We start from the raw sequence: 56173 nt of genomic DNA, 5'->3' as shown, positions 1-56173 counted from the left end.
GAAGCAGTATTATGCACTGTTGGTGTTGTTCCAACCGGCATACCATAAGATGTCAGCATACTTGCAGTGCTGCAGCTTCCACCATTTGCATTAAAATACATGGTAGCATAGTTTCCCCAACGATTCTCTGCTCTTCCTGTCTGTGCATAATGCTGATAGTAAGTTGGATAATTATTACCAAACGCAGCAGATAAGTCACCATACAGCGTCTTGTATTGTGCCGGGTGAAAGATATAAGATGTCCGCCTGCCTTCTGCCATTCCGTACTGGAGCCAGTGTGCCCAGGCTTCTGCATCTGTCATGCCTGCCAAGTCCGGGTTCAGTTCTTTATACTGTGCACAGTTAAAGAATACATTGGTGTAGGAAGTATTATATTTGGCAATGACAAGACCGGAAGATGTAGGACCATTATTCGGCGAACCATTGGCATTAAAGTAACATGCAGAGCCATAAGTATCATACCACCCATCCATAAGCCACCACCAGTTACTCGGTGAATTAAGATTTTCTGTAGGACTGGCAGTCTTCCAGTGAACACCTCCCTCTCCGCTTGCTGTTCCGGTAAAATATCTGTTATCCGGATATCCAAGACATATCTTAAGGTCACCCGCAAGGTACGTCTTTTTCACCAATACACTATCCAGCATATTTATCTGCTGTAGTTGTTCCGTTTTTTCCTGTTCACGTTCTGTGTCTGTTTCCACAATCATAGTTTCATGTTCAGATTCAGTTTCTGTTTCCTCTTCTGTTACTGCATCCTGCTCTGTTTCCGTTTCGTTCTCCACCTTATTTTCTACTTCCACTTCAACTTCACCATTCTGCATCATGTCCGGATATACTTCTTCTGCTGAGGCAGATATCATGCCAATGCACAAGATTAAGATTAAGAGTAAGGCTGTAAATCTTTTTACTTTCAAAACGGTCTCCTTTCTCCAAAAGCGGAACGTACCGGATTCCGGTACGTTCCATTTACTACTAATTATTTGTTACAGACACATGAAAGGTCAGTGCTCCTTTCCATGTTCCAGAGGTTACACCTGATGTAACAATTCTTGTTGTTGCATTTACAGGACCTTCTAAAAGTTCATTTGCAGTAACTGTGAGGCTGTCTCCATCATTAATTGTAACCGTTGTGATTAAGTTGGACTGTTTACCTCCGGTTTCTGCAATGCTGTCTGTCACTTCTGGTGTAACGACTACATTCTGGCTTCCTGCAATATCACCACTGATGCCTACTGCACATTCTCCGGAATAAATACCCGGTGTAGTCGTTTCTCCCATGATAAGTGTTTTTGGAAGACTGATAACCACGTTGCTGGTCTCTGTAGCATAAATGTAAACAACCTTATCTGATTCATATGTCGTATCAGATATACTTTCCGGTTCTGCATATTCCGTCTTTTTGCCCTGTGTCACATCTTCACCTGCAGTTACATCGTCAGCTCTGGAAGGAGTGGATTTTATCAGGTCCTGTGCAAATACACTTCCAGTTGATATTGTCATCATGGCAACAAGTGTCAAAAAACCACTCAATATTTTTTTCTTCATTTTCTGTTTCCTCCTTTTACTTATATACAATACTAATATCAAACGTGCAGCTTCCTGGATACTTTGTTACTTTATCTAATGCATAACATTCCACATGCATTTTTACATCCGTCCTGCCCCGCTGTAGGTAATTGGAAGGTATAAAATCTATCTGGGTTCCTGGGGCAATTAAATCTGATGTATATATCTCCTGACCGGAAGATGTATCAAGCAAATAGCGAAGATACACATCATTTGTGGATATATTATTAAGTGGGATGCTGTCTCCTTCTGCAACATTGTAATCACCGGAGTATGCATTAAAGGACACATTTCCTTCTGCATTTACCTCATCCGCTGCAGTATCTGTTTCAATTGGTACCGGGCTATCATCATATTCTGTCACATCTTCTGCTACCGGTATCTCACTTGCTTTTTCTTCGGGCATATCTCTTGGACGATTCGACACAATAAGATATGTCAAAGATACTACCGCTAACACAGTAAGTGGCACAGCAAAATATATTCCATATAACGCTATAAACAAGGCAAGTGGCAGCTTATGCTTCGCATAGATGGCAATATAGCCTGCTTCCTTTCCTTCCGCTGTTTTTACTGTAATATAACCACAGATTCTGCCGGAGCAGCTTTCTTCATTCAGCAATGGATATTCTGCCCAGCCAGCATTTAAGCGGTCATCTGCTTTTATATTTTCATCTGGTTCCTTCTTTAAATCCTTCAAACGGATTCCACCAATAAATTCCAGATGTTCAATGTCTTTCTTTTTCCGTCTCAGGTAAATATATCTGTTTTTTGAAATCCGGATTCTTTTCCCACACTTCATAATTTCATAAACCATTCTGTCACCTCACGCAAAAAGGCGTACCGAAATCCGGTACGCCATAAAAGAACTGACTTGCAGTTCCTACAATCTTGGTCCTCTCTGTTCTATTTTTCTCTTGTGAACATTTGGCTGCATCATTATATCCATCTGTTTCTGTTCAATATTTTTATTTTCCATTTGCTTCTCAACCGTTATATCCCTATCTGCGCTGATAAATAAATGTCTCTCTGGATCGATTTTATATGGGTGATCAGAAAGTATCTCTTCTTTAGATACTGCCGTCTGATTAACTTCCTGTATCATTGCTGCCATTTCTCTAAAAGAACCTGACTCATCCATTGGCATGATAAGGAATTCGTGGACAGAGGATGGAATTGCAAGATATTCCTGATTTCCAAGAGTTTCTTTTATCAAATCCATAGTATGTGGATCTAATATTTCAACTGCTCCATTCATGCCTTTTTCATTGCTGACAACATAAAGTGGAATTCCGTCTCTCATTGTTTCTATTTCTTCCGGCGGTAATACGTTCGCCAGCTGTTCCACAATACTTTCTACTTTTGCCGGATAGCTTATGTGCATATTATCAAAAGCTTTTTCATGCATCTCCTCTTTTGATATGTTGTAATTTTCAAATAAATTATTTGTCACCGTAACAGATGCAATATTTACCGGACTTTCATCCACCAGAATATAATAAGTTACTGCCAGATCATCTACCGGAGTATAAACTTTATTTTTCAAATACTCTTCATTGCCTTTTATAGCACTTAACCGTGGATATATTCTTTCTTTTATATTTTCCCAGTTGGTAAATAATTCCGTATCAATATTAACATTTGGCGTATTGGAAACAATTATATCTGCCATATCTTCCAGTACACCATTCATATTAGTTCCGTTCTGATATTTTTTATAATAATCGTCCAGGTAAATCGTTGGCGAAATATTATTTCCATTCTCAGGATGAACCATCAGACCTGTAAGAGCTACATTGTTATTTTTATAAACTTCCCGGATATCTACATCTGCATCTTCATATTCTTCTGGAAGATAATCCAGAATATTATTTCTTATCTCTTCAATAAATTCTTCAAATGAATACATTTATTTTTCCTCCTTCTTATTTTTTCTGACAGTTTCTTTAACTGCCTCAAAGTATGCTTTTAATCTCGCATTCTCTTTTCCTTCATTTTTTACCTCTACTTCAATTAAATGATTCATGTTTTCTCCTTTCCGAATAAAAAACGTACCGGAATCCGGTACGAAGCTATTTTGTGTTCATTACAATTTTGGTGCTTTCAATTTCTTGTTTCTCAACAGACTGTTTTTATTTTCCTTAAGAGAGATTTCTTTCTCATCCATCTGTATCTTTATCATTTTTCCTTCTGCGGAAAATGTTATTGGTTCCCGGCGAAAGCCAAGTATATAGGATGACCACTCATAAATATATTCTGCCTGTCCACTGCTGATATTTCCTTCCCTTATATGACCATTCAGATACTCTATAACACTGTCTGCACTGTCATAAAGATAATTATATTTCACAAGGTCTTCTTTTAAAGTTGAGACACTCACACACATATCTTATCACCACCACCTTTTTTTGTACCGGATTCCGGTACTTACTATTTTTTCAGAATAATATCTGGTCGAAGCTCTGCAGTTTCAGTTCCAAGTAAATGGTCTATCACTCCATTCTCTTTCTTTATCCTTTTAAGTTCCTGATTAATTGCAGCCACTCTGTCTTCTGCTTCCAGATAATCATGTGGAAGTATACTTTTTATTTCTTCCATTCGGTCTTCTATCTCTTCAAATCTATCACTATGTGTCTGTTCTACTGACATTAACTGCCTGGCAAGTGCACGATATTCTTCCAGCAACTCTCCATCCTCTGGTCGCATCATATCTTTGATTCGATAATACGTTTTCCGCTCTGACTTTAATTCTTCCATCTTCTCCTGCAGAAACTGCCGCTTTTGTTTCAATGCTGCCGCATCAGGAAGCTGATGTTCTTTTAAATACCGGCAGTCTTCTAATAATTTATCCAGGCGCACCATGTCCTTTCGCACCTGTGCAGATGGGACCACAAACGGGTTAGGCAGGCGGTAATAATTTACAGCCTGATATAAGCGGTAAAAGGTTCTGCTTCCTTTTAACATCGTAGAACGAAGATAAGGCTCTGCTTTCCGGTTTAACTGCTCCAATATGTCCTCGTATGTTCGAATACCATCCTTCGTTTTAACCCGCTGTACTATTTCATCAAATCGGTAGCCGCTGCCAAGTCTCCGGTCTCGTCTCCGAAAAACTTTTCCATCTCCTTCATTCATGGAATAAGTGATAAAGCTCCGCTTCTCCTTGTAGGAATAATGCTGCTTCATTTCATACCCCATCTGTTTCATTGTTGATATGTATTGCTCCATTGTTTCCGATTGTTGAATAGCATAGTCAATATCAGCTTTTAATATGTCCTGCTTATTCACCACGCCTTTATTTTTTTTCTGCCATTCTGCATAACTTAATCCGACTCTCTTCTCTTCAAAAGTCAAAGGCTTAAGTCCATACTCCATACATACCCGGTCAGTCACCGGCTGAATATATCTTTCCCAGTCACCTTTTTTATAATGATACTTGTATCCATCCAGCCGGTTTACAGAATTAAATATAATATGCCCATGCAGATGTCCTTTGTCTGTATGCAGTGCAAAAACATAATCATATGCATCGCCTAAATATTCCTCACAAAAAGCTTTTACAACAGAAAAAGCAGTGTCCTTGTCTGTCTCTCCCGGCGCAAAGGATACAACAAAGTGATACCCCTGTCTTCCATCCCTTTTACCAAACAAATCTTTTGTATCCAAAAAATTATTTAGGATTTCCCGGTGGTCTGTTCCACTGTTTCCACCAACAAATGTTCCATAATCTGTTTTAGCTCCATCATGTTTCACATCCAGGATATAATCGATTGCATTTCTAAGATGTGCATGTGGGATGCCCGGACTTTCTTTCATATGCATTAAGATTGTGGTAGCCATTAAGCATCACCTTCCGGATTCTGTTTTGTACCGGATTCCGGTACATTATTTTTCAGGTCATCAAAAGCTCTCTCTATTCTTGTCATATATGCTTTCAGCTCTGCCAGGTCATCTGAGGAACCAATATATCCCTGGTTGATTTTCTTCGCTATCTGATTGACATTGGTTCCAATTTTGCGAAGTTCGTATGCAACATCACGAAGCTGCCGCAGGTACGTTGTATTTTTGTATCCGGATTTTTCTAAAAGCATGGAACGTACGTAACCGGAAAAATTTACCCTCCCATTTTTAAACCGAAACTCTGCTCCCTCTGCACATTTTTTTAAATAAATGTATTCAGGTTCTGACAACCGGAGATTAAAATCCCTGTCCCTTTTCATTTGTTTCTGGTTCTGTTTCATAGGCGGTTACCTCTGGAAATAATTACCTGCTGTCTGCTGCTCCGGCTTCACTTCTTCCGCTGGTGTACTTCCAGTTTTCTGCTCCAGCAATGACTGCATAGTTGCTTTGAAACTCTCGATGTTTTCCTCTGTCACTTCTCCATAGATTGTCCGAACTGCATCTGCTATCATTTCATTATTCTGAACCAATAACTGCTGCTTTGCATTTTCAATCTTTTTCCGCAGCTCCCGAATTTGTTCCGTGTACTTAGCATTCATTTCTTTCTGACGCTGGGTTATTTTTTCAATCTCTTCCTCCCATTTCTGAATCTTTTCTTCCATAGAAATTCTTGCCTCCTTCTTGCTTTAATGTATAAAAAATGTACCGGAATCCGGTACGTTCTTTTCTCCTACTGTGGCAATGGTGGAAGGTCAAGGTCAATGTCACTTTTGTGTTTCAGTGCTGCAACTTCTGTCTGATATTCCCTATGCCGCCGGTACAGTGTTGTACGGCTGACACCCCATTCTTTTGCAACCTCATCAATACTTCTACCGCTGTCAATCTGTTTATAGATTTTTTCCATATCCAGAAGTTTTTTCCCACCTCTGCCGCTTAAGTATTTACGTTCGGTCATAAATCCTCTCCCTCCTTGCGTACCGGATTCCGGTACGTTGTCCATATCTGATTCTTCCATTGAACCGCTTTACATGCTTTTCATTTTTCCGCTCTCCGGCGTGCTGTTACCGAAATATTTCAGTTGTTTCAGCAATGTGTCAGTTGTTACATTGTAGTAAAGTATCTTTTGTTCCAATTGTCATATTTTTGTCTCAAATTTGTTTCCACCTGTATCGTCTGGTTCACAATGTTGCTGTTTCAGTTGTGTTTTTGTTTCAAAAATACGTTTTTTTGTTTCAAATCTGCTTCATATGTTCCGCATTTTCCATATATTCAGGTGTTTCAGGTGTTTCAAATCACCTCTTTTTATGGTCAAATCAGTATTTTTTGAACGCTATATATTTGCAAGATACGCACTTTGTCCTACTTTCTTAGAAAGTAGGCGTGCATCTTGTCAGGGGCTACCCCCTGAAACCCCAGTATATAAAAAAATAAGATATTATACCTCGTCCGTTTTGAGCAATGCAGCCAGCCACTGACTCACAATCTGATGAAATGATTCAGCTTCATTATCCCATCTTGCTTCTTTCAGAAAATGATATGCTGATTCCAAAAGATTGTCTTCCACCAGAAGGCTTTCCACTTCATCCTCGTTCATGTTTTTTATCTTATTAAGGATTGCTTTCTTCAACATTTTTTTTGCTTCGATTTCATCACTATGAGCAAAAATATTTTCTTTAGACGTGCGCATCATATCGAGATAAAATCTTTCATATTCATAATGCACTTTTTCATTTAATGTCATGGTGTTACTCCTTCCTGCACTCCATCCTCCGGTGTTACTGTCTGGTCTGGTATGTTCTGCTCTGCTGTTCCATCCTCACCTGTACCGGAATCCGGTACATCCTGTTCCTGCTCAAAAGCTGCATCCACATCTGCAGGAACATCCCTTTCATCCGGTCCGTTATTCTGCCACACTTCGCTTTCAATTTCTTCTCTTGTGTAAGTGGACCTAGAGGCTGTCACTATCTTTTCCCTCGTATGATAGGAAAGCTGACATATCACTTCCGGCTCGCCACCAAGACTGACAAAATACGAAATACTTTCCGGGTCACTTTCTGAAATCATTGTATAAAAGATTGTTCCGTTCTCTGTTGTAATACCTTCCTGCTTTGCAAAATTGGTAAGGCTCTCTAATAACTGATGCTGCTTTTCCGAATCAAGAACAGAAACATATTCATTCAGATTATCTATAGAAACCAATGCTTCCTGCTCGGTCGTCAGTGCATCCTGCAGCTTACCGGTAAGATTTTCTGTTTCACTTTCTGTCTCCACGACTGTCTTAGTATCTTCTGCTTTCTTTTTATCCTGTTTGCCCCTGATGTAAAATATACCGGCAAATACAGCTATCAATACTATTGCACACAAAAACGGAACAATATATTTCATTGCTCCGCCCTTTTCTTTCTCTTCATAATATTTTCTCATCATTTTTTTGTGTCACCTCTATTTTTTTCTTCTTTACCGGAACCATGCAGCTTGTCAGACTTCCATTGCTTTTCATAGAAAAAATGTTGCCATCATCTGATAAATCATCTGTTTCATAAGTCAAGGTACAAGTTTTATTTTCATACCTACGCTGCTTCAGATATTCCGGCAATAACATCCCATATGGTTTATAAAATCCACAGAAAAAGAAAGGAATTGCAAACGGGAATCCCATATAGACACCAACAGCCGGTGAGATTCCAAACTTCCACCATGCTATAAATGTTACAAATGCAATTGCAACAATCCCCCCAAAAGCAAATCCAAATTCATACAGTGAAAAACCTTTTACAAACTCATTACGATATGCTGTTTCTATATCCTGATTGATTGGTATATTCATCCTATTTTCTCCTTTCCGTACCGGATTCCGGTACAATAAATTCATCTGTGCAAATGCAACTCACCATATCATAAAGTGCATGATACCAATGATTTCTCTTTGATTTTTCTCTGCTAGTGTCTTTCTCCTTTAGCAGTTTTATTCTCAAAACTTTTTTTAACTGTATCAGTGTATCCATTGGCTCTTCTATATCTGCTTCCATCTCTCTTTTTAATGAGCGAATCCATCGATTGATTCTAAATTCCTGAATAAAAAATGCCTCATCCATTTTAACAAAGGAAAAAAGTACTTCTGTCTGGTAGTACTTTTTATTGAAACTTTTTAACATCTCTGACATTCTCATATGCGCTTCATATTTAAATCCTTCCACTCCTGGTTCATGGCAATACATTTCCCCCCCTTTATCTATTATTGCTTTCATACAGTTTTTATTGCCATCCTTTTCCCTAACTACCTGTATCAGTTCATCCATTAGATATCTGTATGAATCCGAACTGCTCAGTATTCTGCCTATTCGTAAAATAGAAAACATCTGATTTCTACTTAGCAACATCATTTCTTCCATTTTCATTTACACCTCGCTATATTTTTCTTATCAAATATGCTATATTAACCATATCTAAGTCACACAGAAAGGAATATTCTTATGCAAGCAATTTTTAATTCACCATTCAATACAAACTTACTTTTCCCGATTGTTTTTTGGGTTGCTCTTTCCATTCTTTTAAATTTCTATGAACAGGAGCCGCAAAATCAGCTATCGGAAAATAACAAAACTTTTTTAATGTACTTTATAAGAAACTTTTTTAAGTATCTGATACTTGCTAAAATACTAATTTCTATCTTCTGTTCTGTACTTAATGATATCAGTTCCATTAATATATATAAAATATACCAGCAGCTTCCACTCTCTTCATCCATTTTTCTCCTCGTGTGTTATTGGATTATTGTTGGTCGATATGCATATCACACGACTTGTACTCTGAAAACTCATCTTTTTCTAAGCTTAATCAAATTTAAAAACGCCAATCCTTTAAACACATATAATTATTATTTAATAGATTACAAAAACATAAAGGAAACTTTAAAACACCGGCTTTCGGTCTTACAAAGTTACTCCTTAATACCTGTTTTTCTTCTTGTTGCAAACAATTTAACTAGCTGTAGTATTAATAATCTGTCCTTTCAAAATTTGGACATAAAATCAATCATTGATTCAAACAGTACAAATATTGTCTTGATTTTTATACTGCTGTTCTACTTATATATTCTTGTTTCAACCTTAAGAAATTATGAAAAAATATGCCATACCATTTCCTTACTAGAACGATATATTTTTGAATTAAATCATCCCGGAATATCATTAGAAAAGAAACCGGATATTTTAATTAAAAGTGACAAACATAGTGATTCACTCCAGCAATAAAAATAATTTATTTAGAAAGAACCTCTCCTTCTTTGGAAGGTGTCTTTCTGAATAAATCCACTCTTCCATCTGCTCCTGTAACATCTTAATGGTTCTATTTTCCGGTTCTCCTCTGGCATTTTGTTCTTCAATCAATTGTTTCAATTTTTTCACATAATGAATCCATTTTTTCTTTCTGAAACAAATAGATGGAAGATTAATTAACTTCATTTCAAATACTGACAGCCAAAATTTTATTCTTCTCAATCTCATTTTGTTTTCTCCTTCCCGTACCGGATTCCGGTACATGCAGACACGCAAAAAGGAAATCCCTTTCAGCTCCTCTCATCTGCTGTTTTGGATTTCCTTTTCTTTCTGATTCTACTATAGCACACTGTAAAAATACTATCTAGTCCACTTTACTATGCACACACTTGTCAGGTAGAATCTCCGGCTGCATCTGCTTCTCCTTCCGCAGTCTCTGTTGATTCTTCCTCTGCCGGATATTCCGGTGTACCATATCCAACCGTATATTTATAATTCAGTGGATACTTACATTTCTTTACCTGGCTTCCTTTATGGTATGGTTTTGCAAAAGACGTTCCAGTGTTTCCCTCAATGGTTATTACTATCTGATTCTCTTTGTCATAGTCTACCACAATTCCGGTATGACTTTTCCCATTTCCAAAAAATATAATATCACCGGCTTTGGGTTCATACCCACTTTCTTTTTTCTGATAAAGGTCAGCTTTCATATACCACTGTGCCATGTTGGCAACACTGGCAGTCCTTGGCATGGTGCCATCCTTTATATAACCACATTGGTCAGCGCACCAGGAAACGAACATAGCACACCAGTTATCGTCCATGCCATACCATTTTTTGTATTTGTCACCACCTATATTGAGGTCAGAACTTTCCAGTTCCTGCTCTGCAACTGTCACAATCTGCAGGCTTTTATCTTCTTCCTGTTTCGGTTTACAGGATGCTGCCACCGCTGCAAATCCACCCGCAATAATCATAAACGTAGCACATAATTTGACCAGAAAGAAAATGGAAAGACCGCTCTTGACTTCTGCAGAACCAAAGCTGTTATCTGAATCTTTTTTCTTCTTTCCTTTTCTCTTCCCGGTTACTTCTGTACGTTTATTCTGCTTCATATCTGTTGATGTTTCAAGATTTGCTTTTATTCTTCGTGCCTCACGGCGTTTCATTTCAATGCCCTTTTTTACTGCAGCAACACCGATTATTATTCCACCGGTAGCAGCTCCTGCAGCGGCGGTTCCTCCTGCCTTTGCTGCTCCGGATGCAGCACCCTTTGCAGTACTTTTTGCTGCACCACCCATTGCTCCGGATAGCGAACTTCCTGAACCGGCTTTTACTCCTGTTCCTGCAGCCTGCATGGAACCAGTTTTTGCACCCGCAGCCATCATGCCACCTTTAGCAGCTGCACTCTCACTTCCTTTTCTGGCAAGAATCATCTTTGTTTCTACTTTCCGGTCGGCTTCTCTTTTTATCTGTTCCTTTCTTTTTTCCGAGAATTTTCTCATGTTCCTGCCACGATAAATGGTATCTGTCCAGCTATTGCTTCCACTTCTTCCGCTTTTCCTTTTTCCAGCAACTGAATCATCGTTTTCTTCCTCTCCTATGGTGCTGTTCAAGAGTGCCTCTTCTGCATTTTCTTCTACTGTTTTTATCTTCTGCTTTGCTGTCTTGATTCCACTCTCTACCGTCTGTATTCCAACAGATTCTAATGTTCGTATCTCCATAACACACCTTCTTTATCCGTGGCTGTGTACCTTCACATCTTCCCCTTTATTTTCTGCAGCCTGTGCGGCTTTCTCATGGAAGTTGGTATTCAAAAGCGGGTATAATGGATTGTCACGCTTCATACGAGTATCAAATAAAAATATCTGACCACCCCAGCACATAACTCCATGCCCTGGCTTCGGATTTTCAAGCTCGGCATATTCTCTTGCAGAAAGTTCCTGAATAGATGCAAGGTTTGCCGCATCGATGCCGCCCAAATCCAGGAAGCATTTGTAAGGACAGTTAGAGAACATATCTCTTAAATCTTCATGCTCCAATACCCTTGTAAGATTCTGTACTGCCAGTGTGACAACTGCTCCGGCTTTACGGTATGTTTCTACTGCATGAAGAAGCTGTTCTGCAGTAGAAGGTCTTGCGCACAGATACTGTGCTTCATCCACAATAAGCCGTAAAGCTACCATCGTCTGCTGATTGTAAGTAATCCGCATGGAAAGAAAGTGCATAATAGTAAGCATTGCCGGTTCCCAGACAGAGTCCGGCAGATTTTTAAGTCCAAATCCAATCAGCCGGTTATCAATATCAAGATTGGAAGGATGTGCAAACATGTCATATGGTCCATCTGTAAAATTCTCCATGGAATCTACAATATCAAGCAGGATTCTCCGGTCTTCCCGGTACTCACTTTTTTCTACTTCTTGCTTCAACAGTTCTCTTAATTTACAAAGGGTTGGCTGGTTCTTATGTTTTGACCAGGATGTATGCAGATTAAAATAGTCCTCATACATCTTTCTGACTGCCCTTGATATATAATTCATATGAACCTGTGTCACCACAATATTGGTCATAATAGCAGTACAAAAAGAAATTGCATATTCAGTTTTCTTTGCGATGAACATGTTTTTATCTACATCATTTCCAGCTGCTACATACTCTGGTACTTCAAATGGATTTAAGAATACCTGACACTGTGGAGTAAAGTCAAAGAACTGTCCATGCAGTGATTCAATATAATCTTTCTGCTCATTGTTCGGGTCAATTGCAATCACATCATCATTTGTTAATAGTAATGTCTGTGATATTTCTGTAATTTTAATAAGCATGGATTTACCGGAGCCGGTATGACCTACCATAATGCCATGCGGTGCAGGAAGGTCTTTCCTGTCTCCCCGGAGAAGCTGCTTTGTAGTCTTATTTAAACCGTATATATATTTTCCCGACTGCATATCCTTTGCATAAAATGGCTGGAACGCTACTGCAGAGGATGTAATAATTGGTCGCATCTGGTTTACCTGTCTTCCACCAATCGGCAGCACTGTATTAAATGCCCGAATCTGTCTGTGATAATATGGATCCAGTGTATAACCATTGGATGTTGCAATCTGCATCAATGTGTCTGCTCTCTGTTCCAATACTTCCGGCGAATCTGCAGATACCATCACAAGCAGTCCCAAAAACAAAGCCTCTTCATCATTTCCATCTACCTGATCCATCAGGTTCTCCAATTCTTCCTTTTTCTTCTTTAAAGTGTATGAATTGTCTGCAGTATACTGTCCCTTATTATTGAGGCTCTCACGTTCCGATGACATGTTCTTTTCATTGTTGGTATGTGCTGCAAGCAGCCTGTCTTTGAGCAGCCTCTTTCGGATTGGTTCCATATCAAGTGTTATATATACCGGGAATGTAACATCCGTAAGTGCATGCAACACTTTCTCCTCATTCAGTGACTGGTCATAGTCATGTGCAAAAAGAACACAGGCGTACCTGTCATTGATTTTCATATAATCATCTGTCGCATCAATAAAAGCCGGTACAATCTGATTCTTCCAGTCATCTGTATCTTTTTCTATCATCTGGTTTGAAACCGGAATTCCACTTTCTCCAGCACGAGCCATTCGCTGGATGACCTTTAATCTCTCCACTGCACTCATACGGTAAATCTGGCTTTTAAGTCCATAAAATATAGAAGTTAATGTTGTATCGAGTGTTCCAAAGAAGGTCTCTGCCTCTTCAAAAGACTTTGCCCGGTGTGTAACCGTGAGAAGAAGAAGTTTCCGAATATCTCTTGTTCCTTCCTCTATCTTCTGGTTAATCCATGTACCAATTCCATCCTCAAGAAGTGGATATTCTTCTCCATTCATGGGAGAAAAGACTTCCCGGAAGAAAGATTTCATATCATGCTGTTCACTAGCAATCGTTATTTTGAACTGACTATCCATGCATTTGAATAACTTTATCAGTTCAAGAAGTGTGCTTTTCTTTTTATCTATGTCTTTGTTAATATAATTAACATCTTCAAATATGTAACAACGGTCATACATTGCTACACCTTTCATTGGTTCAATTTTAAAGATACCATTTTTCTGTACCGTATCTATACCAAGCCATTCCCTGGTATTACTTGGTATCTTATATACTGGTTCTGTGCAGCTTTTCTTTCTTGCAAAAAGCTGATTTATATTAAATGATGGCATTGTTACTCCTTTCCATTTATATTTTGTACCGGATTCCGGTACATTTTCTTTTACTACAAGGCAAATGTTCTTCTCATATATTCATCCACACCTTTTACCGCTGCCGTCAGCAACAACATATTAAATATGTTCTGGACTGCCTGCAGGAAACCATCCACTGATTCTATTCCTGCCAGCTGTCCATAATCAATCGCAGCACACATTTTGGATGCAATAATAAGTGCCAGTGCAATGACTACAATGGAAAATGTCTTTGCAAGCAGCGTCTTAAACCAGGCTCCTGCAGTCTGGGATACACCAGGACCTCCGGGTATGGTAGATAACGCTACCGGTGCTGACAATACAAGCATATATAATTGCAGATATCTTCCATAAACCGTAAGAAATATCGTCACCGAACACACCAGGCATACTGCAAAAAAGATAATTCCAAATACAGCATAAAAAAAGATAGCTCCACCGTCCAAATCGTTCTGTGTAAACGGATTGTCCACTCCTACAACCAGCATCTGTGATATGCCGCCCGCAAGATTAAATATCTGTTCCATAATCGGTATGATGGATTGGATGACCAGGTTTCCCAAAGCAACCTTGATAAGCAGTTCTATGAACATTTCAAGTGTCATGCCATCCCTGAGATTACTTACGCTTCTAAGATATCCCACGCAAAAGAATACATTTAAGAGTGAACTTCCAATCGCAAGAAACAACGGATAGATAGACTGGGTAATATAATTCCAGGTTCCGGCAGAAAATGTCTGTGGTGTTTCTCCGGCGGTCACGCCGATTAATGCCAGCATGACCTTCCAGATACACATTCCTAAATAGTAAAAGGGGGTTATCGTAAAATCGAATACACTAAAACTATCCATACCTTTTACCTTCTCTTTCTTATATTAAAACAGCTAAAATCTGCGGTGCCATAACGGCTACAATACCGCCCACAATCCTTTTGAATGACTGTGCCTGCATAACACCTTCTGAACCCTGAAAGGATATTGCCCATTCTCCAATACCCCATAAGGTGTAAATATAACCAACAGAAGAAACGATTGCAGATACAAGACCTTTCAAGTTATCGATTGGTGCCGTAACCTGGGAATAGTCAGCTGCAAATACAGATACACCGGAAAACTGCATAATGAAAACTGCCATCAGAAAGCAGTATGCCAGTTTTAAAAACGCACCTTTATTCATTTTTACTTTTAATACTTTCATACACTTGTTCTTCATCTTCTCATCCCCTTTCTCCTGATAAGTGCTGCAATAAGTGCTCCTAAAACAGTTCCAAGCATTACCAGTCCCCAGAATACCAGCTGACGGAATTTGTCCGGGATAGGACACAAAAATGCAATTGCTGCAGCAACAATCAAAGCTACAAATGCTGTCAAAAATACATAAGCAGGTACACGTTTCTTTTTATTAAACATATAAATTCCTCCATTCATTCTCTGTGTACCGAAATCCGGTACATTGTTTTTAGGCATAAAAAAAGCACCCTCTGGAAGCTGTGTTGTTTCATAACCACTTCCTTTGGGTGCATTATTCTGTTTTTATTGAATCAAATACTTATTTATCCTCTGTCTTTTCCTTAGCTGCCTTAGTGCGTGATGCCTTTTTTGCACCAACGCCGATCGCGGCTGCGGAAGCTGCCAGAGCAACGGTAAGCGGAAGAACCGGTGAATTGTCACCAGTCTTTGGCTTAGGTGCTTCCGGTACAGGTGGATTTGTAATATCAACACTCTGTTCCTTAGAATCAATATCATGGTGTACTGCTACTTCCTTGCCATCATACAGGCAGCTTTCAAAAGCTACCACTGTCTTTCCACCAAGGGAAGTACCATCGAACTTAAAGGTAAGTTCTACGCTGCCATCCGCTTTCTCCGGTGTAAAGGTTACTTCCTGTGTTACTGTGTTACCATTAATGACAAGCTCCTTACCGGTTTCCTTATCCATTAATACACCTTTCATGGTATATTCTTTGCCAGGAATCAGATTGTGATATGGAACTACATCTGTAAGAGACATTTCTCCTGACGCTTCTGCAGCATGACTGCCGGTAACATCATCCTTTAATTCCGTTGAAATATCCGGAATATCAACGGTCTGTTCCTTAGAATCAATGTCGTGATGTACCGCTACCTCCTTTCCATCTCTGAAGCAGTCCTCAAAGGCTACCACAGATTTTCCGGCAAGTGCAGAACCATCAAAAGTAAAGGTAAGCTCTACACTTCCATCCGGCTGCTCCGGTGTAAAGGTTACTTCCTTTGTTACCTTCTCACCATTGATAAGCAATGGCTCTCCGGTTGTCTTATCCATCAGCGTTCCTTTCATGGTATATTCTTTGCCAGGAATCAATCCAGTATAAGTTGCAATATCTGTCAATGACATTTCTTTCTCTGCCAGTGCATTATGGCTTCCGGTAACATCATCCTTCAACTCTGTTTTAAGACCAGGAATATCAATAGTCTGTTCTTTTGAATTAATATCGTGATGTACTGCCACCTCTTTGCCATCTCTTAAGCAATCCTCAAAGGCTACTACTGTTTTTCCTGCAAGTGCGGAGCCATCAAAGGTAAAGGTCATTTCTACGCTGCCATCTGCTTTATCCGGTGTAAAAGTTACTTCCTGGGTCACCTCTTTTCCGTCAATAAGCAGCGGCTCTCCGGTTTCCTTATCCATTAAAGTGCCCTTCATGGTATACTCTTTCCCGGCTTTTAAATTGTTATAAGATACTTTATCTGTAAGGCTCATTTCTTTTGCAGCTTCTGCCTCATGCTCACCAGTAGCATCATTTACAAGCTCTGTTACAATTTTTGGAATATCAACCGTCTGGTCTTTCGAATCGATATCGTGATGTACTGCAATTTCCTTTCCATCATAATAACAGTCCTCAAAAGCTACCACTGACTTTCCAGCAAGAGAAGAACCATCAAACGTAAAGATAAGTTCCACTGTTCCATCTGCTTTCTCCGGTGTAAAGGTCACTTCTTTTGTTACCTTCTCTCCATTGATAAGCAGCTCTTTTCCGGTTGCCTTGTCCATTAATACACCTTTCATGGTATATTCTTTGCCAGGAATCAGGTTGTGGTATGGTACGGTATCAGTAAGAGACATTTCTTTCTCTGCCAGTGCTTCATGAGTACCAGTTTTATCATTCGTTAACTTTGTTTCAATCTCAGGAATATACACTGTCTGTTCCTCAGAATCAATGTCATGATGTACCGCAATCTCTTTGCCATCATATAAGCAGCTCTCAAAAGCTACTACTGCTTTTCCGGCAAGTGCAGAACCGTCAAAGGTAAAGGTCATATCTACGCTGCCATCTGTATCATCCGGAGTAAACCGAAGCTCCTGTGTTACCTTCTCACCATTGATAAGAAGCTCTTTTCCAGTTGCCTTATCCATTAAAATTCCCTTTAAGACATACTCTCTGCCAGGACGTAAGCCTTTATAATTTACCGTATCGGTAAGGCTCATATTTTCTGCTGCTTCTGCCATATGTCCGCCGGTAACATCATCGGTAAGACTGGTGCTAATCTCCGGGAAGTAAATGGTCTGGTCTTTATCTGTAATGCTTTCATGAGCAGCTACTTCCTTGCCACGATAATATACCTTTTCAAAGGCTACAATAGACTTTCCGGCAAGGTCGGATGCATCCAGTGTATAAGTCATTTCAATGACCTGTGTAACATTGGTAGCAGTAAAGGTTGTCTTTGCTGTTACTTCCTTATCATCTGCAGTTAAAATAGGTTTTCTGGTTTCCTTATCCATAAGAGTTCCTTCAATGGTATACTCTCTTCCTGGAATCAGACCATCCAAAGATACCTCATCTACTACGGTAAGGTCTTTCTGTGCTTTGGAATACTGGGTGTCAGTTGCCGGGTCTTTTACCTTTGTATTTACGGTAATCTCCGGTGCATCTCCATAATTTTCAATGTTACCCATGTTGATAGTTACATTGTTTCTACGGATATATAAATAGCCATGGAACATTTCTTTTCCGGCATTATTAATACCTTCCACTTCATCAATTAGGTAAACACCATATGGTAATGCCCCCAAGCTGTCATCTACCGCTGCCATTGCTCCACCAGTTGTCTGACCGAACCAAAGACCATCCTCTGCTCCACCACCATTTGTATTCTGGGAATGTGGATTCCAGTCATTCTTGGATGAATAATAGCCGTTCTCGTCAGTTGTGAATCTGTGTTTTTCACCGGTAGTTACATTTGTAATGTCAAAGGATACCCCATCCATTGACTCCTGTGTCTCTGAATCAATCTTGCGAAGTTCAAAGTCCCCACGTTTCACCTTGTCCTTAAAGGACGTATCTTTTGCAGATAAATCTACAATTTCACCATTCTTACTGATGGTAAAGTTCTGGATGATAACACCAGCGAGAAGATATCCCTGTGGTGCTTTAATCTCAACTGCAGAATATGTTCCACTTGGAAGTAAATCTGCTGTTGTCTGTGCACATCCATTTTCATCCGTTGTCAGCTTTGTAACAACCTGACCTTTGGTATAAGTAACACCATTTACGATAACCGGATTATCATTGGTTGTAACAATGTTGACCTCTGCTCCGGCAAGAGTTGCACTTCCCATTGGTGTAGTATCTTCTGTCTCGTAGTCACGTTTTTGAATCTTCACTCCACCACGAATAACCTTATCATTGACACCTTTATCTGCAGCGGAAAGGTCTACAATTACCCCATTCTCCCGGATAGCAAAGGTTCCCTCTGTTACACCGGAAATCAGATAACCTGCAGGAGCCTTAGTCTCTTTCCACATATAATCACCATGTGGCAGTGCATCCGCTGCTGTCTGTGCAAGTCCGGTACTATCAGTAACCATGGTAAGTACAGTCTGTCCCGGCTCATAAGTATTGCCATTTACATATACCGCATTGGCACCATTATTGATAATGCTAATCTCAGCATTAGCAAAGTTACCATTTCCCTGTGGGGTTGCTCCGTTCTCATAGTCACGTTTCTGAATCTTCACACCACCACGGATAACCTGTTCTTTGATGACTGGCTGGTTATAGGTATCCAATCTTCCAGTATCTGCATTCTCTGTTATTTTTCTTACAAACACTGTATTATCTATCAAATATCCTTCCGGTGCTTTAGTTTCTTGAATAGTTATTGTACCTATTGGCAAAACAGGATTATTGTTACCATCTACATAATAGAAAGCATCTCCAGCCACTTTATAATTATCATTTAAATTACAATAACCCATATTGTTTGTTCTTAGTACCCAACTACGAACTGCTGTCTGACCCTGTTCTGCTGGATCAGTATCATAAAGACCATTGTAATATTTCACGGTAAACTCTGCTCCTGCAAGAGAGGCACTTCCCTGTGGTTTATTTGCATTTGTATCCTTATCTATTTTTCCTAATACAATAGCTACTGGGTCAGCCTGCGGCATATCCTGCAATTCCACTGTAGTATTCTGTCCTCCGCTAATTGTTATCTGATGTGCTTCTTCATCCAATGCAAATCCCTTTGGTGCACTAATCTCTTTTACCCAGTAAGTTCCTGGACTTAAATCCACTGAATTGCTATTGCCGCTTTCATCTGTAGTAAGGGTTGCTCTCTGGTCTGTACATCCGGAATCACCATAGACACCATAGACTGCATCTTTTAATGAATAGCAGCTATTTCCGTCTGAAATAGCCGGATTTGCGGATGTTTTCTTTAAATTCACGGAACCAACCGGATTATAGAAATATCCAAATCCCATGGTCTGTCCGGATGTTCCAAAAGTAAAGGCTGCAAAATCCGATGGTACTGTCCAGGAATAAGAATTGATAAGATTTACCATGTTCTTAATTCCCTCTGCTGAATCCGCATTCCCCTTAAAGGCATCAGAATCATCACTACAGCCATCATATACCCAGGATAAAGCCATATGGGTAATAACATATGCATAAGGACGTACATTATCCTGTAGCATGTTATACATACCCTTATCACTTTCATATCCAGGACCACCATACCCATAATAAGCTACCGCTGAAAGCAAAGCATCACTGGTAACCGATGCTGTATACTGTCCATTGGATGGATTGTTCTTACTAGGCTCCAGGCAGTAAACCACTGTTCCGTCAGAAAGACTGTACTGATGTGTCTGATATCCATTATAATTAATCACCTTACCAACGGTTAAATCTACATTAAAATCATAGTTCCCTGAACTATAAGTCTTAACCATTAACCCTTCATCGGCACTGGTTAACGCTGCCTGTTCTTCTGCATGCTTCTGATTCTCTTCTTCTGCCCTGCGTACCAGTTCATCAAAGTTATCAGAAAGAATGGATTCTTCCTGCTCCGGTAAACTCTCCGCAAACGCAGTCAGCGGACTGGCTGCCATACAGAAACACAATGCTGCAGCCATGAACGCTTTTAATTTCTGTTTTACGCTAAATTTCTTCATACTTTCTGTTTTCCTCCTTTCATCTGCTAAAAGAAAGCATAAAAAAAGAACCGATGTAACTACCAGTTCTAAGTTATCTTGTATTTTATTGCTCCTATCCTCCCTTCCACTAAGCTGTATGTACCGGATTCCGGTACAAGTATCTATAAAAAAAGGACTCAAAGTAAAATCACCTTGAATCCTTCTCTTACCATCTTTATATAAAATCTATTTCTTTAATTAATGGATATGCCGGAACCTACCGGTCCAATTTCTCCACATCCGCTGCACTGTGCATAAGGTGCTACATCCTGTACATAAACCTGCTTAGTTTCTGCATCGTGATGCTGTACACCAGTTTGTGTTTTAATATACTCAATATGCCATCCACCACAATCTAGTCCATTATTTATCGCATACATAAAATGCTCATCTATATTATCTGTAATATCTGCTCCACACTGATTGCATATACTTCTTGCCTGAGTTTCATACACCGGCTCGTCCCAGGCTTCCTTCACTACCTGTGTCTCATAATGACCGCTGCCTTCATGCAGCACCCAGGTATGGACATGTGCCGGAGCTGCACTATTGGCAGAAGCATTGGTGTTGCTATTGCTGCTTCCAGTTGTTCCACTGGAATTACTGGTAGTTGTTCCGGTTGATGCAGTACTGCCTGCACTTTCCTTGTTACCGGAATTGCTATTGCTCTTATTTGATTTGCTTGTATTATTGTCAGAAGGCTGTGCTGCAGTATTCTCTGCACTGGAAGTATTACTCTCCAGTTTTCCAGTGGTCTCCTGCTCTGCAACTGCCTCTGTTTCCGGCTCTTCTGTTTCTGTAGCTGCTTCCACTTCTTCCGTTGCCGGCTCTTCTGTCTCCGCCACCTCTTCGGTAGCTTCTGTATTTATAACAGATTCCTTATCAGCGGTAGTATCTTTTTTCCCGCCGCAGGCTGCCATACTTACTGTTACCATCAACATTGTTACAATCATCGCTAATCTTTTCTTCATAATGATTCCTCCCATCAGCTTTTCTTTTTTTGTCAATTATAATATAACATGTTTCACTTTCGATAGATAGTCCTCTTTAGTCCACCTATTCGATTGTACCGGATTCCGGTACGTCCGGTTCCTGGTCAGCTTCTTTTTCTTTCTCTAAAGAAGCTACTTTTTCTTCCAGTTCTCCTACTTTCTTTTCCAGTTTAATGATATAGTCCATCATTTGTGGAATATACGGAGATGGGGTTCTCTCCTTTCTTTCCCACTGCTGATACGTTTGGCACGGTATTCCAAAGTATGCAGCAAACCGGTTTTGGCTTAATCCTGTCTCATCTCTAAGTTTTCTTACTTCAATTGGTATCTCCGTTAAACTCATATGGCTCTCTCCTTCCAAATGATTTCTCTTCTCATCTTCATTATATCTCATTGAGAGGTATTGTCAATAAGTTTTCAGATAATTGTCCGGATATCTGGACATTTTTAGCATTTTCCATAACAGAGTAGCTGGATGAGCTGGTGATCCACTGCAGCTGATTGTGCAGAATGACAAAATTGGAGAGAAATTTCTAAATAGGAGGCATCAACGTATGCGCATAATCCTGTAAGGCTTTATTTCTACATAATGTTTTTGAGCTTATAAACTTTACAAATTCTAACTCTGGTATTGGAATCTGCTTTTCAACAAGCGTTTGCCATTCTTGCATATCCACTTTTTTACCCATATCCTTACTAATCTCTATATTAATGGATTCATGAAGATGACCATCTTCATCTTCTTTAAACTGGTGATGCCAGAGCATCATAGTAAGCCACATATAGCGACTGCTATTTGGTAATAGCTTATTATAATATTTATTTCCAACAATAACTTCCAGTTTTAAATCCTTTACTTTTAAAATTGCTTTTTCTAATTCGCTTCCTTTCCTAATCCATAATCCATATGGATTAATCGCAGATTGTAAATAGAAAAGCATAAATGGAATATTATTTACTGTACTATGAGGATATAACCAACCTTGTGATGCATAGTAATTTTTTAGGCATTCTTTTGCTTTTTTATCCGAAATATAATAACCCAAGTGTTTTTTTGCAAAAGCAACCGCTAAATCAAAATTATCCCTGACTGTATTGTAAACTGCAATGTCCTTTTTAGTGGTTATCTCTTTTCTTTCTTCTTTTTTGACATGTTTTCCCTTTACTGCTCTTGGACAATAAATATAATTTTCATAATTAAATGGATTAAAACCAATTATATTTTTCCCAGTATGTGCTCCATATTTTCTTTCACTAGTATACAGCCCTCTAATTTGTATTGGGTTTTCACACTCCGGACAGGTCGCATAATAACAAATTTTCCCGCCATAATTCTGTTTAAAAGGAAATTGGTTCTTTGTATATTTTTCAAATTCTTCCTTTGAAATTTTATGCGGTATCTCTGAAGAACTGTACAGTACGAAATTTTTCATCTACTCTTCTCCTATCAACTCTGACAATGGTATATCATATCTGCTACAGATTTCAGTATACCATGCAAGTGGAAGTTCTGGAAGCTGTTTTTCTTTTACTCCGAAAAGAATACATTCCAGTATTGTTTTTATTCCTATCTGGAATACATGCTCATTATCCTTCATTTCAAAATATAACTGCTCCATATCCGGTGCAATCTTTGTCGGAATTATCTTGTATGTTGCCCGACCAGTCGTATCTGCAATATTGTTAATTTCTTTCACTTATTTTTCTCCTTTCCCTTCCCGGCATCAAGCCGGGAAGTAATTGCCTGGCTTTCATGTGACAGTCGTGATATGTCAAACGGAATAAATCCGCATGAACCTGGTTAATAGCTTTCTTTTTATCTGCTGTACCGGATTCCGGTACATGCTCCTGGCACAAAAAAAGAACCCTTTCTGCTATGCTGCAGATTGGATCCTTTTATAATTTGGGACTTCTCGGTTTCTTCTGATGTATTTTATTTTTCATGGTTTCTTTCTTTTCTTCTGAAAACATATCATTAAAACTCACCGGCTTTATATCATTCGAAACAAATTCCGGATACATCATTTTCTGATGTTCTTCAACTTCACAGATTCTTGTGTAAACCTTATCTCCATACATTTCTTTAATTTCAGCTGTTGCTTCTTTCATATTAAACTGCTTTACTTTAAACTGCGTTCCATACAGCTTACGGCAGCATTCTACCTGTTTATCAAAATCGTTGGAAAAAGGTTTTGCCTTTACTCCAGATATCAAACCATAGGTGTTTTTTTCTAATGGATAATCATTTCTGGTGTCTGAAAGAAACGCTGCTCCATTATCAAATACAGGACAATACGAAAAACTCTTATCCTCATTCTGAATTACAGCAATATTATGAAAATGCCGGTCTTCATTCAGTATATATGCATCAAATTCCAGAAGAATCGTTATATATTTTCCAAAATTTTCCAGTCCGGTAATATTCTTTACATCTTCAACAAACTTGGGGATTCTATCCTGTAATGAACTCTTTTCCAATACCTCTTTTACCGACTTATTATAGTACGCCTGATATAGCCTCTCTGCAGTAATAAGTCTTTGTCCCGGCTGCAGGAAGTTATTTGAAACGCATCCATTAAAAGAATGTCCATTATATGCAATCATTTCCAACTGATACGGCACATATTCCATAATATTTGACTGTTCCAGTAATTTAGATGCTGCATATTCCGCTGCTCCTTCATATCCCAGGAAATCTGCCTTATACCATTTATTATCAATACCAAACTTTAGCTGATTTCCTTTTGATGAATAACCGGAACCTGTCGAACCATCTGTATTATTAAAAACATACATAATTATTCCTCCACAAACTTAATCCACATATCATCCTCTGCCATCCTGCCGGCAGTCTTTTTGACAATTGCTAAAGGGTCATAACTGTCCAATCCCAAATCACGCAGTATCCACTTTACATGGTCCCGATTTCTTGGGAAGCAGCGGCTTTCAAGAAATTTTTCATAATCAGAGAATGTAGGAGTCTCATTGTTTCCAAATGCTTTTGCTATTAAATCATCCGTGAAATTCTCTATTCTTACGCTCTCATCGCTATAGTCCACATAAATTTTAGTTGAAAGTTTGTCCTTGTCCATATAATCTAAAACCATTCTATCCACCTCACAACTAATTTGAATTAAATAAAATATAGCATATTTTCATATAGAAAGATAGCTTTTGCATCATATATTACAACTATGCTGCAGCTTTCTTATCATAAATTATAACTTTGGACCTTTGTGTTCCGGCTTTCTGGGGCGGTGAGCCTTTTCCATCTGTGCCGGCGGCACCGGTGATTTTTCTTCCGGAGTCAGGATTTCTGACACTTTCTTTATATAAGTATCACGGTCAATAAGTCCAATCTGAAATTTAGCATAATTAATTTTTTCTCTCACATAAGTTTTTGAGCCTGATATCATTACGGCATTAAATGTCTTTTCCAGCGAAAAATCCTTGAACGGATACTCTCCATCTTTATTTTTCCATTCATGAAATCCTCGCTGCAGTTCTTCCAGCTCCTCTAACATATCTTCATCAAGTAGAAATTTAACTGTCAATTCTGTCAATTCTTTCATTTGCCTCGTCTCCTTCGATATTATTTTTTCCACAAGGAGCTGCCAGCGGCAGTTCCTTATAAAGTTGGACAACAAAAAAAGAAACTCTATCTGCAGTTTTTTCGCTGCACCAGAATTTCCTTTTATTCTGATTATATAATACCATAATCCGTATTATCACTGCTAGTCCTCTTTAATCCACCTATTCGTTTGTACCGGATTCCGGTACGTTTGACCTTAATATTGCTCTGATGTAAAAAAACTTCGTTTTATCCGCTTCATTTACTTCATATATTCCATGACTGGGAGTTCTCGTTAGAGAACTGTCCTTATCTGCAGGTGTTTATACGTTAAGTCCCACCATAACATAAGCAGCTTGCTGCAATCAATTAATCAGGCAACGCCTGGTCGTTAGTTTCAAGGCAATCCGGAACGGATTCCGGTAGAAATAATATGTATGCATACACATCGGGTGGAATAAATATATAGGAAAGAATATGCTCGGCGGCAAAACAACCTCTTTTTCCGCATAAAATAAGGCCTTCCGGATTTATCCACCATCCACATTTTTAGACTATATATACCGGCATATGTCGTTGTTTTTAGACCGGTTTTTCTGCTTTTAAAAATACGGTTTGCTTTTTAGACCACTTTATTATAGATGTCCGCCTTTTTAGACTACTATAACCACAAAAATCAGGGCATACACTCTTCTTTTTCAGTGTATGCCCTGCTCTACTCATTTATTCCTATTATTTTGTTTCTAAATGCCGCTGTGACCTCGTAGATTGCCCCAGAATTGACTTTTTTATTGCACCACAACATTTCCCTGTCCGCATGATTTTACATGCTTTCAGGGACTCCTAACGCTTTTTTCAATAATTTATGTACGAACTTATTTTCCAAAGTTCTTTCCGAATATTTTATGCCGGAAATGCTCTGCTGGATGCAGCTCTTTACCTTTTCCATCAATGACTTTTTCTCTTCATAATACTGATACTGTACTGGGAGATATGCCACATCCTTTATGCTAGTTTCATCATAGGATATATGCTGCCGGTGACACTCTTTTTTTATCAGACCTTCGAGGTACCAGCTTCGTTCTGATTTCCATGCAGCATCTCCCGCTGCAAGCTGCTTAAATGCTGAATGCAGATATGTTATATAGTACTTTCCATCCTTTAATCCAATGGAGAAAAATTTCTTTAATGAATGCAAGTACGAACGCAATACCTTTTCGCTTATGTGGAGCAGCTTCGTGAATTTCTCGTAAAACCGGTGAAAACCTATTTTCATGCTTCCTCTGCCCTCATGTGTGCATTTCAAGAAATACATGAGAAGGTACTTTTCATATGGCTTAAGTGCCTGGAAAGACTTGCTATGAAAAGCTTTCCTGTTCAGACTCACATATCCTCTGGTCAATGACTGCTCATTTGGAAATGCATTTCCTGGAATAACAATATCATAATCCACTTCACTATTCTTTTCACAGGTTATAACATTCTTTTCCTGCAGTCCACGAAGCGCATTATAAAAAGACTGTTTACACATGCCTGTATGTCTCATCACATCCAGGTAGAAAACACCCTCTACTTTTCCGGTTGCCTGGTCTTCAGCCTTTACAATATAAAGGAAAAGGTCCCATTCCACTCTATTCAGTTTATGAAGTTTATCAATGATTTCATAACTGACTTTCATTTACACTGCTCCTTGTTGCTGTTCTAATTACAATATGTACGATTTTGAAAAAAATAATGTTATTTTTTCATTACCAGATGCTTTCATCTGGAACTGGTATTTTGCAGTCTTCCCATTCTGCTCCACAGGAAGCACATACCATAAATTTCTTTTCTTCATATGGACTCTGCTTTGCAAGTCTTCCATCACAATATTTGCATTCCCAGTGATAACCAGGTAATAATTCTTTTTTCTTTTCTTTTGCCATATTTCTGTTCCTTTCCATAAGCGCTAATATATCTTTATAATTTGGTGTAAAGCAATGCTTAAGGCGAAACTTTTTCTTTTTCTTCTTGCTTCTGGGTGAACAATATTCATTTAGCTTTATGATTTTAATTTCATAGCCATTTATAGTTTTTGATTTGATAGGAATATGATGCATTTTCTTCCAATTATTAGATTTATACATTTTTATCCTTCCCCATTTCTTTTACCTGGCTGTTCAACTTTGCCAGGGTGATTGCGCATTGGTTAAACTCTCTATCTGATGTATTCATATTGTTTGTATTCAAATATAAATTCTCACTTCCAGAGATTATTGCTAGATTTTTCAAATCGCAATTCAATTGGTCTCCATCCAAATGTTTAATTTTACTTCCAGGTAAAACTTCAACTCCTGCGGTTTTTAAAATATATCTGTCTTTTTTTACAAAATTTCCATTTATATTAATATAAACATATCCATCTCTCATTACCTCATCACCATGCTGATATGTTCTTTGGCGATAACCCGTCCTCAAATGCCGCTTTTGTAAAAAAGTTTTTATCTGCTTTACGGTATATTTTGTGCAGAATTTTTCATTAACCATTGCTGTTATTGTTTCCATGCTCTTACCTTTGTATATTTTTAAAATATACTGGATTACCTCCCCACCAAATAGTGGATCGTAAGCTTTTAGTCCGTTTTCAAATTTAAAATGTGTAATTTGATGTTTTTTAAAACGGATTCCATACTCTACTTCAAGCAAATCTATTAAATGTTCTACGGAAACGCCTTTATAGTGTTTTTTTATAAACTTCTTTTGTTCTTCCGTAAACGGACTTTTATTGCATCCCATGTCACTTGCTCCGCATATTATGATTTTTGCTGTATACCAAATATTGATGGAATATCATCTTTTGGAATGAGTCCCTTGTTTTGACTGCCAATATCGGTAAAATCACTTGCAAACTTCATTACATCCAATTGCAACCTTGCATTTTTTAAAATGCATTCTGCAGTATCTACAATAGCTTTATTTTCTGCAAAGGTCTTTTCCCGTTCTTCCTCAGATTTACCAGTATTTCTAAGTGTATTTAATTGTTCAAACAATATATCATTTAGTTCATTTAAATTACCCATTTTTTCACCACTCATATTTACTTAAATTTTAAAAGTATTACTACTTTTTTCTTCTCACACAATCCTTAAGTGTTAGCAACATTGGAAGAGTAAACAGTATAACAAACCCAATGTCTCCTGGCATAGAAAAAACTCTGTTGGATTCTAATACATAACTGCCATAATAAAGAATTATTACATTTATATGCATAAGCCAATATATCAAGGCATAAATACTATCCTTTTCTGCATCATTTTTAATATGACTATTTACTTCTAAATATAACAATCGCATTGTGAGAAATAGTGCAATTAACAGCACCACCAGTTTTTGAACATTCATTACCATATTTAGTGTCCGCTCCTTACCATATAAAACAACATTTCTGTCAGCGATTTCTTTCTGCTTCCATAGGTACACGGTTGTATTACTTCCAATCTCCATGATATATCTTTTGATATTGGTGTAGGTTTTTTAAATTCCTGATACTGTTCTATCATAATTGGTACTGCAACCATTATTCCGAAGTTTGTGGATGAATCCGGATTTGTTTTTCGTAGATGCTCTGTGAATGTTCCATCTTTCAGATTTGGTAAAATATCTCTGTAACACTGCATGGTTGTCACTATGTAGTTCTTTTCTCCATAAAAGTTCAAACCGTTGCCGCTGTATACGTCCTCTTTGCAACTCTTAACCTCATAGCATATGAATATTCCCTTTTCCAATGCTCCAACCGAACATTGATTTGGTGGCTCAAACTGCATAAAATCCACTCGACCGCCTTTTCCAGCAGATGTGAATGCATCAATACTCACTTCGCTTGCCCAATACTTCCCAATTCCACTAAGCCGACTACTTTTGAGCAATTCTCCGAGAAACTTCGTTGTCTCTACTCTATTCATTTCCATGTCCTCCCTTTTCTTTAATATGCGTTTTAATCTTGGATTGTATATCGCAACAAGTTTTCGAAATTGAAAACCATCTCGAATAAAACCCGGAATATTAAAAAAAGTTGTCTCGTTATTATGTATTTCCCGCAAAATAAATGGCAACATTGGAAGCTTCTTCAAATCATAATCTTTGCCTGCTCTGTCATATACTTCTAATTCATAGTCTAGTGCCACCCATTCTTCTTGAGTAATATCTTTTATTGATAAAAAAGGTGTTTCTTTCAGAATTAATTCTTCAATTTCTAACATTTTCTATTTCCTTGAATTTCCTCTTTTTCTTTTTCAATAACGTCCTTTATCCGTCTTTCCTCTTCTTCGGTTTTATTTTCTTGCATTTCGATACCAGCTTTTCCACATTTTTATATTTCTTCAGCAAGCCATATGATAAAATCATTAATGTTGTTGTTAGTGCTGTAGCTAATACCAATCCAATTATTGCAAGATTAGCATACAACTCTGCCAAACTTATCATCTTACTCCTCCTTTTTTAAGGCAATGTGCTGCTTCTTTCTCAATAACCTTTCAGCACAATTTTCCGGACACCATCTTGGGGTTGTTTTATTTTTGGGAATATCAGAGAATTTTTCTCCAAATCCAATAAAACCTTCCATCTTTCGTATATTATGTTCTTTAAAATACTTTCTAATATATTCGTAGTCCGGATGATTACATATAAAGGACTTTCTTGTTTTATGCAGATATCCCTCACAATACTCGCAACTATCACACCAGCATTCCTTAATACCTTTCTTCCTCTCTTCTTGAATTTTCGCCTTTTCTTTTTCAATAATGTCCTTTATCCGTCTTTCCTCTTCTTCCGTAAATTCGTCACCTTCCATTATCTTGTCATAAATATCCGCCGGAATCTTGTTACATTCTAATTGTCCATATAAAAATCCATAATCATCTGGTGATAAAATTTCATCTTTTGAAATACAATCACACATATATAAGTACCTCCTTTTAAGGCAATGGTGGCAGGTCATCCGGTATTTCCGGTTCTTCTATTTCCAACATTGGCGGCTCTGGAATGAATGCTCCAGCATGGTCTTCCGAAGCGTCAAGCTGCCTTGCTCTTCCATCCTGGTTCTGTTTTTTTCTTGCAATATAATTTTTTTCAACCTGAATGCCGACAAAAAACTTCTTATCATTTTCGCTTCCATATGATTCTGATACCATTCTTCCCTGTACAACAACCAGGTCGCCTTTTTGAAAGTTTTCATGTGCAAAACGTGCTGCAGAACCAAACGCTTTACATGTAAGGAAGTCTACTGGTCGTTTTCCCTTCTCTCCATACTCACGCTCAACACCTATGCGATATTTTGCATAAGACACTTCTTTTTCTGGATCCTTCCGGCTTGTTTTGTACTCCGGGTTTTCTACTATGTACCCCATTTCAATTACATTATTTAACATGTTTATGTCCTCCTTTTTTATTTTTTTCTTCGCATACTGATAAATAGCCTTTTAACTAAATATCTTTCCATATTTCCTCTCTCTGTTTTTCTCGCCATAGTAGCCTCTTACTTTTTTGGAAACTGATACACAATGTTCTTTCGATAAGTCGCTGGTCTTTGTGCCTGTGCTGACTGGTCGAAAAATTCATTTGTGTAACATTCCTCCTCGTATGCTCCGCAGAAATCCTTTAGGACTGCCAGACACCTTTCCTTGCTGTCGTACTCTGCGATTTCTTCAAGACAGCTGTCCGAAATACAGATTGTGTGTCTGATGATTTCCTGCTTGCCTTTCTTGCTGATGTCCTCGTTATACTCCAGTGCATTGAAAGCTCTCCCGAACCATAGCACCCTCTCTTTGTTCTGTGATACTATAATCATGTGCACCTCCCTATTCTGTATATGGGATTCCGTCTGTTGAACGATATTATCAAAATAGTGTATCATTCAACTAAAGAAATCATCGCTTCATATGATTTTATTTTCCCAATTTTCTTCCACATTCAGGACAATACTTAATAGGAATGTAAATAGTACCAACACCTTCGCCATTAAAATAACCAGGACAAATTAAAATCAATTCGGGAGTAGCGGTCTGGTAATCATGGATAACACCATCCCATTTATCATTTTCCAATACATTTCCATTCAGTCTATCTTCGCTTATATTATTACTATGGTATGGAAGTTTCGGTTGTTTCCATCCAAATTTTACATCTGTTCTTCTTTCACAATACATGCACATAGTAAACTCTCCTTCCAAATGAAATGAAACACATATTTCTAATGTCATTTACTAATCTCTCTTAAATCATGCTCATATGTTGAACAATACTCTCCAAATGGTGTATCGTTCAACGTGCTTTTTACAAACAGATAACATCCCAATATGTATAAATATCTTCAATCATTTTTTCAGATAACTCGCTTGGTCTGACTTTGAGAATTTCACTAAGCGAATCGGCTGTAATAATAATATTGCAATCCACATGAGAGAGTTTCCATAAAGTGAGTATATTATTTTTGCTTGCTCCCCAGGCACTATCGTCGTAAACAACAGTTGCATTTTTATCGTGTCCAAGGTTTCCATAACCGCATCCAAGTATTAGTGCATTTACAAATTCAGTGGCGGTAGACTTATAATCCTTTGCACAAATGTAATATTTTCCGTCTTTTTCAACTGTAAAACTATAATGGCTATCCTTATCCTCATATTCTTTTAGACAAGGAAAGTCATCTTCATAACGGTTTTTGTCTGTGCCTCCATTGCATATAATGGTTATACCCTTCTTTTTCAAAGCCAATTCTAAAGCTTTGAACGATTTTCCGGTTCCGTTTTTACCAACAATTATAATTTTGTTCTTTTTTGAATTTCTCATTTTTTCACAACCTACATGTTTATATTATAGAGCCTACATAAGAAATAACCCCTGTAGCAATCCCTTTTACAATATAGCTATCATCCATTAGTATTAACCTTCCTATGTTCAAATTATATTATTTTATCCCACCTGCACTCGTTGTAATATTCACACCATATACAACAATGTTTGCAGCTCTTAATTCTGCTTCTTAGAATCCAATGTAATAATCTCTCTATCATATTGATTACCTTTCCGTTAAAAGATGCTCCCAAAATGGTATGTGGTTCAACCTTTTTCCCTCTTTTCTATGATTAATGTTATTAATAATATAATTAATAAAATTACTCCAACTACGATAGTAATACATATATATCCCATTATGAATCTTCCTACAGAAGTTAGAACTTTTGTTCCTGCGGAACCAAATGCCAATTCCAAAAGCGGATGCTCTTCTTCTCTTATAAATATCTTGCCTACTGGATAACTCATTATGAATACAAAAATTCCATACAAAACAAATACTATTTCATCTTTTCTTGTAAATTCAAGTCCAGTTTCGGTTTCTTCGTTTTCTGTTCCAGTTTCTTCACTATGCGAAATACCATATGTTAATTTGTTTTTTAAATTACTCATTTATTTCCTTTCTAGGTTATCTTAGATACTATTTACCAAATGTAAACCAAAGTAAATTTAACGTAATACTGTAGCAAAATATCAAAATGGATCTTTTGAAACATGTAATACTCTTTGAGCGTAAATAGGCGTCAAATTCCTCTTTAGATTCCATCCAAGCATCAAACCCTAAAAAAAACCATATTCCGCTTATAAAACTACTAAAACTACACAGTATGATAACAAAAACTGTCACTATTTACTCCTCCTTGCTTTAATCGTTATTTCGTTTTTTATCCGGAAAAATTTCTGTGTTCATGTTACCTCTGTCCGGCTCAAGTTCATCCAGATATACTGGGTTCCCTTTTCCGTCCTTAAGGATTTAATAACCAGTTGAACGATATTATCAAATATGTCAGTTTCAACATAAGCTCTTTTTCAATATCATCCTGAAGAGCAGATATTTGAAGAACTCCGTCTCGTCTGGTCAATCCAGCAAATACAACGTTCCCTGCTATTGGATTTCCATGCAAATCGGTTCGATAAAGATAGCTTCCTACTATATTTATATCAATGCCCTTGGATAATCCTTCTTCATCCACCAACATGCATACACTTTTATTCGGTTCTATATCCGGGTTATTACTCATTCCAAGTTCGGTATAAAGCCTTACCGGATAAACAATTTCATATGAGCTGCATCCGTTACCGATAAGATTATTTACTATCTTTAATTGCTCTTGATAATTCATTTTCAGGAAATCACATTCCTCTATTTTCAAGTCTGTAGATACTTTTATTATCTTCATTTTCGTTTCTTCCTTTGTTGGTAAATATTTTTATTGGTCAAAAAATCAATCAAAACTATCACCATGAAGCAGTCACAAATTAGACTTACACTATAATATTTAGTTATCCATCTGATTATTAAGCAACCAATCATTACACTTACATCGAACAACTGCTTCTTTTCATATTCTTTATCACTAAAATATTCTTCCTTCCCAGTTTCTTCAGATTTATTTTCAATTATCTCTGTTTCTTGGTTTACTAAAGATTTTTCTACATAACTATCAGGAACACCTGGCAACTCTTCCCATGCAATTACTGGATAAAGGTCTTGTGTTACCGCATCGAAAAATTCTCCATCTCCGGTATAATATAAGGTGGTTGCCTTCTCAGCTCCATCAATTACTACCAGATATTCAACAAGTTCTTCTGCCTCAATAGCTTCCATAATCTTGTCCAGCGTATCTACCTGATTAACTGGTTCTGGCGGCAACTTTTCATTTACTGATATCCATTTCATTATCATTTCTCCTCGCTATTTGTTTTTCTTTAACATCCTCTTTATAAAAACGTGAAGCTGACCATCTTTATCATACTTATACGTATACAGCTTTCCATCAGATACATTACTCTAAGTCAACAATATTATACTTTACTGTCCCATCATCATATTTCTTTGTTTCTAATATGCCATTAACAGACTTTCCAATAGAATCTGAATATTTGTAATATGTATCTCTACCCCGAATATCGTATTCTGTGCCATCATATTCAACAGTAATTTTGTAAATTGCTGCATGTGTTTGTGGCAGCATTGTTTTGGTTGCAGGGCTATAATGCATCGTTGTATAAGAAGCTTTATGATATGCATTCGTTACTTTTACCTGTACAGTTGACGTTTCTGTATTAATGCATTTTGCACAGCCCCCCAACATAATTGCAAGCATTAACATTAATGTTAAACAGCATATAAATACAGTCATATTTGTTTCACTCGGCTTTTTCATAAGTTCTTTCATAATCTCCATTATAAAGATAATAAATAAAATGGAAGCAAAAGAAATGGCTACTATCGTCATCATCATTTCAACATTCGCCATTGTTAGAACACCCCCTTTTATCATTTTGATAAGTTTCAATATCTCCTCTATTTTTCTGCAACATCATTTATATAAAAAATATGCACCCGACCATCTGCATCATACTTGTACATATACATTTTTCCTTCAGATACAAACAAATCATCACCATATAACGTACATTCATCATATCCAGCTTTAGTAATATCTTCCAAACGTTCAGAAACTCTAGCGTTCCTATTAGCAATCTCAATGCTATATATTTCTTTAACTATAAGGACTCCAAATATAATGCCAATCATGATTATAATTATCAAAAATTTAATTTCTTTATCCACTTTATGAGCTTTATTCATCCTATTGGTTATCTCCCTTCATTAAATCTTCCAGACTTATTTGCCGAAAGCTATTCTGCATCTTTTTCTTTTCCTTTTTGCTACTCTTTTTTTTACTTCGATATTTGTACATGAGGTTTGATATGCTTTCGCCGCTTTCATAATATGCAATAATAAGCTGCAAGCCTTCCATCCTTTTCTTATCAAAATAACTGTGTGTCAATCCGCTTTCATGCTCTACCGTTTGATATAATTCTCCGACAACATATAAGCGCCGGAGGATATCATAATAAGGTTCCTCCAGCACATGGAAGCAAGCCCACACCCGGTTTATCGATTGCTCTTCCTGCGAAAGTGCCCACATCATTTCCCGAATCTCAGCATTTCTCCGATAAAGTTCGTTTTGATAACTGATTAGCACATTTCCGAGGTCTTTGTGTTCTCCCCTTGCTCCTGGCATTCCGCTTATGTTTTGAGCCGGCAGTGCCACTGTCTCCAGCACTGAATCAGTATCATTTGCATCTTCATAAAGAGAAATCATTTTTTGATGTATATTTTTTAATTTAGAATTCCGGAATCGAAGGATGTTTTTTACTCTGTCCTCTGTCATCTTTGTCATTTTCATTTCCATAAAACCGCTACTCCTTTTGAGCCTTTTGTATCCCGACCACAGTATACTGCAGCCGGGATGGGGTCATATGTTGTACCGGATTCCGGTACAAAAAGATTCTTTTCCTTTGCGGATACGCCATGCATCCGGGATACTGCTTCCCGGATGCATACGAAGAATCCTGGTTACTTCTGTATTGCTTTTAAAAACTCTATTAATTCCGTAATACTATCAGAATGTCTGCAATACCGTTCATGATATGGATATCTAGGTACTCCATAGCTGTTCTTTTCCCTTTTCTTTGGTCCACCAACCAAGTGAAAAAAAGCATTACCATATTTTGAATAATCCGACTTATACTCTTCTGCAATTAATACTGTTTCGTCCGGGAATTCATATTTATAATAAGTTACTCCAATTCTATTATCTGTGTACCAGACACCCCAGTCTTTATAGTTTTCAAGCCAAGTTCTGCGTTCCTCTGTATTATGGAATTTGGGAAGCTCTGGCTGCATCAGTTTTACCGTTTTTTCTTTAATATTGGCAGTTTCTGTATTTGCCGAAAAAGCTGTAAGTGCTTTTACAATCATCCTTTGTCTTTCCAATGTTTTTATAGTCGATTGAATTACTGTTGGAGCAAATGCTACAGCCTTTTCCATTTTTTCCAATTTTTCAATTTGTTCGTTAAGAAAATACTTCGGTGTGTATTCCTCCTTGTCTTCTACCGGTATATCTTCTTCTACATTCATATCAACATCCGTTACGCAAAGCTGTCCTGGAATGATATTTTCTGTTTCATTGCGTCTACCGGAATCCGGTGCGTTAATACACTTTGCATCTGTTATCTTTTCTTTTACCCTTACAGTTTCTTCTTTTTCATGTACTGGGTAGTATTCATTAATCTTATTAATAAATTTAGTCCAACTAATTTCCTTACTTTTTCCTAATTTAATTCCTTTTGGTGAGCAATCAAAATCAATTACTCCACCCGTTCCACACGAATGTCTTTTTCCATATGAACGGATAAGATATTCTTTTAATTCGGCTCTGTTTTTATCATGATTCTGAATATAGTGTTCGTAAAAAAGCCGTATATCTTCCTCTGATGGTTCTAAGCATTCTTCCTTATATGCTTTTATATCTTTCAGTGCTGTTACTCCGGCACTTAATAATGCATCCTGTTCTTTTTCCGGAAGTGCCGCCATTTCAACTGCAGCACTTTTCTTTATTGTTCCATCCTCAAATGCAGTCCTTGCATTTTCTCCAAGGTTTTTGGAAATGGTAAGATATTCGCCTACAGTGGTTTTATTCATTTGCAGCTGTGCAGCAAGTCTTTCCACCATTCTTCCTGTTTGTATTTGGGGAAACTCCTCTGGATATGTCTCAATCAGATATTTCATACGTTCCAATTCATGCATTTTTTCATAATCTGTTTTTACATGGTGACTGTTAGATGAATATAATTGGAATTCTGCCTTTACATCACTTATATTTTCGACAAAGCATGGTACAAATGCATATTGTTTCTTGCCTTCTTCTTCAACCAGATATTTACATGCTCTTCGTCTTTTATGTCCTGCAATGATTTCATATTGGTCGTTTTTTATTTTGCGAACCAATATTTGCTGCAAGACACCATTATCTGCATCAATCAATCCGGCAAGTGCAATTATCTCGTCCTTATCTCTTTCATTACAATACTGTGCTGCATTGTCTTTCAGCTTTGTATAATGAATCCACTTTGTTACTCTCTGTGGCGGTGTCTCTGCTTTTTTTACGCCTGTGTTGGCGAACATAGCTCCAAGAGTTGCCATTACGCCTCACTCCTTTCAATCGCAATGTTTTTGATTTCATCAGTAAGATTTATGTAATCTACACAAACAGGGCATCCACTTCTATGCTTCTGTATCGGTTTGTATAACTGTAGAGCTGTATTTACAGTTTCAGAGCTTCTGATACATGATTCCATTATTGGATAATCATGTTTTGAATAAAGGTCTTCAAAAATGACCCTCTGAACTTTACGATTTGGAATCACTTTATTAGTAAATACCTTCCATACTGGGCGCACCCTTTCCGGTATGGAATCAAGGTAAGTGTCCACTAATGTCAGATTATCCCTGCAGAAGTTGTCCAGACAGACCGGCGTAAGAAGTATATCTGCAGCATATATGGAAGCTTCTGTCAATCCACCAAAGGATGGACGGGTATCTATTATCATATAGTCGTATTCATCACGCTTTTTTTCTTGGATATTGAGAAATGCTTTGTATAATGCTGCTTCCTCTTCTTCTCCCGCTTCTAATACTTCTGGGCACCCTTTAATGATATCCACGTTCTTCATTCGACTTCTACAGATACAACTTCTGAAGTTCTCCGGCTTTTCCAGTAAATCTGCAATAGTATGACTCTTTGAATTATCCCGCTGGAAAAAAGGAGTAAGATTGCATTGTGGATCTGCGTCCACCACTAATACATGCTTTCCTTCGTAAGCAAGTGACCAGGCAATGTTTACAGCTGATGTAGTTTTGCCAATACCACCTTTTAAGTTACTGATTGTTATTGTTACCATATGACCCTCCTTGCGTACCGGATTTCGGTACGGCTTTTTTATTACTAAGCACAATTGCTTAATGCTCCCGGCTGGATTCGAACCAGCGACATCATAGGCACCGACTGACAATGGAGCTTCCATTCTATTTCACAGTGCCCGTCCCTCTACCTGCTGGGGTACGGGAGCTTCTATTTTGTCCTACATTTTCAATTCGAAGCCTATTCGATTCCAGCTGAGTACTTCTCCTGTTTCTTCATCAATACTATCTGGTTCATATTTAGGTTTTAAACAGAAGCTTGTACTACCTTTTTCTTTTTCATATCCATCTTCATTGCATTTCCAGCATCGGCAATACTCTTCTCCATTCCAGCCGCTTAATGATACACGCCCTAATTCTTCGAGTTCGATGATTTCAACATCCGAATGTCCCTTCATATTTCCTAATTCTTTTATAATCTGCAGCATCTAAGTTCTCCTTTTCATTTGTCCTACTTTTTATAACTAAGAAATAAATAATTGTTTTAAGTTGTATTGATATTTTTTAACATCAGCACTTTGCAAGCAGACGTTTCTGAGCCTCGTCAGCATTGTAGTTTCTTCTATTTTCTAATTTTCCATTTCTTTGAAGTTCTTTGTAAATACACTGCCTGGTTACACCAACTTCCTCCGCTATTTTTACAAGTGGTGTATCCTGTTTAAGCATATTTTCAAGTATTAAACGGTCTTCATAAGTTAAGCGGCGCAGTTTTCTTGCCATAGTTTTTCCTCCTAAACCAACAAGAGCAGCATGTAGAAAATCATCTACATGCTGCTCTTGGCATAAAAAAAATTGAAGCCAACATGAGATTAATTTCTCTTGTTAACTTCAATTTTACAACTTACCATTTTTTCAAAATTTCAAAATATATCCATTTGATTTCCCACTGATGCCGGATGGTTTATTTTCTATGAACATACACCTTTACCAGGATTTCCTGCATTCAGCATAAACTCTGCCATTTCCAAATCTTCCGGTGTTGTAATCTTAAAGTTGCGATAGCTACCATCTATTACATATACCGGAACTTTTCCATACGCCTCCACTACCATTGCATCATCTGTAACATCTTCTCTTCCATCCGCTATCATCTTCTGATAAGAATCATAAATCAGGGAATAAGAAAATGCCTGCGGTGTCTGTACCGTATAAAGGCTTTTTCTTGGTGGGGTATCCTCTACTTTTCCATTTTCATCTACCTTTTTTATGGTATCCTTCACCGGCACAGCTGCAATACATGCATGTTTTTTCTGCACTTCATCCATTGTATGTCGGATGACTTCCTGCCCTATAAACGGGCGTGCCCCATCATGAATCAGTACATAATCCGTATGTTCACACGCACTTAAGCCCTGAAAAACAGAGTGGTAACGTTCCTTACCACCCTTTACTATCTTCGTTACTTTATGCAATTTATATTTTTCTACAATTTCTTTCCGGCAGTATTCCTCTTCTCCTTCACCGGTTACCAGTACGATTTCATCTACCGGGCTTTCTTCAAATACCTTAAGGGTATAATAAATCACCGGCCTCCCACAAAGAAGCAGATACTGCTTATGGACAGAGCTTCCCATGCGGCTTCCTTTTCCCGCAGAAAGCACGATTGCTGTATACTTTGCCATTAACGTTCTCCTAATTTTAAGTTTGGTACTGCATTCAAATCAAGTCCGGAACGGATTCCCGCCCGGTAATCATAATATGCTGCTGCACCTATCATTGCTGCATTATCGGTACAGAGAATCGGCGACGGATGATAAAATGCCACATTTCTCTTCCGGCACTCTTCTTCCATTGCTCCTCTTAAGGTTCCATTAGAAGCCACTCCTCCCGCAATAGCAAATTTATCAATCTGATATTTTTCAATGGCATGCATGGCATTTCCCACCAGCACATCAATAACCGCTTTCTGGAAAGATGCTGCAATATCCGCCTGCACAATCTCAATACCTTTCATTTTACAGCTGTTCAGATGGTTTAAAACAGCAGACTTTAAGCCACTGAAGCTGAAGTCATACTCCCCATCTGCAATCTTCGGTCTTGGGAATTCCACAGCATGAGGATTTCCTTCATGTGCTACTTTTTCAATCTTTGGTCCACCCGGATAGCCTAATCCGATTGCTCTCGCCACTTTATCAAAGGCTTCACCTGCTGCATCATCCCTGGTTCTTCCAAGTATCTCATATTTTCCATAATCCAGTACTTTTACCAGATGTGTATGACCGCCGGATACCACAAGACATAAAAATGGTGGCTCTAACTCTTTATTTTCAATATAATTTGCGCTGATGTGTCCCTCAATATGATGCACACCTACCAGCGGAATATTTCTTGCATAACTGATTGCTTTTGCTTCTGCCACACCAACCAGGAGGGCACCCACTAATCCCGGTCCATAAGTTACACCGATTGCGTCTATATCTGCCCAGTCTGCCTGCGCTTCCTGCATTGCTTCTGTTATTACCTGATTAATTTTCTCAATATGTTTACGGGATGCAATTTCCGGAACCACACCTCCATATAAGGTATGTAATGCAATCTGGGATGAAATGATATTCGATCTCACATCCCTTCCATTTACTACAACTGCTGCCGCAGTCTCATCGCAGGAACTTTCTATTGCAAGAATTGCAATATCTCCTTTATTTTTCTGCATCACCATTGTCTCCTTCCAGTGCCACAAATCCTAATATTTTCCAGTCCCCATTCTCATCCTTACGCAGCACATATTCCTGGTTAGCCCGGTTATATGCCTTGGTAGAGCGCAGGAAATAAGATGCCGTCACATAGGCACAATCACTTCCCTCTACTTTCTTATAAGCCACTTCATCTGTATCGCAGACAGATGCTGTTGCTATAATCTTACTTTCTGCTTTATAAGCCGCAATGTCATTCTGCATCTGGGTTGAAAATGTATCCTGCGGATTGTTTTCCAATAACTCTTCATCCATCAGTGCACGCATCTTCTCCAACAGCTTCTGGTACTGCTCATCATCATAAGTTTCATTATAAAGGCAGAGCAGAATCCTATTATAATATTTGATTACAGCACGAGGTGACGCCGGATAATCCTTCTCTAAATTTTTACTTAAAACAGAGGTTATCTCATCTGTTTCTCCTGTTGTTTCCACACTTCTTGGTGAGCGGTTTGTCAGATAATAATAAAATCCGACCACAATTCCAACGCAAATCACACCTATAATAACTGTCTTAATTATGCCTGCTGTACGTTTCTTCATGTTTACGCCTCCTCAAAATCCAGTGTAACACTCTTTCCATCTTTGCCTAAATATGCATTCGGATATATCTTCCTTACAGCATCCATATAGTCTTCGCCCCTTACAAGGGACGGGCTGAAGTGGGTAAGCCACATTTCTTTCACCCCGGCATCCTTGGCAAGATGTGCTGCTTCATAAAAAGTCATATGTTTATATTGTTTCGCTTTTGCAAGTTTCTCTTTTTCTGCATACATACCTTCACAGATAAATAAATCGGAATCTTTGGCATTTTTTGCAATGCTCTCCGTCGGGCGGGTATCAGTACAATATGTCAGCTTGATGCCTTTTCTTGGCGGGCCTAATACCATTTCCGGCAGATAGGTCTTGTCCTCTTCTTCAATAATTTCACCTTTTTGCAGGCGGCTCCAGTATTTCTGCGGTATCTGCCGTTCTAATGCATGTTCCACTGAAAATCTTCCAGCCCTTGGGATCTCCAAGGTATAGCCGTAGCAGGTAACATTATGGTTCACCCGGAATGCATGGATTGTATATCCCTTTAATTCTATAGTCTCTTCCGGTTCCGTCAGTTCTATAAATTTAATCTCAAAAGGCAGTTCCGGTGCAATCACACGCAGTGCATTTACCACACGTTCCAGTCCCTTTGGTCCAATCATCGTCAGTGGCTCCGTTCGTTCTGCATTTCCCATGGTCAGAAGAATTCCAGGCAGTCCGCTGATATGGTCCGCATGGTAATGTGTAAAGCACATAATATCCACCGGCTTAAAGCTCCAGCCTTTTTCTTTTACTGCAATCTGGGTTCCTTCGCCACAGTCAACCATCAGACTGCTGCCATTATATCTTGTCATCAGTGAAGTCAGCCAGCGATATGGCAATGGCATCATTCCACCGGTTCCTAATAAACAGACATCTAACATTCTATTTCCTCAGCTCTCTATACAATTTCTGTTACTTCTTCCATTAAAGGCGGTATCACAAACTGTTTTGTCCATTCATCAAAGCAGGACTCGCATACACGCAGTTTGCTTTTCACACCATCCTTAGTAGAAAAATAATTCCATTCTTTTTCTATATAAATATAATCCTGTTTTCGTTCTTCGATTTCTTTTCCACAACAATTGCAAACCATTTCGCATCCTCCGTCTCTTATCTTGTGGTTCTCTTTCATTATAGAACCATTCCAATAAATTTGCAGTGGAAATTACTGGACCCTGCTCATGATATATGCATCCTCTGAGGGCTTTTCATAAAAATTCTTTCGAGTTCCAAGTACAGAGAATCCAAGTTTCTGATACAGGCGAATAGCAGGCTCATTGGATACCCTTACCTCTAAAACATACCGGCTAATACCATGTTTTCTACCCTGCTGCATTAGTTCTGTTACTAGTTGTTCCCCATAACCTCTGTTTCTGCAGGCTTCACTTATTGCCACATTGGTAATCTCACCTTCATCTAATGCCATATACATTCCACAATATCCTAAGATGGAACCCGCTTCTTCTGCCACCAGAAAAATCACATGGTTCATGGCAAGAGCATCGCGAAATCCCTGCTCGCTCCATGGCTGTGAAAAGACTTTTGCCTCTATGGCTGCTACATCAAAAACATCTGCCTCTGACATTCTACGAATTTCCATGCTGTTCCATCCTCTCGCGTTCTGCCTGGGAAAGGCGCAGATATTCCGGTTTGTGTTCTTCTGCAGATTCTAATTTACCTGCTTTGTAATATTCTTCTCCTAAAGCTGCAACAGCTGCTGCACGCTGCTTATTCACATGTGCCGGTGCAAAGGAATATGGCACTTTACAGTTTTCTTCTATATAAGTGGTAAATACAGGGACACCATCTCCCAAAAATACAACCGGAGCATTGTTTTCATTTATCTTTGCTACAATCTCATCAATTCCCACAACGCACTGTGGGCACAATACCTGCATTTTTTCGTCTTCAAACTGATATAAACCAGTATAGGTCTGGTTTCTTCTTGCATCCATTAATGGACAGATAATATCTCTATGCCCATAGAGGTTGTATGCCAGTGCATCCACGGTCGGTACGGATATCAACGGCTTATCCAGTGCAAGTCCCAATCCTTTTGCTGTTGCAGAGCCAATCCGAAGTCCGGTAAATGAGCCCGGGCCCGCTGCAATTGCAATGGCATCTAATGTATCCAAATCCAGTTCTATCATTTTCGCAAGTTCATCTAACATTGGCAGCAAGGTCTGTGAATGTGTTTTCTTATAATTTACAGTAAATTCTCCCAACAGCACATCATCTTCTACTACTGCTACGCTGGCTACCAGTCCGGAGCTGTCCAATCCCAATATTTTCATCGTTCCACCTCTTCTATTGTTATCCTGCGATAATCAAATCCTTTTTCCAAATCTTTCTCTATTGTTATCTGCCGGTAATGATCCGGTAAAATTTCTTCAATCAGATTTGCCCATTCTATCATGGTCAGACCATTTCCATAAAAATAGTCCTCATAGCCGATTTCATCCATTTCCTCAATATCCGCAATCCGGTATACATCAAAATGATAAAATGGCATTCTTCCTTCTTCATACTCCTGCACAATAGTAAAAGTCGGACTGCAGATAGGTTCTGTTATCTCCAAACCCTTGGCTATTCCCTGGGTAAAAACGGTTTTTCCTACTCCCAAATCTCCGATTAATGTATACACTTCTCCCGGCTTTGCTTCCCGTCCAATCTGTTCGCCTAACTTTTCTGTTTCTTCTGCCGAAAATGTTTCATATACCATATACTTTTCTTCCTATCTCTTCTTCATACAATTCTGGTGCTTCTTCAAATTCTTATCTGCCAGTTCCTTCAACGCTGCATACTGTCCGCCTACAATTTCCATCGGCAGGATATATGCATTCACGCGGCTGCTGTAAATCAGAACATTATGCTTTGTTGACACCATTTTATAAATCTGTTTCCACTCCAGCAGGGCATTTTCTTCTCCCAGAGATACATGGACACCTTCATCATCCAACATATAATGCAGTGTACTTTTCAGTGCCTCTGACATGGAAATCTGTCTTGCCGCCCGCATTTTCAAGGTTAATGGAAAATAAAAAAGAAAGACAATGCCAAATATGATGTAAAGCACCGTATACATGGTATCTACCTTTCCATAGGTTCCCACTGCGGCTACAAATCCAAGCACCGCTGCCAAGATGGAAAAGATTCCGGTAAAACTGGTATATATATGATACATATTAAACCGGTACATATCGTTCGCTGTTATTTTTACATCAAATTCAATTGGCATTGTCTTTCCTCCTGCTTACTTTTCTGATTGAAGTATAGCATTATTTTCGGGAATAGACAAACTCTTTATCAATTTTGTGTCGGGCAAAAAAGGGACGTCTAATTTTTACGGCTGTTGGTTCCTTTGATGATTGGTGAAATATGTTTATAAATCAAAAATGTAATTCCAACACTAATCATACCTTTTAAGAAGGTGAATGGCATATTAAATACTACAAGACACTCCAATAAATTATCCATATGTCCGCCTACTGCAGAAGCGATTGCATTGTAAGCACCAATAATGGCATCTTCCGGCATAAATGCTGTATAGAACGGATATACCAGGAAATAGTTTGATACCACACTGAATACTGCCATGAAAAGTGCTCCTGCTAAAGAACCGATTAATGCACCTTTGCGGTTCTTCTTAAATTTGTAAATCAGTCCTGCCGGAAGCACGAACGCTACTCCAAGAATGAAATTGGACAGTTCTCCAACACCACTTGTGGTTGTAATAGTCAGATGAATCAGATTTTTAATCAGGCAGATTACAATTCCGCTGACCGGTCCCATGGAAAATGCTCCAATCAATGCCGGAAGTTCTGAAATATCCAGTTTGATGAAGTTTGGCATAAACGGAACTGCAAAATCAAGGAACATCAGGATGAACGCAATGGCTGAAAGCATTGCTGTCATCGTCAGATATCTTGCATTTACACCTGTTTTTACGTTGCTGTTTGTTGTTACACTGTTTGTACTCATTTCTTTTACTCCTTTTTTCTTTACTTTTAGCTCTTGCAAGGGATGTCCGGAGTATTGGTGTACCATAAAAGCCCCGGATAAAACTATCCGGGGCACGCAAAATAATCACCTTAATGGTCACTTATCTTCTCCCATCCAGACTATACTGTCGGTTTTGGATTTTCACCAAATCAACTGCAATACTGCAGTTCACGGACTAATGTGTCATGCACAATCACCGTCGGTCGGGAATCTATGCTTCGCATATCACCCTGCCCCGAAGACTTCCTATTCAATTACTATGGGTTTATTGTAGAACTTCGCTTTTTCCTTGTCAATACCCAATTTTATCTGTTACCTTTTATTTACAGTTTCATAGTAAGCTGGATTCTCTGTTTCTTAAGGTCTACGCTCATTACTTTTACTTCTACAATATCTCCCACGCTGACCACTTCCAGCGGATGTTTGATATAGCGTTCGCTCATCTGGGAAATGTGTACCAGTCCATCCTGATGTACTCCGATGTCCACAAAGGCACCGAAGTCAATGACATTACGGACGGTCCCTTTTAATACCATTCCCGGGGTCAAATCCTTCATTTCCAGTACGTCACTCCGCAGAATCGGCTTTGGCATATCTTCCCTCGGATCTCTTGCCGGCTTTTCCAGTTCCTTTACAATATCCCGTAAAGTAAGTTCTCCTACTTCCAATTCTGCTGCCAGTTTCTTATAATCTGAAATCTTCTTTGAAATCCCGGTTAATCCGCCACCTGTTATCTCTTCTTCTGAATATCCTAATTTTTCCAAAAGCTTTCTGGTTGCTTCATAACTTTCCGGATGCACGCCGGTTGCATCCAACGGATTCTTTCCACCGGTAATACGAAGAAAACCGGCACACTGTTCATATGCCTTCGGTCCTAATTTTGCCACTTTCAAAAGCTGGCTTCTGGATGCAAATTTTCCATTTTCTTCCCGGTATGCCACGATATTTTTCGCAATCACTTTGCTGATACCGGAAATGTATTCCAGCAGGGATACGGATGCGGTGTTTAAATCTACACCAACTTTATTTACGCAGTCTTCTACCACGCCGCCTAAGGCTTCACTTAATTTTTTCTGGTTCATGTCATGCTGATACTGACCGACTCCGATGGATTTCGGATCAATTTTAACCAGCTCTGCCAGCGGATCCTGCAACCGTCTTGCCATGGAAGTGGCACTTCTTTGTCCCACATCAAAGTTTGGGAATTCCTCTGTTGCAAGTTTACTTGCAGAATATACGGAAGCACCTGCTTCATTTACAATAATATACTGTACTTTTACCGGAATCTCTTTTAATAAATCTACAATAATCTGCTCCGACTCACGGGATGCTGTTCCATTTCCAAGAGAAATCAGTGTAATATGATACTTGGAAATCAGTTTCTTTAATACTACTTTTGCTTCCTCTACCTTATTCTGTGGTGCTGTCGGGTAAATGACTGTCGTATCCAATACTTTTCCGGTCGGATCTACCACTGCAAGCTTACATCCGGTACGGAATGCCGGATCCCAGCCAAGCACAACCTGTCCTGCAATTGGCGGCTGCATCAGAAGCTGCTCTAAGTTTTTTCCGAAAACTTTGATTGCTCCGTCTTCTGCCTTTTCCGTAAGGTCACTTCGAATCTCACGCTCGATTGCCGGTGCAATCAGACGCTTATAGCTGTCTTCGATTACTTCTTCCAAAACAGGTCTGGTTATGGCATTATCTTTGGTTATTACCTTTTTCTGTAAATACGGAATAATCTGTTCTTCCGGCACTTCTACTTTTACTGTCAGTATTTTCTCTGCCTCTCCACGGTTCAATGCCAGCGTACGATGTCCTGCCATTTTTGTAATCGGCTCATCAAAATCATAATACATTTCATAAACAGATTCTGTTTCCGGATCTTTGGCAGCAGATACAATCCGACCATGTTTTACGGTAAGGTCACGGATGTGGATACGATAATCTGCTTCATCGGAAATATGCTCTGCAATAATATCCTTAGCACCTTCTAAGGCTTCCTCTGCAGTATGAACTTCTTTTTCTTCGTTGATATATTTTGCTGCTTCTTCTAAGATTGGAGTCTTAAGCATCTGAAGACTGATTACATTTGCCAGCGGCTCTAAGCCCTTCTCTTTGGCGATGGTTGCTCTGGTTCTGCGCTTCGGTCGGTATGGACGGTACAAATCATCTACGACTACCAGTGTCTGTGCTTCTTCTATCTGTTTCCGCAGTTCGTCCGTCAGCTTGCCCTGTTCTTCAATGCTGGCAATGACCTGTTCTTTCTTCTCTTCTAAGTTTCTAAGATAAGTCAGCCGGTCAAATAAGTTACGTAATATTTCATCATTTAATGCGCCGGTTGCTTCTTTTCGATACCGGGCAATAAAAGGAATGGTATTTCCTTCATCAATTAACTGAATTGCTGCCTGTGCCTGATTTTTTCTGATTCCAAGTTCTTCGGCAATTTTTGCTGTTATGTCCATCTTGTATTTCCTTTCCTGTTGATGCGTTTGCGCTCATTATAGCACATCAGGCATTTCTACAAAAGGGAAGATTTTGGGTTTTATTGTTTTTTCCGGCAGAAAATGGTATACTGGATTTATTCACGATTTGAGGAGGTTTTTTATGGATTTTCAACAGCAGCCAAACGGCTATCAACCAAATCCCAATTATTCATATAATATGAACCAGGCACCACAACGTAATTACATGGACAAACGTTCCACCGGACTTGCCACCGCATCCATTGCTCTTGGCATTGTCTCCATTGTAACTTTCTGCTGCCTGTATGCAGCACTGCCTTGTGGGGCACTTGCCATTATTTTAGGACTTCTTTCCCGTGGCGGCGAGATGACTTTTTCCACCACCGGCAAAATCGGTATCGTCCTTGGAATTATCGGTCTTGCACTTACTATTGCACTTTATACTTTCGTCATTGTCATGATGTTTACCAACGCCGATTTCATCAACCAGATGTCCAACGGAAATACCGCTGATTATAACGAACTGATGCGGCAGTTTAATGAAATGAATCAGATGTACCAGTAAATATATGCAAAAGAAAAATGCCAGGAAACCAATTCTGATTTCCCGGCATTTTTCTTTTCTTATTTTTATACCGAAGCACTCCACGTACTGTACTGCGGATTCTGCTGTTTTGTTCCGTATGGGTCTGTCTGGTTTTCTGTCCGGTCTAATTCTCCTGTAATGTCACGATAGAATGTCACCTGTGTCTGCGTATAGTATGGTCCAATCCACAGGAAGCCAATTCCAAATGAAAGGAGGCCAAGGAAAGACCAGCCAAGGAAGCTTAACATGATATAGAAGTATCTTCCCTTGTTGCCCTGCATCAGTGCTTTACTTTCCCTCATTGCCTGCCGGATTCCCTTGGTATTATCCTCAAGCAATATCAAAAACAGCATGGAATATTTTAAGGAAAGAATAAATGCGATCACTTCTCCTCCAATTCCAAGTACACACATAGCTACTACATAGCCAACAAAAATCCCCTCTGTGATTTTCATGCTGCCGGAAATGGCAGTTACATACATTCCAACAGAGACTGCGATTGCCGGAAGCATCGGAATTAATACCACAACCATAAATAAAAGGTATGCCAGAATGTATTTATCCGGATGATGATTGAATCCATAGAACATATCGGTAAACTTATATGGCTGCTTTCTTCCCATTCGCAGGGCAATCTGGAGAATTCCTATATTTAAAACAACCCCCAGCAATGCCAGTACAAATGCTGCCACATAATAAATTGCCCACTCCATTTTTCCGGAATACGGTGTCAAATTCCAGGAAAAGAACATGGTCGGCAAAGTTACGATTAACTGTGATACTACTATGGCTCCCATTGGCAATCCATAATGTCCGGTAAGATTTTCTCTTGCAATACGTTTTATTTCTGCTGATTTTCTTTTCATCTATCTCAAGCTCCTGTTTTTATTTTCTTGTGTCGATTCTGGCTCCGGTCAGATCTGCCGCATCCTGGCTCTTCCGTTCCTGCTGATAAGGATTTGTTTCATTCGGATACTTAATGGTGGTATTGGTCTCTCCGCCTGCCACATATACTCTTCCGCACTCCGGGCATACGCCGGTACGAAGTGTTACGCTTGCAGATACCACCTGACCATTTCCTTCTGCTGCTTTGGCATAAGCATTGGAAACATGTTCTGCCTCATGGGCTGCCACACGGATTCCCGCCGCCTCCGGAGAGATGTGGGAAGCTGATTTAAAAGAAACATTCTCGTTGGAACCATCCTGATATTTCCGGTTCTTACAGGTCTGGCATTCGCCTTTGCTGCCCTCTGCCACCCCGGTACTCTTCGCATCTGCGTCAGTTCCGACCCCATATGTATGATTGTACCCGGTATCATATCCTATATCTTTCGGATTCCATCCATCAATCTGCATAAACCACTCCTCCTTCCAAAGTCTGAAAAAAGTGCCTCTTTTTATTATACACATATCTTGGGTGAAACACAATAACTTTGACTTTCCCTTATGACAATTGTATACTACCAACAGATTCTATATTTTGTTTGAATACTGATTTGCGAGGGTTTATATGGAAAAGAAAAAAACGTCCACTGCTATGGACAACGGATTATATATCACCTGCTGGTGCATCATAGGCACACTTCTTCTGCTGGTGCTTTTTATAAAAGCAACAAATATCCAGCTTTCAAAATATCTTTTCCCCTGTGTGCTTCACAGCCTGACCGGACTTTACTGTCCTGGCTGCGGTGGCACCAGAGCCGTAGCTTTTTTACTGCATGGGGATTTCCTGCACTCACTGGTTTATCATCCCTTTGTGCCATATGCCTTTGTGCTCTGCACCTGGTTTATGATTTCCCAGACCATTGAACGGCTCTCTAAGGGAAGGCTTCGTATTGGCATGCATTTCCGGGAAGTATTTCTTTGGATTGCACTGGCTATTATTATTATAAATTTCATTGTGAAAAATGCGGCTCTTCTATTCTTTCAGATTGATTTTATGCCGCTGACGCATATATCATAAGGTATTATATATCAAAACCTATAAGGAGCTGCCACCGGCAGCTTTTTCGAACGCTTAACGAGAAAAAAGAATGTGCCTTGGCAAATTCTCACGCCTGCGGCGGTCGCTTGCGACATCTACCTTATACGCCGCAGTGCGCATCCTCGCGGAGCGTTTTTTACTTTACAGGAAAGCAATTTCCTGTAAAGTGAAGAAGAGAAAGTGGCTTACGCCTCTTCCTCTTCTTCTGTATCTTTTGCCCATCCAAAGGCATATTTTACTGCCTTCTTCCAGCCTTTTAATTTTTTCTGTCTCTCTTCCTCTTCCATCTGTGGATGGAATACCCTCTCTATCTGCTGGTTCTTTATCACATCTTCTTTGGTCTTCCAGTAGTCTACTGCAAGTCCTGCCAGATATGCTGCACCCTTTGCTGTTGTCTCTACACATGCCGGACGATTGACCGGTGCCTGTATCATGTCTGACTGGAACTGCATCAGGAAATTATTAGCACTGGCTCCTCCATCTACATTTAAGGAACGGATTTCGATTCCAGCATCCGCTTCCATGGCAGAGATAACTCCTTCCACCTGATAAGCAATAGATTCCAGAGTTGCCCGGATGATATGATTCTTATTGGTTCCTCTGGTAATTCCTACAATTGTTCCTCTTGCATACTGATCCCAGTACGGAGCACCCAGTCCGGTAAATGCCGGAACCACATAACAGCCATGTGTTCCTTTTACTTTGGTCGCCATATACTCTGAATCCGATGCGGAGTCAATGAGACGCATACCATCACGCAGCCACTGAATTGCCGCACCTGCCACAAAGATAGAGCCTTCCAGTGCATAATTTACTTTGCCATCCAGCCCCCAGGCAATGGTGGTGACCAGTCCGTTTTCTGAAAATACCGGACGTTCTCCTGTATTCATCAAAAGGAAACAGCCTGTACCATATGTATTCTTCGCTTCTCCTTCGGAAAAGCAGGTCTGTCCGAACAAAGCTGCCTGCTGGTCTCCTGCTGCACCGGCAATCGGTATCGCACTTCCAAAATATGCCGGGTCTGTATAACCATATACACAGCTTGACGGCATCGGCTTTGGCAGCATGCTCTCCGGAATATCAAGCTCTGCCAGAATATCTTTATCCCAGGTTAATGTGTTTATATTAAAAAGCATGGTTCTTGATGCATTGGAATAATCGGTTACATGTGCTTCCCCTTTCGTCAGTTTCCAGATCAGCCAGGTCTCTACCGTTCCAAAGAGCAGCTTTCCTTCTTCCGCTAATTTTCTTGCACCCTTCACATTATCTAAAATCCACTTGATTTTCGTTGCCGAAAAATAGGCATCAATAATCAATCCTGTTTTCTTACGATAGGAATCTTCCAACCCCTTTTTCTTTAACGCATCTGCAATATCAGCGGTCCGGCGGCACTGCCAGACTATCGCATTATAAACTGGCTCTCCGGTCTCTTTGTTCCATACAATTGCCGTCTCTCTCTGGTTGGTGATTCCAATGGCTGCAATATCTGCTGCCGTAGCACCAATCTTAGACATTGCCTCTACTGCTACCCCAAGCTGCGTCGACCATATCTCATTGGCATCATGTTCTACCCATCCTGGATTCGGAAACATCTGACGGAATTCTTTTTGTGCCATACTGCAGATTTCACCGGCTTCATTAAAGAGAATACACCGGTTGCTGGTGGTTCCGGCGTCTAACGCCATAATAAATTTTGACATAAAAATACCCTCCTGAAATTATATTTATACCCTTAGTACAATTATAATTTCCAGAAGGGTTTTTCGCAACTATTTTACACGAATCATCTGAAGAATATCAGCAAGTTTTGCTGCTTTCTCTTCATATGCTGCTTCTGTCATTTCTTCTGTTACAAATCCAAGTTCTCCGTTTACGCCTTCTGCTGCAACGAACTCAACTGCTCCGAATGCATTCTTTACTGCTGCTTCGTCTGCTTTGGTACGGACAAAGAAACGGTTGGTTACCATCTTATAATCTGCAAGCTCTAATTTCTCCGGTCTCCATTCCATTGGAAGGTTGGTGTCTTTGAATTTTGCAATTTCAACCATATCAGCCACAACAGCACTGGCGGTTGGAAGTTTTCCTGCTCCACTTCCGTAAAACATTGCATCTCCTAATACATTACCATGTACAAAAATTGCATTAAATACATCATTCACCGGATACAGTGGATGCTCCTGTGGAAGCATACATGGAGATACCATTGCACAATAGCTTTCTCCTACTTTACGGCTGGTTGCCAGTAATTTAATGGCTTTACCCATTGCTTTTGCATATTTGATATCTGTTGCACTGATTTTGGTAATTCCTTCCGTATGAATGTCATTGAAGTCTACCTGTTGTCCGCATACTAAAGAAGTTAAGATTGCAATCTTACGGCATGCATCAAAGCCTTCTACATCGGCAGTCGGATCTTTCTCTGCATATCCTTTATCCTGTGCATCCTTTAATACATCTGCAAATTCAGAACCCTCTACACTCATCTTGGTAAGCATATAGTTGGTCGTTCCATTTAAGATACCGGTAATCTCTTCGATTACATCTGCAGTCAGGCAGGAATTTAACGGGCGGATAATCGGGATACCGCCTCCTACGCTGGCTTCAAACAGGAAATTCACATTTTTCTCTTTGGCAAGTGCAATCAGTTCTGCACCTTTCTCTGCTACTAATGCCTTATTTGAAGTTGTTACATGCTTTCCTGCCTCTAACATGGCACGGACAAAAGTATATGCCGGTTCTACACCGCCCATTGTCTCAACTACCATGCCAATTTCAGGGTCTTCTGCAATTACTTTATAATCATGCACGATTTTATCCTGAATCGGGTCTCCCGGAAAATCCCGTAAATCCAAAACATATTTTACTTCGATTGCTTCGCCTGCACGTTTTGCAATGCTGTCATGATTAATGTTTAATACTTCTACTACTCCGGAACCAATTGTTCCATATCCCATTACTGCTGCTTTCATTGTTGTTTCACTCCCTGGCTAATATTTTCAGATAATGTATTCCATCCTGTCCTTCAATCTTATCTACCATCTGTGACAAATCTCCTGTCTCCGGCAGAATATCAATACTCAGTGTCAGGGATGCAATCCCGTTTACCGGTATAGACTGGTGGATAGTTAATATGTTGGCATGAAACTCTGCCACAATATTCAAAACGGTTGATAATAATCCCGGCGTATCATCCAGCTGGATTACCATCGTAATTGTTCTCCCCTTCGCATTGTCGTGAAATGGAAAAATATCATCTTTATACTTATAAAATGAACTCCGGCTGATATCTACCTGCTCGGCTGCTTCCTGTACAGATGTTACGCGTCCGGATTCTAAAAGACGTTTCGCTTCCACTACTTTCAGCAATACCTCCGGTACAGCCTTCTCTTTCAACACAAAATACTTCGTATTCTCTGCCATATTCCCCTCCGACTGTTTGTGGTACAAATACAACTGTTCTCACCAGAAAGATGATAGCACATATACACAGCCATTACAAGTAAATTTCTCTTTTTTATACAAAAGTACCCATATGGAACCTTTTTCGGATTCCATATGGGTAAATTGACGAATTTTTATATTTGCTTTCCTTATCCGAAAGCTCTTAGAATTTACGGCTTCCGCCTCCGGTACTTCGTCCTCCTGCTCCGGTATGTACTGTTGTTCTGCCGGAACTGCTTCCGCCTCCACCAGAAGATTCCCTCTGGATATGACGATGGGTTACTACCTGATTTACAAAGCGGTCAGTACGGTTTGTAAGATTTACATGGCTGTTCTTGTGGTAATCATATTTGTACTTATCAAAATGCAGGCGGTATTTTCCAATGGTAATTCCACAGAATGCGCCACCGATACCCAATGCCACCAGTAAGGTAATCAGAATTTCAAACCAGGTCAGCGTATTTTTCTCGTAGTAATCATATTCCCCGGTTTCTTCATCGTAATTATACTGACCGGTTGGCACGCCCTGTCCGTAATAATATTCTGCCTCATCAATCATTGCCTCCATGGCATCTGCATACTCTGCATCTCCCATATAATTGAAGCCTTCATCCAGAATACTTTCTACTCTTTCATCCGTATAATAACGGTTTGCTTCTCCAAAATGAACCACTGCGATTTCACGGTTATCCATGTCAATGACAAAAGCAACACCGTCCATGCCGGTGGCATACTGGTCAAAGGTATTCTCTCCATACTCCCGGGAAGTATACCCATGCGCATCCTCTGTAGTAAATGCATAGATTTCCCAGCCAGTCTCACTGGAAAAACCGCTGATTTTTTCACTGATGGAATCTGCTTCACTCTGGTCAAAAAGCTCTGCGTCATCATAGACGAAGTCTGCCTTTGGCTCTGATGCCATAACAGGAACAGCAAATAACATACTGCATAAAAGCAGTAATGGTACGATTATCTTTTTCTTTACCATATCAGCAGCCCTCCTAACAATCCAAGTACCAGCACTGCTGCTGATATGATTCCACTAACCAGGGTCAGTTTCTTATAATCTACCGGAAGTTCTCCACATACTTTTCCAGTCTGACCATTCATGGAATAGTAATACATCTTGCCATTATTGGCGCGATAGGTGATGGTCCAGATTGGAAGAAGCACATAATTCCAGTTCTCACTGCCATTAGAAAATCCGCAGTTATGTACCTTCACACCGTCATAGCCGGATACACTTTCCCGCAAGAGCCTGGTTGCATAATCCTTTGTCTCTCGTCTAGCTTCCTCTGCTACGCCTTCTTTTTCAATATCACGCTTCTCTGCCTGGAAGCCGGAAAGATACCCCATGGAGAAATCCTTCATCTTGTCAAACTGATATGGCAGTACACCCTCTACCAGCTCTTTGTTGGCTTTCTGTAATGCATTCAGTTCCAGATTGGAAAGAGATACATCTCCGCCACGTTCTACTTCATAGAATTTAGTCTCGGTATATTCTTCATCTCCGGAACGCCATACCCGGACACGGGTTGCCTCTGCCGAAAGATTACCGTTCATCCTGGTATCATAAATCCAGAACGGAAAGTATACACCGGATAATTTATCAATTTGTTTCTTATTGAAAAATGCCTTTGGAACAAACTTTTTCCTGCCTACATATTCCATAAAACGTTTTTCTGCTTCCTTACGGTCAATTGCAAACGGAATGACCTTATTCGGCATATAGTTTCCAGATAATCTTCCGGAAAGCACTACCGGATTGTGGCAATAATAGCAGAAGGTTGCCGCCGTGGTTGCATCTGTTACAATCTGCGCACCACAGCTTGGGCAGGTATAAATGACTGCTTCTTCCTCTGTTTTCTTCTCTTCCTGTGTTCCGTCTGTATTCTCAGAAGCCTGGCTTCCATCCATGCTGCCGGCAGGTTTTTCCTGTTCCTCCGCCGGCTTCATGGCATCCAGTTCTTCCTGTGTAAATTTTGAGCCACAATATTCGCATTTATATGCGCCGGAAGCAGGGTCAAAAATCAGTTCGCCATCACAATTCGGGCACTTAAAACTAATTACTGACATGCAGTGCTCCTTCCTCCATTATGGTCTCTGTTTTCCACAATTGCTGCAGAATTTTCCGGTATTTACTGTTCCACATTCGCAGGTCCAGTCTGCTGCCGGAGCCGGTTTTCCGCAGTTAGTACAGAATTTTCCAGTATTTACTGCTCCACACTCACAGGTCCAGTCTGACTTTACTGCCGGTGCAGGAGCCGGTTTTCCACAGTTACAGCAGAATTTTCCGGTATTTGTTGTTCCGCATTCACAGGTCCACTCATTGCCTGCCGGTGCTGCTGCCTGCTGTGCCGGAGCTGCCTGTTGAGCCGGTGCTGCCTGCTGCACGCCTGCTACTCCGCCTGCTACTCCGCCTGCCATCTGTGCTCCATTATTCATCTGCTGGTTCTGCTGCATGCCTGCTGTCATCTGATTTAAGCTGTCCATGCTGCTGTTGAATGCATTCATTCCCATTCCAACACCCATAAATCCGGTCATTGCACCTGCTGCATTAGAACCTGCATCACGGATACCTTCCGTAATATTTCCAACAGCAATACCACGCATTACATTCGGGTCACTAC

At 39.3% G+C, this 56173-nt stretch carries 71 protein-coding genes, 1 tRNA gene and 1 riboswitch (2 of these 73 cut by a window edge); of the genes, 2 read left to right on the top strand and 70 right to left on the bottom strand.

Going from position 1 to position 56173, the window contains the following annotated elements:
* The 62 genes from DWW33_RS09610 to DWW33_RS09315 form a co-directional block, all read right to left on the bottom strand.
* A protein-coding gene (locus tag DWW33_RS09610) for an InlB B-repeat-containing protein (protein WP_118639387.1) crosses the window boundary here: on the bottom strand, positions 1-917 show its 5' portion. Its footprint begins 832 nt before the window's first position; the window shows 917 of its 1749 coding nt (coding positions 1-917); the start codon lies at positions 915-917; its stop codon lies beyond the left edge, outside the window.
* Positions 918-975: 58 nt separating this feature from the next.
* Positions 976-1548, bottom strand: a complete 573-nt coding sequence (locus DWW33_RS09605) for a hypothetical protein (RefSeq protein WP_118639386.1) — start codon at positions 1546-1548, stop codon at positions 976-978.
* Between the two features lie 16 nt (positions 1549-1564).
* The gene (locus tag DWW33_RS09600) at positions 1565-2386 is read right to left on the bottom strand and encodes a hypothetical protein (RefSeq protein WP_118639385.1); all 822 of its coding nucleotides are present in this window, start codon (positions 2384-2386) and stop codon (positions 1565-1567) included.
* Between the two features lie 66 nt (positions 2387-2452).
* A complete protein-coding gene (locus tag DWW33_RS09595; protein WP_118639384.1) occupies positions 2453-3478 on the bottom strand; it encodes a DUF5688 family protein in 1026 nt (341 codons plus the stop codon).
* 177 nt (positions 3479-3655) lie between these two features.
* The gene (locus tag DWW33_RS09590) at positions 3656-3955 is read right to left on the bottom strand and encodes a hypothetical protein (RefSeq protein WP_118639383.1); all 300 of its coding nucleotides are present in this window, start codon (positions 3953-3955) and stop codon (positions 3656-3658) included.
* A gap of 44 nt (positions 3956-3999) precedes the next feature.
* Complete coding sequence (locus DWW33_RS09585) at positions 4000-5406, bottom strand: relaxase/mobilization nuclease domain-containing protein (protein WP_118639382.1); 1407 nt, start codon at positions 5404-5406, stop codon at positions 4000-4002.
* The gene (locus DWW33_RS09580; RefSeq protein ID WP_118639381.1) at positions 5406-5807 is read right to left on the bottom strand and encodes a MobC family plasmid mobilization relaxosome protein; all 402 of its coding nucleotides are present in this window, start codon (positions 5805-5807) and stop codon (positions 5406-5408) included. Before DWW33_RS09580 ends, DWW33_RS09585 begins: the two co-directional genes overlap by 1 nt.
* Before the next feature lie 6 nt (positions 5808-5813).
* Positions 5814-6128, bottom strand: a complete 315-nt coding sequence (locus DWW33_RS09575) for a hypothetical protein (protein ID WP_118639380.1) — start codon at positions 6126-6128, stop codon at positions 5814-5816.
* A gap of 68 nt (positions 6129-6196) precedes the next feature.
* On the bottom strand, positions 6197-6421 hold the full coding sequence (locus DWW33_RS09570; protein ID WP_158577474.1) for a helix-turn-helix domain-containing protein: 225 nt from the start codon (positions 6419-6421) through the stop codon (positions 6197-6199).
* 480 nt (positions 6422-6901) lie between these two features.
* A complete protein-coding gene (locus tag DWW33_RS09565) occupies positions 6902-7207 on the bottom strand; it encodes a hypothetical protein (RefSeq protein ID WP_118639378.1) in 306 nt (101 codons plus the stop codon).
* Positions 7204-7893, bottom strand: a complete 690-nt coding sequence (locus tag DWW33_RS09560; RefSeq protein WP_118639377.1) for a hypothetical protein — start codon at positions 7891-7893, stop codon at positions 7204-7206. Before DWW33_RS09560 ends, DWW33_RS09565 begins: the two co-directional genes overlap by 4 nt.
* Entirely contained in the window at positions 7874-8293 is a 420-nt protein-coding gene (locus DWW33_RS09555) for a PrgI family protein (protein ID WP_158577473.1), read from the bottom strand. The genes DWW33_RS09560 and DWW33_RS09555 overlap by 20 nt, the downstream gene beginning before the upstream one ends.
* A 1-nt stretch (position 8294) precedes the next feature.
* On the bottom strand, positions 8295-8858 hold the full coding sequence (locus DWW33_RS09550) for a hypothetical protein (protein WP_118639375.1): 564 nt from the start codon (positions 8856-8858) through the stop codon (positions 8295-8297).
* An 846-nt stretch (positions 8859-9704) separates the two neighbouring features.
* A complete protein-coding gene (locus DWW33_RS09545; protein ID WP_147404715.1) occupies positions 9705-9971 on the bottom strand; it encodes a hypothetical protein in 267 nt (88 codons plus the stop codon).
* A gap of 164 nt (positions 9972-10135) precedes the next feature.
* On the bottom strand, positions 10136-11467 hold the full coding sequence (locus tag DWW33_RS09540; RefSeq protein WP_118639373.1) for a CHAP domain-containing protein: 1332 nt from the start codon (positions 11465-11467) through the stop codon (positions 10136-10138).
* A 12-nt stretch (positions 11468-11479) separates the two neighbouring features.
* Complete coding sequence (locus DWW33_RS09535; protein WP_118639372.1) at positions 11480-13939, bottom strand: VirB4-like conjugal transfer ATPase, CD1110 family; 2460 nt, start codon at positions 13937-13939, stop codon at positions 11480-11482.
* A gap of 53 nt (positions 13940-13992) precedes the next feature.
* Positions 13993-14811: a hypothetical protein gene (locus DWW33_RS09530; protein WP_147404714.1), complete on the bottom strand. Its 819-nt coding sequence runs from the start codon at positions 14809-14811 to the stop codon at positions 13993-13995.
* A 19-nt stretch (positions 14812-14830) separates the two neighbouring features.
* Positions 14831-15172: a hypothetical protein gene (locus tag DWW33_RS09525; RefSeq protein WP_118639370.1), complete on the bottom strand. Its 342-nt coding sequence runs from the start codon at positions 15170-15172 to the stop codon at positions 14831-14833.
* Positions 15169-15369 carry a hypothetical protein gene (locus DWW33_RS09520; protein ID WP_147404713.1) on the bottom strand — a complete coding sequence of 67 codons (201 nt, stop codon included), beginning with the start codon at positions 15367-15369 and terminating at the stop codon, positions 15169-15171. Before DWW33_RS09520 ends, DWW33_RS09525 begins: the two co-directional genes overlap by 4 nt.
* 139 nt (positions 15370-15508) lie before the next feature.
* On the bottom strand, positions 15509-20389 hold the full coding sequence (locus DWW33_RS09515; protein WP_118639368.1) for a VaFE repeat-containing surface-anchored protein: 4881 nt from the start codon (positions 20387-20389) through the stop codon (positions 15509-15511).
* Positions 20390-20604: 215 nt separating this feature from the next.
* Positions 20605-21381: a hypothetical protein gene (locus tag DWW33_RS09510; protein ID WP_118639367.1), complete on the bottom strand. Its 777-nt coding sequence runs from the start codon at positions 21379-21381 to the stop codon at positions 20605-20607.
* Positions 21382-21466: 85 nt separating this feature from the next.
* A complete protein-coding gene (locus tag DWW33_RS09505; protein ID WP_158577472.1) occupies positions 21467-21745 on the bottom strand; it encodes a helix-turn-helix domain-containing protein in 279 nt (92 codons plus the stop codon).
* A gap of 190 nt (positions 21746-21935) precedes the next feature.
* Positions 21936-22835, bottom strand: a complete 900-nt coding sequence (locus DWW33_RS09500; RefSeq protein ID WP_118639365.1) for a hypothetical protein — start codon at positions 22833-22835, stop codon at positions 21936-21938.
* Entirely contained in the window at positions 22836-23099 is a 264-nt protein-coding gene (locus tag DWW33_RS09495) for a hypothetical protein (RefSeq protein WP_118639364.1), read from the bottom strand.
* A gap of 199 nt (positions 23100-23298) precedes the next feature.
* Complete coding sequence (locus DWW33_RS09490) at positions 23299-24198, bottom strand: hypothetical protein (RefSeq protein WP_118639363.1); 900 nt, start codon at positions 24196-24198, stop codon at positions 23299-23301.
* Between the two features lie 2 nt (positions 24199-24200).
* Complete coding sequence (locus DWW33_RS09485) at positions 24201-24509, bottom strand: hypothetical protein (protein WP_118639362.1); 309 nt, start codon at positions 24507-24509, stop codon at positions 24201-24203.
* Between the two features lie 111 nt (positions 24510-24620).
* Positions 24621-24974, bottom strand: coding sequence for a hypothetical protein (locus tag DWW33_RS09480; protein ID WP_118639361.1), 354 nt, complete (start codon positions 24972-24974; stop codon positions 24621-24623).
* Positions 24946-25134, bottom strand: coding sequence for a hypothetical protein (locus DWW33_RS15570; RefSeq protein ID WP_147404712.1), 189 nt, complete (start codon positions 25132-25134; stop codon positions 24946-24948). The genes DWW33_RS09480 and DWW33_RS15570 overlap by 29 nt, the downstream gene beginning before the upstream one ends.
* A 662-nt stretch (positions 25135-25796) precedes the next feature.
* Positions 25797-26651 (bottom strand): hypothetical protein, encoded by an 855-nt coding sequence (locus DWW33_RS09475; protein WP_118639360.1) that lies wholly within the window; start codon positions 26649-26651, stop codon positions 25797-25799.
* Between the two features lie 70 nt (positions 26652-26721).
* Positions 26722-26898, bottom strand: coding sequence for a hypothetical protein (locus DWW33_RS15690; protein WP_158577471.1), 177 nt, complete (start codon positions 26896-26898; stop codon positions 26722-26724).
* A gap of 193 nt (positions 26899-27091) precedes the next feature.
* The gene (locus tag DWW33_RS09465) at positions 27092-27748 is read right to left on the bottom strand and encodes a hypothetical protein (protein ID WP_118639358.1); all 657 of its coding nucleotides are present in this window, start codon (positions 27746-27748) and stop codon (positions 27092-27094) included.
* Between the two features lie 17 nt (positions 27749-27765).
* Entirely contained in the window at positions 27766-28032 is a 267-nt protein-coding gene (locus DWW33_RS09460; protein WP_147404711.1) for a hypothetical protein, read from the bottom strand.
* 40 nt (positions 28033-28072) lie between these two features.
* Positions 28073-28360, bottom strand: a complete 288-nt coding sequence (locus DWW33_RS09455; protein ID WP_118639356.1) for a hypothetical protein — start codon at positions 28358-28360, stop codon at positions 28073-28075.
* A 2-nt stretch (positions 28361-28362) separates the two neighbouring features.
* On the bottom strand, positions 28363-29211 hold the full coding sequence (locus DWW33_RS09450) for a hypothetical protein (RefSeq protein WP_227710312.1): 849 nt from the start codon (positions 29209-29211) through the stop codon (positions 28363-28365).
* Between the two features lie 46 nt (positions 29212-29257).
* The gene (locus DWW33_RS15685; RefSeq protein ID WP_158577470.1) at positions 29258-29434 is read right to left on the bottom strand and encodes a hypothetical protein; all 177 of its coding nucleotides are present in this window, start codon (positions 29432-29434) and stop codon (positions 29258-29260) included.
* A gap of 1 nt (position 29435) precedes the next feature.
* Positions 29436-29801: an LIC_10091 family protein gene (locus DWW33_RS09445; RefSeq protein ID WP_147404710.1), complete on the bottom strand. Its 366-nt coding sequence runs from the start codon at positions 29799-29801 to the stop codon at positions 29436-29438.
* Between the two features lie 124 nt (positions 29802-29925).
* The gene (locus tag DWW33_RS09440; RefSeq protein ID WP_118639354.1) at positions 29926-30378 is read right to left on the bottom strand and encodes a single-stranded DNA-binding protein; all 453 of its coding nucleotides are present in this window, start codon (positions 30376-30378) and stop codon (positions 29926-29928) included.
* Positions 30379-30485: 107 nt separating this feature from the next.
* On the bottom strand, positions 30486-30797 hold the full coding sequence (locus DWW33_RS09435) for a hypothetical protein (RefSeq protein ID WP_118639353.1): 312 nt from the start codon (positions 30795-30797) through the stop codon (positions 30486-30488).
* 97 nt (positions 30798-30894) lie between these two features.
* The gene (locus DWW33_RS09430; RefSeq protein WP_147404709.1) at positions 30895-31209 is read right to left on the bottom strand and encodes a hypothetical protein; all 315 of its coding nucleotides are present in this window, start codon (positions 31207-31209) and stop codon (positions 30895-30897) included.
* Between the two features lie 73 nt (positions 31210-31282).
* Entirely contained in the window at positions 31283-31795 is a 513-nt protein-coding gene (locus tag DWW33_RS09425) for a hypothetical protein (protein ID WP_118639351.1), read from the bottom strand.
* 270 nt (positions 31796-32065) lie between these two features.
* The gene (locus DWW33_RS09420) at positions 32066-32413 is read right to left on the bottom strand and encodes a hypothetical protein (protein ID WP_118639350.1); all 348 of its coding nucleotides are present in this window, start codon (positions 32411-32413) and stop codon (positions 32066-32068) included.
* A 353-nt stretch (positions 32414-32766) separates the two neighbouring features.
* Positions 32767-33201, bottom strand: coding sequence for a hypothetical protein (locus DWW33_RS09410; protein WP_118639348.1), 435 nt, complete (start codon positions 33199-33201; stop codon positions 32767-32769).
* A complete protein-coding gene (locus DWW33_RS09405) occupies positions 33198-33701 on the bottom strand; it encodes a hypothetical protein (protein WP_118639347.1) in 504 nt (167 codons plus the stop codon). The genes DWW33_RS09410 and DWW33_RS09405 overlap by 4 nt, the downstream gene beginning before the upstream one ends.
* A gap of 106 nt (positions 33702-33807) precedes the next feature.
* Positions 33808-34281, bottom strand: coding sequence for a hypothetical protein (locus DWW33_RS09400; protein WP_118639346.1), 474 nt, complete (start codon positions 34279-34281; stop codon positions 33808-33810).
* 47 nt (positions 34282-34328) lie between these two features.
* On the bottom strand, positions 34329-34616 hold the full coding sequence (locus DWW33_RS09395) for a hypothetical protein (protein ID WP_118639345.1): 288 nt from the start codon (positions 34614-34616) through the stop codon (positions 34329-34331).
* A 1-nt stretch (position 34617) separates the two neighbouring features.
* A complete protein-coding gene (locus DWW33_RS09390) occupies positions 34618-35226 on the bottom strand; it encodes a hypothetical protein (protein ID WP_118639344.1) in 609 nt (202 codons plus the stop codon).
* A 164-nt stretch (positions 35227-35390) separates the two neighbouring features.
* A complete protein-coding gene (locus tag DWW33_RS09385; protein ID WP_118639343.1) occupies positions 35391-37019 on the bottom strand; it encodes a ParB/RepB/Spo0J family partition protein in 1629 nt (542 codons plus the stop codon).
* The gene (locus tag DWW33_RS09380; RefSeq protein WP_158577469.1) at positions 37019-37777 is read right to left on the bottom strand and encodes a ParA family protein; all 759 of its coding nucleotides are present in this window, start codon (positions 37775-37777) and stop codon (positions 37019-37021) included. The genes DWW33_RS09385 and DWW33_RS09380 overlap by 1 nt, the downstream gene beginning before the upstream one ends.
* 62 nt (positions 37778-37839) lie before the next feature.
* Positions 37840-37945 (bottom strand) — tRNA-His (locus tag DWW33_RS15680).
* A 12-nt stretch (positions 37946-37957) separates the two neighbouring features.
* Positions 37958-38224 carry a hypothetical protein gene (locus DWW33_RS09375; protein WP_118639341.1) on the bottom strand — a complete coding sequence of 89 codons (267 nt, stop codon included), beginning with the start codon at positions 38222-38224 and terminating at the stop codon, positions 37958-37960.
* Positions 38225-38306: 82 nt separating this feature from the next.
* Complete coding sequence (locus DWW33_RS09370; protein WP_118639340.1) at positions 38307-38516, bottom strand: helix-turn-helix domain-containing protein; 210 nt, start codon at positions 38514-38516, stop codon at positions 38307-38309.
* Between the two features lie 188 nt (positions 38517-38704).
* Positions 38705-39418: a 2-C-methyl-D-erythritol 4-phosphate cytidylyltransferase gene (ispD, locus tag DWW33_RS09365; protein WP_118639339.1), complete on the bottom strand. Its 714-nt coding sequence runs from the start codon at positions 39416-39418 to the stop codon at positions 38705-38707.
* A complete protein-coding gene (gene tsaD, locus DWW33_RS09360; protein ID WP_022243534.1) occupies positions 39418-40449 on the bottom strand; it encodes a tRNA (adenosine(37)-N6)-threonylcarbamoyltransferase complex transferase subunit TsaD in 1032 nt (343 codons plus the stop codon). Before tsaD ends, ispD begins: the two co-directional genes overlap by 1 nt.
* The gene (locus DWW33_RS09355) at positions 40436-41032 is read right to left on the bottom strand and encodes a DUF6715 family protein (RefSeq protein ID WP_118639338.1); all 597 of its coding nucleotides are present in this window, start codon (positions 41030-41032) and stop codon (positions 40436-40438) included. The genes tsaD and DWW33_RS09355 overlap by 14 nt, the downstream gene beginning before the upstream one ends.
* 2 nt (positions 41033-41034) lie before the next feature.
* A complete protein-coding gene (locus DWW33_RS09350) occupies positions 41035-41946 on the bottom strand; it encodes a ribonuclease Z (RefSeq protein ID WP_022243536.1) in 912 nt (303 codons plus the stop codon).
* Positions 41947-41963: 17 nt separating this feature from the next.
* A complete protein-coding gene (locus DWW33_RS09345) occupies positions 41964-42158 on the bottom strand; it encodes a hypothetical protein (protein WP_117698929.1) in 195 nt (64 codons plus the stop codon).
* A 72-nt stretch (positions 42159-42230) separates the two neighbouring features.
* A complete protein-coding gene (gene rimI, locus DWW33_RS09340) occupies positions 42231-42665 on the bottom strand; it encodes a ribosomal protein S18-alanine N-acetyltransferase (RefSeq protein ID WP_117947709.1) in 435 nt (144 codons plus the stop codon).
* Positions 42652-43359 carry a tRNA (adenosine(37)-N6)-threonylcarbamoyltransferase complex dimerization subunit type 1 TsaB gene (tsaB, locus tag DWW33_RS09335; RefSeq protein ID WP_022243539.1) on the bottom strand — a complete coding sequence of 236 codons (708 nt, stop codon included), beginning with the start codon at positions 43357-43359 and terminating at the stop codon, positions 42652-42654. Before tsaB ends, rimI begins: the two co-directional genes overlap by 14 nt.
* Positions 43356-43787, bottom strand: a complete 432-nt coding sequence (tsaE, locus tag DWW33_RS09330) for a tRNA (adenosine(37)-N6)-threonylcarbamoyltransferase complex ATPase subunit type 1 TsaE (protein WP_022243540.1) — start codon at positions 43785-43787, stop codon at positions 43356-43358. Before tsaE ends, tsaB begins: the two co-directional genes overlap by 4 nt.
* Positions 43788-43799: 12 nt before the next feature.
* On the bottom strand, positions 43800-44303 hold the full coding sequence (locus DWW33_RS09325) for a YcxB family protein (protein WP_117947710.1): 504 nt from the start codon (positions 44301-44303) through the stop codon (positions 43800-43802).
* Positions 44304-44401: 98 nt separating this feature from the next.
* Positions 44402-45046, bottom strand: a complete 645-nt coding sequence (locus tag DWW33_RS09320) for an ECF transporter S component (protein ID WP_022243542.1) — start codon at positions 45044-45046, stop codon at positions 44402-44404.
* 119 nt (positions 45047-45165) lie between these two features.
* Positions 45166-45314, bottom strand: a riboswitch (FMN riboswitch).
* Between the two features lie 76 nt (positions 45315-45390).
* Positions 45391-47532 carry a Tex family protein gene (locus DWW33_RS09315; protein ID WP_118639337.1) on the bottom strand — a complete coding sequence of 714 codons (2142 nt, stop codon included), beginning with the start codon at positions 47530-47532 and terminating at the stop codon, positions 45391-45393.
* Positions 47533-47674: 142 nt separating this feature from the next.
* Here DWW33_RS09315 and DWW33_RS09310 point away from each other — a divergent pair, with 142 nt between their 5' ends.
* Positions 47675-48097 carry a DUF4190 domain-containing protein gene (locus DWW33_RS09310; RefSeq protein WP_118639336.1) on the top strand — a complete coding sequence of 141 codons (423 nt, stop codon included), beginning with the start codon at positions 47675-47677 and terminating at the stop codon, positions 48095-48097.
* A gap of 65 nt (positions 48098-48162) precedes the next feature.
* On the opposite strand, the gene DWW33_RS09305 is transcribed toward DWW33_RS09310, so the two are convergent.
* Together DWW33_RS09305 and DWW33_RS09300 are read right to left on the bottom strand one after the other, a co-directional pair.
* On the bottom strand, positions 48163-48984 hold the full coding sequence (locus DWW33_RS09305) for a DUF975 family protein (protein WP_118639335.1): 822 nt from the start codon (positions 48982-48984) through the stop codon (positions 48163-48165).
* Positions 48985-49003: 19 nt separating this feature from the next.
* Positions 49004-49474, bottom strand: coding sequence for a hypothetical protein (locus DWW33_RS09300; protein ID WP_242986237.1), 471 nt, complete (start codon positions 49472-49474; stop codon positions 49004-49006).
* Positions 49475-49628: 154 nt separating this feature from the next.
* Here DWW33_RS09300 and DWW33_RS09295 point away from each other — a divergent pair, with 154 nt between their 5' ends.
* Positions 49629-50081, top strand: coding sequence for a DUF2752 domain-containing protein (locus tag DWW33_RS09295; protein ID WP_118639334.1), 453 nt, complete (start codon positions 49629-49631; stop codon positions 50079-50081).
* A gap of 206 nt (positions 50082-50287) precedes the next feature.
* On the opposite strand, the gene glpK is transcribed toward DWW33_RS09295, so the two are convergent.
* From glpK to DWW33_RS09265, 6 genes are all read right to left on the bottom strand, one after another.
* Entirely contained in the window at positions 50288-51802 is a 1515-nt protein-coding gene (gene glpK, locus DWW33_RS09290) for a glycerol kinase GlpK (RefSeq protein ID WP_022243548.1), read from the bottom strand.
* Positions 51803-51871: 69 nt separating this feature from the next.
* A complete protein-coding gene (locus DWW33_RS09285) occupies positions 51872-53071 on the bottom strand; it encodes a homoserine dehydrogenase (protein ID WP_117696733.1) in 1200 nt (399 codons plus the stop codon).
* A gap of 7 nt (positions 53072-53078) precedes the next feature.
* Complete coding sequence (locus tag DWW33_RS09280; protein WP_022243550.1) at positions 53079-53522, bottom strand: ACT domain-containing protein; 444 nt, start codon at positions 53520-53522, stop codon at positions 53079-53081.
* A gap of 184 nt (positions 53523-53706) precedes the next feature.
* Positions 53707-54531: a TPM domain-containing protein gene (locus DWW33_RS09275; protein WP_118639333.1), complete on the bottom strand. Its 825-nt coding sequence runs from the start codon at positions 54529-54531 to the stop codon at positions 53707-53709.
* Positions 54525-55619 carry a TFIIB-type zinc ribbon-containing protein gene (locus DWW33_RS09270; protein WP_117947716.1) on the bottom strand — a complete coding sequence of 365 codons (1095 nt, stop codon included), beginning with the start codon at positions 55617-55619 and terminating at the stop codon, positions 54525-54527. Before DWW33_RS09270 ends, DWW33_RS09275 begins: the two co-directional genes overlap by 7 nt.
* An 18-nt stretch (positions 55620-55637) precedes the next feature.
* Positions 55638-56173 carry the final stretch of an SPFH domain-containing protein gene (locus DWW33_RS09265; protein WP_118639332.1) on the bottom strand. The gene runs 814 nt beyond the window's last position, so the window shows 536 of its 1350 coding nt (coding positions 815-1350); its start codon lies off the right edge, out of view — the gene reads right to left on this strand; it ends in the stop codon at positions 55638-55640.

It is taken from the genome of Roseburia sp. AF15-21 (assembly GCF_003479505.1).
GTDB lineage: Bacteria > Bacillota > Clostridia > Lachnospirales > Lachnospiraceae > Roseburia_C > Roseburia_C amylophila.
Note: the sequence above shows the minus strand (reverse complement) of the source record. Positions and strands in the feature narration are given on the sequence as shown.

Bases quoted from the DNA above. Each gene is read 5' to 3' on its own strand.
- DWW33_RS09605 (WP_118639386.1), bottom strand. From the start codon at position 1,548: ATGAAGAAAAAAATATTGAGTGGTTTTTTGACACTTGTTGCCATGATG.
- DWW33_RS09600 (WP_118639385.1), bottom strand. From the start codon at position 2,386: ATGGTTTATGAAATTATGAAGTGTGGGAAAAGAATCCGGATTTCAAAA.
- DWW33_RS09595 (WP_118639384.1), bottom strand. From the start codon at position 3,478: ATGTATTCATTTGAAGAATTTATTGAAGAGATAAGAAATAATATTCTG.
- DWW33_RS09590 (WP_118639383.1), bottom strand. From the start codon at position 3,955: ATGTGTGTGAGTGTCTCAACTTTAAAAGAAGACCTTGTGAAATATAAT.
- DWW33_RS09585 (WP_118639382.1), bottom strand. From the start codon at position 5,406: ATGGCTACCACAATCTTAATGCATATGAAAGAAAGTCCGGGCATCCCA.
- DWW33_RS09580 (WP_118639381.1), bottom strand. From the start codon at position 5,807: ATGAAACAGAACCAGAAACAAATGAAAAGGGACAGGGATTTTAATCTC.
- DWW33_RS09575 (WP_118639380.1), bottom strand. From the start codon at position 6,128: ATGGAAGAAAAGATTCAGAAATGGGAGGAAGAGATTGAAAAAATAACC.
- DWW33_RS09570 (WP_158577474.1), bottom strand. From the start codon at position 6,421: ATGACCGAACGTAAATACTTAAGCGGCAGAGGTGGGAAAAAACTTCTG.
- DWW33_RS09565 (WP_118639378.1), bottom strand. From the start codon at position 7,207: ATGACATTAAATGAAAAAGTGCATTATGAATATGAAAGATTTTATCTC.
- DWW33_RS09560 (WP_118639377.1), bottom strand. From the start codon at position 7,893: ATGATGAGAAAATATTATGAAGAGAAAGAAAAGGGCGGAGCAATGAAA.
- DWW33_RS09555 (WP_158577473.1), bottom strand. From the start codon at position 8,293: ATGAATATACCAATCAATCAGGATATAGAAACAGCATATCGTAATGAG.
- DWW33_RS09550 (WP_118639375.1), bottom strand. From the start codon at position 8,858: ATGGAAGAAATGATGTTGCTAAGTAGAAATCAGATGTTTTCTATTTTA.
- DWW33_RS09545 (WP_147404715.1), bottom strand. From the start codon at position 9,971: ATGAGATTGAGAAGAATAAAATTTTGGCTGTCAGTATTTGAAATGAAG.
- DWW33_RS09540 (WP_118639373.1), bottom strand. From the start codon at position 11,467: ATGGAGATACGAACATTAGAATCTGTTGGAATACAGACGGTAGAGAGT.
- DWW33_RS09535 (WP_118639372.1), bottom strand. From the start codon at position 13,939: ATGCCATCATTTAATATAAATCAGCTTTTTGCAAGAAAGAAAAGCTGC.
- DWW33_RS09530 (WP_147404714.1), bottom strand. From the start codon at position 14,811: ATGGATAGTTTTAGTGTATTCGATTTTACGATAACCCCCTTTTACTAT.
- DWW33_RS09525 (WP_118639370.1), bottom strand. From the start codon at position 15,172: ATGAAGAACAAGTGTATGAAAGTATTAAAAGTAAAAATGAATAAAGGT.
- DWW33_RS09520 (WP_147404713.1), bottom strand. From the start codon at position 15,369: ATGTTTAATAAAAAGAAACGTGTACCTGCTTATGTATTTTTGACAGCA.
- DWW33_RS09515 (WP_118639368.1), bottom strand. From the start codon at position 20,389: ATGAAGAAATTTAGCGTAAAACAGAAATTAAAAGCGTTCATGGCTGCA.
- DWW33_RS09510 (WP_118639367.1), bottom strand. From the start codon at position 21,381: ATGAAGAAAAGATTAGCGATGATTGTAACAATGTTGATGGTAACAGTA.
- DWW33_RS09505 (WP_158577472.1), bottom strand. From the start codon at position 21,745: ATGAGTTTAACGGAGATACCAATTGAAGTAAGAAAACTTAGAGATGAG.
- DWW33_RS09500 (WP_118639365.1), bottom strand. From the start codon at position 22,835: ATGAAAAATTTCGTACTGTACAGTTCTTCAGAGATACCGCATAAAATT.
- DWW33_RS09490 (WP_118639363.1), bottom strand. From the start codon at position 24,198: ATGTATGTTTTTAATAATACAGATGGTTCGACAGGTTCCGGTTATTCA.
- DWW33_RS09485 (WP_118639362.1), bottom strand. From the start codon at position 24,509: ATGGTTTTAGATTATATGGACAAGGACAAACTTTCAACTAAAATTTAT.
- DWW33_RS09480 (WP_118639361.1), bottom strand. From the start codon at position 24,974: ATGAAAGAATTGACAGAATTGACAGTTAAATTTCTACTTGATGAAGAT.
- DWW33_RS09475 (WP_118639360.1), bottom strand. From the start codon at position 26,651: ATGAAAGTCAGTTATGAAATCATTGATAAACTTCATAAACTGAATAGA.
- DWW33_RS15690 (WP_158577471.1), bottom strand. From the start codon at position 26,898: ATGGCAAAAGAAAAGAAAAAAGAATTATTACCTGGTTATCACTGGGAA.
- DWW33_RS09465 (WP_118639358.1), bottom strand. From the start codon at position 27,748: ATGGGATGCAATAAAAGTCCGTTTACGGAAGAACAAAAGAAGTTTATA.
- DWW33_RS09460 (WP_147404711.1), bottom strand. From the start codon at position 28,032: ATGGGTAATTTAAATGAACTAAATGATATATTGTTTGAACAATTAAAT.
- DWW33_RS09455 (WP_118639356.1), bottom strand. From the start codon at position 28,360: ATGGTAATGAATGTTCAAAAACTGGTGGTGCTGTTAATTGCACTATTT.
- DWW33_RS09450 (WP_227710312.1), bottom strand. From the start codon at position 29,211: ATGTTAGAAATTGAAGAATTAATTCTGAAAGAAACACCTTTTTTATCA.
- DWW33_RS15685 (WP_158577470.1), bottom strand. From the start codon at position 29,434: ATGATAAGTTTGGCAGAGTTGTATGCTAATCTTGCAATAATTGGATTG.
- DWW33_RS09445 (WP_147404710.1), bottom strand. From the start codon at position 29,801: ATGGAAGGTGACGAATTTACGGAAGAAGAGGAAAGACGGATAAAGGAC.
- DWW33_RS09440 (WP_118639354.1), bottom strand. From the start codon at position 30,378: ATGTTAAATAATGTAATTGAAATGGGGTACATAGTAGAAAACCCGGAG.
- DWW33_RS09435 (WP_118639353.1), bottom strand. From the start codon at position 30,797: ATGATTATAGTATCACAGAACAAAGAGAGGGTGCTATGGTTCGGGAGA.
- DWW33_RS09430 (WP_147404709.1), bottom strand. From the start codon at position 31,209: ATGACATTAGAAATATGTGTTTCATTTCATTTGGAAGGAGAGTTTACT.
- DWW33_RS09425 (WP_118639351.1), bottom strand. From the start codon at position 31,795: ATGAGAAATTCAAAAAAGAACAAAATTATAATTGTTGGTAAAAACGGA.
- DWW33_RS09420 (WP_118639350.1), bottom strand. From the start codon at position 32,413: ATGAGTAATTTAAAAAACAAATTAACATATGGTATTTCGCATAGTGAA.
- DWW33_RS09410 (WP_118639348.1), bottom strand. From the start codon at position 33,201: ATGAAGATAATAAAAGTATCTACAGACTTGAAAATAGAGGAATGTGAT.
- DWW33_RS09405 (WP_118639347.1), bottom strand. From the start codon at position 33,701: ATGAAATGGATATCAGTAAATGAAAAGTTGCCGCCAGAACCAGTTAAT.
- DWW33_RS09400 (WP_118639346.1), bottom strand. From the start codon at position 34,281: ATGGCGAATGTTGAAATGATGATGACGATAGTAGCCATTTCTTTTGCT.
- DWW33_RS09395 (WP_118639345.1), bottom strand. From the start codon at position 34,616: ATGAATAAAGCTCATAAAGTGGATAAAGAAATTAAATTTTTGATAATT.
- DWW33_RS09390 (WP_118639344.1), bottom strand. From the start codon at position 35,226: ATGGAAATGAAAATGACAAAGATGACAGAGGACAGAGTAAAAAACATC.
- DWW33_RS09385 (WP_118639343.1), bottom strand. From the start codon at position 37,019: ATGGCAACTCTTGGAGCTATGTTCGCCAACACAGGCGTAAAAAAAGCA.
- DWW33_RS09380 (WP_158577469.1), bottom strand. From the start codon at position 37,777: ATGGTAACAATAACAATCAGTAACTTAAAAGGTGGTATTGGCAAAACT.
- DWW33_RS09375 (WP_118639341.1), bottom strand. From the start codon at position 38,224: ATGCTGCAGATTATAAAAGAATTAGGAAATATGAAGGGACATTCGGAT.
- DWW33_RS09370 (WP_118639340.1), bottom strand. From the start codon at position 38,516: ATGGCAAGAAAACTGCGCCGCTTAACTTATGAAGACCGTTTAATACTT.
- ispD (WP_118639339.1), bottom strand. From the start codon at position 39,418: ATGGCAAAGTATACAGCAATCGTGCTTTCTGCGGGAAAAGGAAGCCGC.
- tsaD (WP_022243534.1), bottom strand. From the start codon at position 40,449: ATGCAGAAAAATAAAGGAGATATTGCAATTCTTGCAATAGAAAGTTCC.
- DWW33_RS09355 (WP_118639338.1), bottom strand. From the start codon at position 41,032: ATGAAGAAACGTACAGCAGGCATAATTAAGACAGTTATTATAGGTGTG.
- DWW33_RS09350 (WP_022243536.1), bottom strand. From the start codon at position 41,946: ATGTTAGATGTCTGTTTATTAGGAACCGGTGGAATGATGCCATTGCCA.
- DWW33_RS09345 (WP_117698929.1), bottom strand. From the start codon at position 42,158: ATGGTTTGCAATTGTTGTGGAAAAGAAATCGAAGAACGAAAACAGGAT.
- rimI (WP_117947709.1), bottom strand. From the start codon at position 42,665: ATGGAAATTCGTAGAATGTCAGAGGCAGATGTTTTTGATGTAGCAGCC.
- tsaB (WP_022243539.1), bottom strand. From the start codon at position 43,359: ATGAAAATATTGGGATTGGACAGCTCCGGACTGGTAGCCAGCGTAGCA.
- tsaE (WP_022243540.1), bottom strand. From the start codon at position 43,787: ATGGTATATGAAACATTTTCGGCAGAAGAAACAGAAAAGTTAGGCGAA.
- DWW33_RS09325 (WP_117947710.1), bottom strand. From the start codon at position 44,303: ATGCCAATTGAATTTGATGTAAAAATAACAGCGAACGATATGTACCGG.
- DWW33_RS09320 (WP_022243542.1), bottom strand. From the start codon at position 45,046: ATGAGTACAAACAGTGTAACAACAAACAGCAACGTAAAAACAGGTGTA.
- DWW33_RS09315 (WP_118639337.1), bottom strand. From the start codon at position 47,532: ATGGACATAACAGCAAAAATTGCCGAAGAACTTGGAATCAGAAAAAAT.
- DWW33_RS09310 (WP_118639336.1), top strand. From the start codon at position 47,675: ATGGATTTTCAACAGCAGCCAAACGGCTATCAACCAAATCCCAATTAT.
- DWW33_RS09305 (WP_118639335.1), bottom strand. From the start codon at position 48,984: ATGAAAAGAAAATCAGCAGAAATAAAACGTATTGCAAGAGAAAATCTT.
- DWW33_RS09300 (WP_242986237.1), bottom strand. From the start codon at position 49,474: ATGCAGATTGATGGATGGAATCCGAAAGATATAGGATATGATACCGGG.
- DWW33_RS09295 (WP_118639334.1), top strand. From the start codon at position 49,629: ATGGAAAAGAAAAAAACGTCCACTGCTATGGACAACGGATTATATATC.
- glpK (WP_022243548.1), bottom strand. From the start codon at position 51,802: ATGTCAAAATTTATTATGGCGTTAGACGCCGGAACCACCAGCAACCGG.
- DWW33_RS09285 (WP_117696733.1), bottom strand. From the start codon at position 53,071: ATGAAAGCAGCAGTAATGGGATATGGAACAATTGGTTCCGGAGTAGTA.
- DWW33_RS09280 (WP_022243550.1), bottom strand. From the start codon at position 53,522: ATGGCAGAGAATACGAAGTATTTTGTGTTGAAAGAGAAGGCTGTACCG.
- DWW33_RS09275 (WP_118639333.1), bottom strand. From the start codon at position 54,531: ATGGTAAAGAAAAAGATAATCGTACCATTACTGCTTTTATGCAGTATG.
- DWW33_RS09270 (WP_117947716.1), bottom strand. From the start codon at position 55,619: ATGTCAGTAATTAGTTTTAAGTGCCCGAATTGTGATGGCGAACTGATT.